We start from the raw sequence: 57,671 nt of genomic DNA, 5'->3' as shown, positions 1-57,671 counted from the left end.
AGAGCAAATTACTTGAACAGCTCACAGAAAGCACGCTAGCGAAGCAAAACTTACAAGGTGTTCAATTGAACATTCATGTTCAAGACAGCCAAGCAATCAAGAGCGGTTTCTCTGGAAACAACTCTTACTTTGTGCAGATGCAAGCTCAACTTCAAGCAAAACCGGAAGCGATTGCAGCATGTAACTTATTGAACGTTTCAACTCGCTACTGTTTAACGGACAGCGACGTTAAGGTTACAAAGAAGAGCGACAAGCAGTGGGCAAACGTGATGGTACGTTCTGATCAGTACAATGACTCAGTCACTATCAACGGCATTAAATACGGCAGCACACCCCTAGAGGTTTCGCTACCGAGCGGTCGTCACCAAGTAACCATTTCAAAAGAAGGTTACGAGTCATACAACCGCACAGTGACTATTAACGGCAGCGATACTATTTGGGTGAAACTCCTTCCTAGTAAAGAAAATGAAATCTAAATATATAAAGCTAAGCCTGATATAAATAGCCGTGCCTATTTCACAAAGCTGAATGAATACTCGCCATCTTGTTTGTAGTTATAGAAAGTAGCTTCAAACGAAATGGCGTTTTCGTTAGAATATTCAATTAACCTAAATTACGACTGAAGTAGCCCAACATGCGCCAAGGTTTTCCTACTCTATTATTTGCACTTGCTCCATGCTTAATGACGCCTGCTGTTTTCGCTGAAGCGACATCTCCAGCAATCACGTCATCAGTCATCGACATTGAAAGCTCTCTTTTCGAAGAACATGCCAGTTTAACGGCTATCGAGAAGAAGATGGCGGACAAACAAAATCAAGTCGACAACCAAGCAGAGCAAATGGCACGTCAAGCCAAGTTATTAGCTCAATCAGAGCAAAAACTCGCAACGGCGAAAACTAGCCTAGAGCAAGATTACACTCGCATGATTGATGAGCCAGATTTCGATATCTCACCAGCTCAAAATCGCTTTCAAGATGCCTGGAAATCGGTAAAAGAGCACAAGCTTACGATTTCGGATTCAGAGCAAAAGCTTCAAAGCTTAGTGATGGAACTAGAGGCCATCAAAGCCGAAAAATCGGCTGTAGAAATGTCTATCGCCCATTTGAATCAAGACAAACTAAGAGCAAGGGCTGAGAGATTAAGAAGCGAGGTCACTCAAACACAAGAACATACCGTTAGCTTTACCAACCGCTGTAGCAGCGACATGACGTTAGCTCAATGTTCAGACCAAACGGTGGCTTTGACACTTCAAAAAGCAGTAAAACAATTTCAAAATAGCCTTGTATCCAACGCGACAGAATCAAAAATTGTAAAAGAACACCTAGCGTCTGCATCTTTGAATATTCACGTTCTACAACACAGCGTGAAATCATCTGGCTTCTCCGAAGATAACCGTTACCGAGCCGTGATTACCGCGAATTTAGAAACTCGTCCAGATAAGAACACCCCTTGCCGCCTACTTGGCATTCAATCCTCAAACTGTTTCGATCAGAGCGATCTGCAAGCCGATGATCAGCAGAAAGAAGTTGCATGGGTTAACTTGGTGGTTCGTTCAAATCAATATAATGACAAGGTTTCTATCAATGGTGTGAACTATGGCAGCACTCCGGTTGAAGTGATGTTACCTACAGGGCAGCACATGGTTACGATTGAGAAAGAAGGTTATCTTTCTTTCCACCAAGAGCTGAAAATAGCCCGAGATCACAATCTAAGAGCAGTATTACAAGCGAAGCAGAACTCACTGAATGTGGGGACTAAGTTTGCTGACCCAATGGGCAATGGTGCTCAAAGTCCAGAAATGATTGTGGTTGGATCTGGGACTTACCTACTCGGTGAAAATAACGCTGAGCAAGTCACGATCAAACACCCATTTGCATTAGCGGCAACCCCAACTCGTGTTCAAGATTTTAAAGCATTTGTGAAAAATACGGGGTATCAGACAGACGCAGAGCTGATGAACACTTGTGATACCTTCGTGAATGCAGAAATCACGACTGTGTCAGACAATGACTGGAAAGCTCCTGGTTTCAAGCAAGTCGATAACTCTCCCGTTGTATGCGTCAGCCAAAGCGATGCGAAAGCGTACACACGTTGGTTATCTAAAAAAACAGGCTTTACTTACCGTCTACCAACACAACAAGAGTGGGAAGCGGCGGCAAGAGCAGGTCAAGATACCAGCTTCTGGTGGGGCAACAAATTCCGTTCAGGTAGAGCGAATACTGGTTGGTCTGGTACACAGTGGTCAAACGTCAGTACTTCTCCTGTTAAATCATTCTTGCCAACGCCAACGGGTTTTTACGACATGGTAGGTAACGTTTGGGAATGGACTGCAACCCAAAAAGGCATCGCTAAGGGGGGCGCGTGGAGCTTCTCTCCTGAAGAGGCAAAAGTGTTTGCTGAACTGTACGTTTCACCTTCTACTGCCGCTAACTACTTAGGATTCCGAGTATTACGAGAGCTATAAGCTCTTGGTATTACTCAAAGCCCTCAAATATTTACCTTAGATTCTCCTAGTATCAGGTTGAGTCAGTGTTTATAGGGGAATTCCCTCCTTATATTCGATCTCGCCTAGGAGTAAATTCGTCGATAGAGTAGTAAGTCACTCTGGGTATCTAACTGATACCTCAGCTTAATTTACATGACCCTCGTAAATTAAACTGGAAATCTTCTACGTGTCGACAAGGTATATCTTGTCTTTGGCCAGCCCTTCTTCAGGCTGGCTTTTTTTAGCTTCTTTCTCATCCTTTTTGTTCAGCCACCGATCAATAAAAGCGCACTTAAACAGCACACCGTTCAACTATTGATCACACTCCATTTTTGATGCATAACTCGACTTCTAATTGTCATTGCAGCGCTATAAGAAACTGATATCATTGCAATACTTCCTCTTACGAGATAAAGCCTTGCCGGATCCCCTCAACTCCATACATCGTTCTTTATTTGAACAACTTCCAGGTTGCTGGGGTTGCAAAGATACTGACTCTGTCTTCGTGTATGCCAACCTTGCTTACAACCAATTGATTGGCTTAAAACCCAACGAAACTTGTACGGGCTTAACCGATTTCGATATGCCTAGTCAAACAACCGAATGTGCGCAGGATTTCAGGGCTCAAGACAGGCATGTAATGGATACACGCAGTACTCTTAAAATCCTCGATATTCACCCTTATCCAGACGGACGCTGGCACGCCCATATTTTTACTAAAACCCCTTGGCTTGATGGGAATGGCGAAGTTCAAGGCACCATTTTTTATGGTCAAGAACTCACCGACACAGCCATCTTAGAGGTAGGCCATTGGGTGTGTCAGGCGACTTGCAAAAAAGACAATCAAGTGTCCATTGCAGGATCAAAGCCACGCATATCAAAGCTCAAAAAGCGACTGACTTCGCGAGAATCAGAAGTGCTGTTCTTGCTGCTATTCGGCAAGAAACCACAGTACATCGCGTCTACGTTGAACATTTCAATCAAAACGGTCGAAGGGCATGTCGCCAGGTTGAAACAGAAATTTGATGCGCGCAGTAAAAGCCAGTTGATTGAGTATGCGTTGGACTCGGGGCTAGGCTCTATGATCCCAGAAACCCTGCTTAAAAAGCAGATCTCCGTTGTTCTGCACAGTGATTAGATATTGGTTTGATGAGATGCAGACAAAAAAATACCGTTGATACGTCTAATCAACGGTATTTTTGGATCAGTTAAGCAGTTAAGCAGTTAAGCAGTTAAGCAGTTAAGCAGTTAAGCAAAATTAAGGCGCTAGGCGGTCGATATCCCAACGGCTATCTTGGCGTGAGAACAAGAAGCGATCATGCAAGCGGTGCTCTCCACCCTGCCAAAACTCAATGCTATCCACGCGAACTCGGAAGCCACCCCAGAAAGAAGGCACCGGAATCTCTCCTTTCGCGAACTTCTGTTTAAGCTCTAGATACTTACCTTCTAAAATGCCACGAGCTGAGATACGGCTACTCTGCTTACTTGCAATTGCGGCCAATTGGCTCTCTTTTGGTCGTGACGAGAAGTACTTCATATTTTCCATTGCTGTCAGTTTTTCAGCCGTGCCTGTAATATGAACTTGTCGCTCAAGAGGGTGCCAAGGGAAATGCAAACTGATTTTGCTATTGTGCTCTAGCTGATGCGCTTTACGGCTACCTAAATTGGTGTAAAAAACGAAGCCGTCTTTATCAACATTCTTTAGCAGAACAATTCGCTGGAATGGCTGACCATTTTCATCAACCGTAGCAACTGTCATGGCAGTAGGGTCCGTCAACTTAGCTTCAATAGCTTGCTCTAGCCATAGATTGAATTGCTCAATCGGGTCTGCGGCTAAGTCTTTACGTCTCAATCCACCCTTAGCGTATTCGCGACGAATATCGGTCAGTTCCATTTGGTTGCTCCTTTCAATTTTTTTTGATTCTGCGCTGTAATCCTTTGAAACACAAGTCTAAGCCATGGTTTTGTCTCACAGAAGGTGCTCTGTGTTAACAAGATCTCGGTACTCTATCCATCATATTGATAATCTTTATACAAACCGATGACATGCTGAGATCCTAGTGACTAAGATACTGCTTAACATAATGACTCCCTTCGTTTTATTCTCATTGTTATTGGGGGCTATTGGGCTGAGCGCAACTCATTTTTTGGCAGTACAATTTCAAGAAAAAGTGGTCACTCAAAAGCTCAACGAAGCAGCCAATAAAGCGAACCTACAAATCGACTCTGAACTGGATAAATTCAAACAGATCCCTGATTTGCTCAGCCATGACCCACGTCTGCTCTCTTATTTTGACTCATCACCACAAACAGACAAGATTTCCGCTGCGCAGCTCAATCAATTGCTATTTGAATGGTCTAATCAAAGCCAAGCTGACACCATCTATATTCATGACCCGAGCGGTACTGTGGTCGCTTCCAGTAATTACCAGAAGCTCGGTACTTTCGTGGGTGAGAACTTCTCGTTTCGTCCTTATTTTGCGTCCGCGATTGAAGGTAACAGCACACACTATGTCGCACTGGGGGCTCGCTCCAACGTACGCGGTTACTTTTTGTCTTCGCCCCTGTATATAGAAAATGACATTGTTGGGGTTATCACCGTTAAAGTGAGTCTAGAGAACCTTGAAAACATCCTAACCAGCGATGATTTTGAGATTGTGGTACTCGACTCTAACCAAGTGGTTTTTCTCTCCAGCCAAACTCAGTGGCTTTATCACTCGTTGTTGCCGTTAAGCCAGAAGCAACAAACCGATATCGCCCTGCAACGCCAATACGGTCAAAGCGAAATTTCGATCATAGAAGCTTTTCGCTCTTCCAACTATCAACCACAAGTTAACGACGCTAATCAGCCCAACAACATTCAACCAAATCGAGTACAAAAAGAACTTACGGCAAACCGATTGTTTAAACTTGGGCCGTTCAATCTTTACCCCGCCACCTTCAGTAACAATCAGTACCAAGTTGTCGCATTAAAAAAGGCCAAAGCAGAGCTTATTAAAGTGCTGCAGATCGATGTCATCTTCGTGGTGATTTACAGCTTGGTGATGCTCATCGCGTGGTCGTGGCGACAGACTTACGTCGCGAAAGTGGCGCTAACCCGGCTCAACCAAAACCTAGAACAAACCGTTGATAAACGTACTCACTATTTGAAGAAATCCAATCAACAACTTCAGCAAACCATTTTTCAATACCAAGCATCACAGTTAAAGCTGAAGCAGACAGAACAAGAGCTGACCCAAACAGCAAAATTAGCGGTACTCGGAGAGCTGTCAGCCAGCATTAACCACGAAATCAACCAACCGCTTGCAGCACTTCGAACTTATAGCGAGAACAGCTTAAAGCTGCTAGAAATGGAACGGACAGATTTAGTGAAGAGCAATCTTGAGAAAATGATTGGCCTCAACAACACCATTACCGACATCATAGCGCGACTCAAAGTCTTTACTCGCAAGGTCACTAAACAAGAACATCATGTCGCGAACCTGCACCAAGCGGTCAACAACGCCACCAGTATTCTCAGTGCGCTGATGATCAAGCAAGGCATTACACTAAGACTAAGCACGGTGCCAAATCACATTAATATTGCAATTCATCCAACCGAACTCGAGCAAGTACTGGTGAATCTAATTCACAACGCGACCCAAGCGCTTCAACAACAAGTTCTTGAACAGAAAATCTTGCAGGAACAACAAAACCTGGAAAACGTTGATCAACCGGCCAGCCCACAGATAGGCATCGAATGGCAACTGCATCATAACTCTTGTCAGCTGATCATTTGGGACAACGGAATTGGCATGCCGGACGATAAGCTAGAACAGCTGTTCAACCCGTTTTTTACCACTAAACCGGAAGGCTTAGGGCTAGGGCTTTCAATATCGAAACGGATTATTGAAGCTTATCACGGCACGATCAGCGCCAACCGATTAGAGCCTTCAGGCATGGTATTCTCGCTAAACATCCCGTTATATAACGATAAGGGCTAACGTGCCGTTGTTATCGTTGATTAGAAAATGAATTTTACATACTGCTAATTTCACACATAGCTAACCTCACATACTGTTAAGGATTCGACTTTTGCACCCTCTGCCTAAACTCTATTTTGTCGATGATGAACCCGCCATTCGAGACTCCGTAGAACAAGCCATGCTCATTGAAGGCATCGATATTACCTGCTTCCCCAATGCCATTGAGGCACTAAAGAGAATAGATGTGACGCAAGCTGGGATTGTCATTACCGATATTCACATGCCAGTGATGGATGGTATTCAATTGACACAAAAGCTGCTGAATCAAAACCCTCATTTTCAGATCATCGTACTGACAGGCCATGGGGACGTGCAAACAGCCGTATCCGCAATGAAAGCTGGCGCTTATGATTTTTTGGAAAAACCGTTTGTGGTCGATGCCCTGCTGACCGCAGTAAAAAAAGCATCGGATAAGCTGGCACTGGTTGAAGAGAATAATCTATTACGTAAAGAGTTGGCGGTACAGAATCAGGTGGGTCCAAAGTTGATTGGTCAATCGCCATCAATGCAGACATTACGCCGAGAACTGATCTCTCTAGATACCAAAACTAACCCACTTCTACTGTTCGTCGGCGATTTAGGAACGGGTAAAAGGGTCACGGCGCAGTACACGCACGATCTTCACAGCCATCAAGCCGCAGAGCTTTGCCCTGTTGCTGCGTTTAATTTGCCACGCAGTGACGAAGCGACATTCCATCAGTTTGTTTTGCAACTGTTCTTGAAACATCAGGGTGGGACACTTTATATCCATGAAACAGAAGCATTAACTCAAGACCAATGGCAGTGGCTAGCGAACCTAAAACCCACTCTACTTCGTGAAAACTCATGCAAGACCAGTGCAACTTGTATCATTTTAGCAACCACAATACTTCCTACTACAATGGTAAGTGAGTTCCGTCGATTTGATTTGCTACCGCTAGCGCAACGAACAGAAGATATTGGTTCTTTGTTTAAACATTTTGCTCGTGGTGCGGCAAGTCGATATCAGTTACCCCCTCCGGTGATTACAGAAAAAGAGGTTCAACGATTGATCGCCACTCACTGGAGTGAAAATATTCGACAGCTTCGCCAACATGCAGAGCTCAGAGTGTTGACTAAACCCAAGCTGACATCGCTTGAATCAGAGCCTAATCATAATCAAGATCAAAGCGATAAGAGCCACATCGTTCTAAAGACTGAAGAGCAACAACTGTCATTAAGCCAACGAACCGATAGCTTTGAGCAAATCATCTTGATAGAGGCACTACATCGTCATCAAGGGCGCTTAAAAGAGGTACAGCAAGAGCTGCAAGTATCGCGAAAAACGCTTTATGACAAGCTGAGAAAACACCAACTTGATAAAACAGATTTCAAAAAACAATAAGAGTTAAAAAATTCATAAATTCAAAGATTTAAAGGAGCAAAGCCTTAACATTTATCAAAAGTAAGAATACACTCACAAAGCTTGCACTTTTATTTAGCGAACAAGGACTGTTATGAGTCAGAAAAATTTCAGCAAATTGAACGAGACCGAACTTGAGTATGTCGATGACAAAACAGCGGCACTGCTCCTCAATACGCCCACCAGTGCGCGTATTATGTTGTGGGTTATCGTTCTGTTTTTTGTCGCTGCTATTGGTTGGTCTGCTTGGGCTGAAATCGACAAAGTGACTGTTGGCCAAGGCAAGGTGATCCCTTCCTCTCAGATTCAGGTGGTGCAAAACCTTGAAGGTGGTTTGGTTAAAGAAATTTTAGTCAAAGAAGGGCAACGAGTTCAAAAAGGGCAACAATTACTATTAATAGATGACACTCGATTCCGCTCTGACTTTCGTGAACGTGAGCAACAAGTTGCGAACTTAACGGCTAATGTACTCATGCTGTCCGCCTCACTGACCAGTGTGGTTATCAATGAAGAATTCTCAGTAAAAGAGTGGAAAAAAAGTGTCTTACTCGATTATGGTAAACTCGCCTTCCCACCACTATTCTACGACCTTCACCCCAAATTGGTTAATCGCCAAAAAGCAGAATATCGTCAAGATCTGAATAACCTGAAGAACCAACTTTCCGTTTTTGATCAACAGGTTGGACAGAAACAACAAGACCTAGTTGAAATAAAAGCGCGTGTTCAGAATTTAAGACAGAGTTACAAGTTTGCCCGCCAAGAGCTGGATATTACCAAGCCTCTTGCTGATGAAGGGGTGGTGCCAAAAATTGAACTGCTCAAGCTGCAAAGACAAGTTAACGACACTCGCCGAGAAATGACCTCTAGCGAACTCAAAATCCCTCTTCTACGTTCAGCAATCAAAGAAGCGATGCTCAGTCGTATCGATGCTGCATTGAACTTCCGATCAGAACAACAAGAGAAGCTAAACCAAGCACAAGATAAGCTCTCTGCAATGACGGAATCAGCGGTTGGCCTTGAAGACAGAGTTAATCGAACTGTAGTAGTTTCTCCAGTAACAGGAACCGTCAAAACGCTTGGTATTAATACCGTAGGCGGTGTTATCCAGCCGGGTATGGACATTGTTGAGATTGTACCAACTGAAGATTCCCTATTAGTTGAGGCGAAAATTGCTCCACAAGATATCGCATTCCTCCGTCCAGAATTGAGCGCTGTGGTTAAATTCAGTGCCTATGACTTTACTAAATATGGTGGTTTAGTGGGTGTGTTAGAACACATCAGTGCTGACACCACTCAAGATGAAGAAGGCAATAGTTTTTACATCGTGCGTGTTCGTACCGAGAAGTACAGCTTTGGGGCTAATGAAGAGCTGCCTATCATTCCTGGTATGACCGCTTCTGTCGATATCATCACCGGCAAAAGAACCGTGCTTGAATATATGTTGAAGCCAATTTTGAGTGCTCAAAACAATGCACTAAAAGAGTAAGGACGGTTAATGCTTGATAACGTCTTCCTACGTGCAGTGAAAAAACAAGAGCAGCAGCAATGAAGTCTCGGTTTTCGTTATTGCTACTGTTCCTTACCTCTTTTACTTCCGGGGCACTGAACAAGAGTGACCAAAGGTGGATCGACGCAGTCTCTGTAACCTACGGAGAAAGAGCAGGGAAGCGAGTGTCGACATGGCGCTCAAATATGACGTCGTACGCAGGGTTAAGTGAAAAAGAGAAACTCGATTCGGTAAATCGGTTCTTCAACCAAATGTACTTTGTCGATGACAGTATACTTTGGGGAAAGAATGACTACTGGGCGACACCGCTGGAATTTTTGGGCAGTAACGCGGGTGACTGTGAAGATTTCACTATCGCAAAATACTTCTCTTTACTTGAACTCGGCGTCCCAGATAAGAAATTACGATTAGTGTATGTAAAAGCACTTGAGTTAAACCAATTCCATATGGTGTTGGCTTACTACTCTACACCCAGTGCAGAACCACTAATTTTAGACAACTTAAACCCTGAAATAAAACGCGGCTCCAAGCGCAGAGATCTACGACCGATATACAGCTTCAATGGTAAAAACCTATGGTTGATCAAGTCGGCGGCAGGCAGCGGTAAGTTATCAGGAAAATCTTCAAGATTGAGCTTATGGAACGACTTACGTTCGCGTGAGCGCTCTCTAAAATTAAACAAACCCATTATCAATTACGATGAGTAGGTACAATGACTTTATATAAACAGCTTGTGGTCGGAATGGTTGCGGTTTTCATATTACTGATGACCTCAGTTTTTATGATCGAATTCAATACCACCCGTGACTACTTAGAAGAGCAGCAACGCTCTGAAGTAAATAATACCATTAATACTGTTGGACTGGCGCTCGCCCCTTACCTCGAAGAAAAGGATCAAGTGGCTGTAGAGTCTGTTATCAACGCACTGTTTGATGGTAGTTCTTACTCTGTCGTACGATTGATTTTTTTAGACACAGGAGATGATATTCTTCGTTCATACCCTGTGAAACCAAGTGGTGTCCCACAATGGTTTACCAACCTGAATTTGTTTAAACCGATTCATGATCGCCGCGTGATTACCAGTGGTTGGATGCAACTTGCTGAAGTTGAGATAGTGAGCCATCCAGGCCCAGCCTATACTCAGCTTTGGGAGGCATTTACACGGCTAGTGACCTTCTTTGGAGCGATTTTCTTACTGGGTTTGATCTCGATTTCATGGATACTCCAACGAGCACTACGTCCGCTGTCATTAATCATAAAAAAAATGGATCAAATCGCCAAAAATCAGTTCGGTGAGCCTCTGGTTCGCCCTAAAACAAAAGACCTCATCTTAGTCGTCGACGGTATTAACCACATGTCGACTCAAGTTGAACTTGCATTTAAGAGCCAAGCACAAGAAGCGCAACGACTTCGTGAACGCGCGTATATCGATCCTGTATCTCAGTTAGGTAACCGTGCTTACTACATGTCTCAACTAACTCAGTGGTTAGAAGAGTCTAGTTTAGGTGGTCTGGCGGTGCTAAAAGCCGAATTTATTAGTGAAGAATATGATGACAAAGGCTATCAAGAAGGCGATGCCTTAGTTCACCAATTAGCTGAACAGCTACAGGCATCTATTTCATCTCCAGATATTACTATCGCTCGTATTTCTAGTGATGAGTTTGGCTTCATTATGCCGAACATTGATGAAAGTGAACTGAAACTCGTCGCGAGCAGCATCGTAAACTGCATTCAAAATCTAGGTTCAGATCCAACAGGTATGGCGAATCCACACATAGCTCTCGGTGTGACGTACAGCAAGAAACGTAAAACCAGTACTGAAATCATGTCTTTGGTCGATAACGCACTGTCTAGCGCGAAAGCGAACCGTGAGCTCGCTTACGGTTACGTAACTGCTGACGACCATGGCGCTGTAATGGGTAAACAGCAATGGCGTATGTTGGTCGAAGAAGCAATCATCAATGACCTAGTAACTTTCCGCTTCCAAGCTGCAAATAATAGTTTTGGCAAAACCTATCACCAAGAAGTGTTCTCTGCGATTGAGAAAGAGGGGGTTCGTTACGGTGCCAACCAATACTTATACGCATTAGAACAGCTTGAAATGAGCCATATCCTCGATCAATACGTTATCGAGAAGGTGATTGATAAGCTGAATGCAAAAGAGCTTACTAGCCCCGTTGCTATCAATATCTCGCCAAGCAGTATTTCTCAGCCAAGCTTCATCCGTTGGATCGGAAAGTCTCTTGAGAAAAATGCGTCAATCGCTCATCTGTTGCATTTTGAAATTCCCGAAAACTGTTTCGTCAATGTTCCTCACTACACGGCACTATTGTGTAACACCATTCGCAACGCTGATGCGGTGTTTGGTGTCGATAACTATGGACGCAACTTCCAATCGCTCGATTACATCAACGAGTACCGCCCTAGCTATGTGAAGCTGGATTACCTATTTACTCATAACCTTGATGACGAAAAACAGAAATTTACGTTAACGTCTATCTCAAGAACGGCTCATAACCTTGGTGTGACGACTATTGCGTCACGAATTGAAACTCAGACTCAGTTAGATATTTTGTCTGATAACTACGTAGAAGTGTTCCAAGGCTTCATTGTTGATAAATAGTTGTAAGGTTATATCGCATGCAAGATCCACTATTAAACTCACTGATCTACGTTAGTCGGTATTACGGGTTAGCCAACTCGCCCGAAGCGTTGATCAATGGGCTACCACTCTCTGATGGAAAGCTAACCCCTTTCCTATTCCCTCGCTCTGCAGAGCGTGCGGGGTTAGTGGCCAAAGAAAACCGTTCCGATCTAGAAAACATCCCTCACTTAATTCTGCCAGCCGTATTGTTACTCAAGCAAGGTGAGGCTTGCGTTCTTAATAGTATCGATATTGAGAAGCAAGAAGCCGAAATCATCACAACGGAAAGTGGGATGATGCCAATCGTCATCCCAATCGAAGAGTTGAAAGAGCAATTCATCGGCCGTTACTTCTTAGTAAAGAAACAATTCCGTTATGATGAACGCTCACCAGAAATTTTAAAAACGCGCGAAGGTCACTGGTTTTGGAGCACAATTTGGCAATCTAAAAAAATCTATCGAGATGTGCTGATCGCATCAATTCTAATCAACCTTTTCGCTATTGCAGCTCCAATGTTTACTCGTTTGGTGTACGACAAAGTGGTGCCAAACCTTGCGTTTGAGACGCTATGGGTACTCGCGAGTGGTATTTTTGTCGTCTTCCTCTTTGACTTGCTTTTAAAGTTAATGCGAAGCTACTTTATTGACGTTGCGGGTAAGAAATCCGATATCCTGATTTCATCTAAGTTGTTCAGTAAGGTGCTCGGGATTCGTATGGAAGCGAAGCCTGCTTCTGTCGGTGCTTTTGCTAAAAACCTGCAAGAATTCGAGTCAATCCGTGAGTTCTTTACTTCGGCAACAATAGGCTCATTAATCGATTTGCCATTCGCTCTTATGTTCCTGGCGTTAATTTGGTTAATGGCTGGCAACCTTGTGTTTGTTCCTGTCGTTGGCGTGGTGATACTGATCATCTATGCGTTGTTAATACAAGGCCCGCTGCGTCGTACCATTGAAGAAGGCTCTCGCCTTGCTTCTCAGAAGTACGCAAACTTAATTGAGAGTTTAGCGGGGCTAGAAACCGTTAAGCTATTCAGCGCTCAAAGCCAGTTCCAATTCCGCTGGGAAGAAGCTGTTGCGCACATGGCAAACTGGAACATCAAAAGTCGTCGTATTACCGATAGCATCCAAAATACAGCAGGCTTTGTTCAACAAAGTACCAATGTGGGGATGATCATTTTTGGTGTGTACCTAATGGCAGAAGGCACTCTTACAATGGGTGGCTTGATTGCCGCTACTATGTTGAGTGGTAGAGCAATTGGTCCTCTTGTCCAATTATCATTGCTTTCTACGCGTTATAACCAAGCGAAGTCATCAATGACCTTGATTGAACAAGTCATGTCGATGCCCAGTGAGCAAGAGGAAGGTAAGCGATACATCCACCGCCCTATTATTCAAGGGCATATCGCGCTTGATAAAGTAACATTCCATTACCCTGATTCGCCAATCGCTTCTATAAGAGACCTGACTCTTAATATTAGTCCAGGTGAAAAGGTCGCGATTATTGGGCGAATTGGTTCAGGTAAAAGCACACTTGAACGCCTGATTATGGGCCTGTACAAGCCCACAGAAGGTCATGTTCGCATTGATGATACCGATATGGAACAACTTCACCATGTCGACGTACGACGCAATATAGGCTGTGTGCCGCAGGACAGTAATCTATTCTATGGCACGGTAAGAGACAACATTACCTTGGGACGCCCGTTGGTTGACGATCGTGATGTCATGGATGCAGCCAACCGTGCAGGTGTTACCGCTTTTACTCAGCAAGATCCCGCAGGCTTAGAACGCCAAGTCGGTGAAGGTGGTGGTTTACTCTCAGGAGGTCAACGTCAGTCGATAGCCATAGCTAGAGCCTTCCTAGGGCGCCCTCCTGTATTGTTGATGGACGAACCTACCAGTGCTATGGATAACCGTTCAGAGATGCACATTAAGCATCAGCTGAGCCAGCTGTTACCTAGTGAGACTTTGATTCTTATCACCCACAAAACGTCGATGTTGGATATCGTGGATAGAGTGATTGTGATGGAGAAAGGCAGCATTATTGCCGACGGACCAAAATCACAAGTTCTGTCAGACTTGAAGCAAGGAAAGGTAAAAGCGGCAAGTTAAAGCGCTCATGTGACTTAAAGAATCGAACTAAGTCAATATCAGCAAAAGCAAAGGGGGAGCATCAGCTCCCCCTTTCTTATTTGGTCTAATGAGCAGAAAACTGCTCGAACCGCTCTATTCAGTATTGGGCAATTTCAGAGTCGCTCAATTACAATGAGATATCTTCTTTCTCCATTTTGAAAGAACATTGAATTTCATATTGATTGAACGAGAAAACACTGCCGCCGTGCGTTCGCTTAGTCGTCACCATCTCATCACCAAACAAAACAGATACACGGGTGTACACTTTCTCGTGCGCCTCTACTGTGCACTCGGCAAGGTTTGTCTCAAATTCAGCTTCGAGTGTATCCAACTGCGATTTAGTCTTCTCTATCGCTTGATTGTTTTTTTCTCGTCGCTGCTCAATCTCCAACGCTTGCTCTTCGCTTCTTTCCGCTTTTGGTCGCTTCTTAAATTCGAGTTCTTGACGGATGACATCCATGGTTTGTTCTTGAGCGTGCTTATAAATCTCCTTCAATTGAGCTATCTTTTTTTGATATCCCTCGAAGCGAGCAAAACCATGAACCTTAGTTGCTGTATCCCCTTCAACGCCTAAGAAAACACATTCCACTTTACCGCCGACTTTAGCTTCACCGCCACTAAGTGTGCCATGCTTCTTAAAGGTATCCATCACAATGAGGTTGTTGCCACAACGAATGTCGTTACTCATGCTATGTAGATTGAGTAGAATGTCATTGCCGGTTTGCAGTTCCGTATTCTGTGCGTAGCTTGCTGTGATAGAGCCTTTGCTAAGTACCTTACAACTTTTTGGCTCATCCTCTTTGGTCGTATGACCAATAATTCCTTTCGCGACTTTTATATCCCCCTGAGCCTGAACTTCTGCAGATTCAATAAAGCCACCAACAGTAATGCTTCCGGTCGCCTTCACTATCATTCCAGGTTCTATATTCCCAGAGACAAACACATTACCTTTGAATTTAACGTGCCCAGTAGATACGTCGACATTGCTAACACATAAGGCGTCATCCACTTCGATACTTCGCTCTTTAATAATGGGCAGACCAGAGGATGAAGAAAGTAATAAATTAGGGTCGTCAGGGGAAATGTGGGTGCCTTTTCCCGGCTTAATCAAACTGTCTTGGCCCGGAAGGGGTGGGATAATTCGACCTTGGACGGTAAAGCCCGCAATACCTTTGGTGGCAGGAGTACGTTTCATTAGCGGGTCATTCTGACCAACGGTAATGGTTTCGCCGAGATCTCGCATATCGATCTTACCGGCGTCTTTACTGCGAGGCTTTAATACTTGATGAGTAATGTCTTCAACCAATGCTGAAAACTTAGCATCTTTACCCTTCACAGCTGGAGAACCTTTGGCAACGGGCTGAGTAAATTTTTCACCCGGCTTTAGCTTGCTACTCATCATTAAGACTTTTCTAAGTGCTAGCTTATTAATTCCTTTCGTTATGTGAGCCTGAGCCAAGCAATGAATGATATCGCTGCCACGTAATGCCTGCCCATTATATGCCCCAGTTACAACAAGACTTGCGAGCATCTCATCATCAGACAGTTCAACCGTAACACTGGAATTACGAACTTCAGCAATCAATATTCCTTGATAAGCTTCTCCCTTACCTTCTTTAGCAAGAGTGACAAAACGCAGTATCTCTTCTTCGAAAATAAAATAGTTTGATGCGTTCAAAGCTTCTAAGGTTGTTGGTAATGTCTTATTGTCAAAGCTTGCGTTGACCACAAACCCAGACGGCAGACATGCCATCACTTGCTTCCTATCTTCCGACAATGTAACGATGCTATCCCACATTCGAATTGTGTACCCATAATAACTCTGTTGTTATGCAGTCTATATAATTCGCTCTGTGCTTAGAATCACTACAGTAGAATAATCAGCGTCACATCACTTACTTTCGATGTTGCAAAGGGACTCATAAATAAGACTGACCGATTCTAATCTCTTCTTCACCTTTACAAAAAAGATTCTTTCACGATTTTTCAAACTATGAATATTGGGTACGAGCATAAGATCGCAATACAGCGACGGATCTTCATCACCAAACGATTCGGGATGAATTGATGTGATAATATGAAATTATACCTTCCAAACAACGGCGATGATTAGATCGGTAGAATTGAGATAGGAAATGAGCGCCATGATGGACATGTTCAACAAATTGAGAAATTGCATAGAGATTGGATAATTGAAATCACATAGGTCATTACATACCGCGGTTCAGTTTACAGTGTAAATCCGGCCTTCTAATTTACACTGTAAATCTAATTAACAGCTCGACATATGCTCTGTCGTTCCAAATTTAGTGACGATCGTTGACCTACTTATTTACAGTGTAAATTTAATAGTAGAGTACCGACATCTTTCCTAAACTGTAGCTCAGCTTGTTTTCGTCCGACTAGATTAAACTGTTCGACACAAGTCCCCCACTCTTTCTGCTGCACGACTTTCGCGATAAGTAAGTCTGGAACAACGAAACCTGTATCGATTATAGCGTCAGATTCAGTTATGTGCGCTTGATGACCATTACTTTGGAGAATCAAATTCAGGACACTGAAACCAATGCTGTCGTAACTATTACCACCATCGACATAATTCCTGAGGAGTTGGATTTCAGACTCTGCCATAGATTCCGCTTGCCTTGGTAATAATGCGCGCACCATATCAACCTCGAGAGAAGCCAAAGAACCAGAAGTGAGAAAACAGAAACTACGTTCAAAGTGACTTATCAGATTGTAGACCCAATTCTGTGCGCTTTTATTAAGTGGCTTAACCATCAATACCGAGTGACAGCCGCTTGCTTGATCGCGCTGGTGGCCAATGTGCACAGGTACAAAATCGTTATCGCGCCAGAATGAAATCAATTCACTGGTAGCGCCAAAGCTCGTTGCTAAGTAATCCGCCTGATTAGTTTGCTTTGACAACTGCCCCAACATCCAACGACCAATCCCCGAACCTTGATGACGTGTTGAAACGGCAATACGCATAACTCGAAGGCAACGACTGAGCGCCGCTTGCGTACAACCCAGTTGGTTTGCGAGTAACACTGGAGCTAGGTGACCTTGAGGTCTTCGTTTTCCAAGTTGAATCTGAGCAATCAGATCGCTATCCAACCCACCTTCTTCAGTTACCAACATACAACCTAAACATTCGTTTTTCTGCCAAGCAGCGTACAAACGGATTGCTGGATTGTTGAGAAACTGCATTAGATCGTTTGGTGACGTTTGATAATGAGCGTCAACAAGAAGAGAAAAGCATTGCTGTAGCGGCTCCGGGTTCGCCAAGCATTCTGCCTTTGATAACTCGACCAAGCTCAGTTGGTTGATTGCCAGATCAGAAAAGCTATCTAACTCATGAATCACCGAGTCACTTAGCGACGCGTCGTTACCAAGCAAGAAGCAATCAAACAACCAACGCTCTAGTGGATCATTGCGATTCCAACGAATGGGCTGATCGAGCTTAAAACCTTTCCACCCCGGGCGATGCTCTGAAAGCCAAGACTCGAACTTAAGTCCAAACCCTCTCCCACTCCCCTCGTATCCGTGAACGGTGGTTGAAAAAACCATACGATGATAAATGCCAACCATAGATTTGAGCATCGGGATTGGAATTGCAGCCGCTTCATCGACTAATAGCAAATCACAATCAGGCTTAGACTTAAGTAATTCATCTGGTGCTACGAATCTTAAACTTCCGCTTTGATAGCAAATGTAAGTTGCGTTGAGCACTTCACAGTCTTCTAGGCTTTGACTCGCGTGGGAAAATACAGGCTCGATTGCTTTCACTGAAGGCGCTGTCACGATGATATTTAATCCATGACGCTCAACCAAAAGCTGAGCAGCGGCAATACCCAATGTAGAGCTTTTACCACGTCCTCGATCTGCCGTGAGAACTAAAGGTCGTTTACGATGCCCAGACACCACTTTTTTAACCAACTCAACAGCCAGATTTTGCTGTTCGAATTTGTCCAAACTGTTTTCAAAGTCTTGCTTGAGAGGAAGTGCTTTAGTCGCTTGAACAACATCGTCTGTTTCGTTGTGTTGTGAAACCGAAATGAGCTTATTGAAATTCTCCTTTAACCAACGTTGGCCAAAGCTCTCGTTATCTTCAGAGTCATCAACTTTTGGCGGCAACACCAACAACAGCCCACCTCCGATTAACGAACCTAGTGCAGCGCTAAAACCATTCGCATCAAACTGCTCTCTAAAATCACAAACAAGAACTTGGCACTCACGACCAAGCAATTGTTGGCCTTTTTTGACTGGAGCATGAATCACACCTTCAAACGGAGTTCCACCAATCTGGAAGATGCTCGGAGTGTACGAATTTTCAAGGAAGGTTAAAACAGCAGAGTTTTGCCAATCAAAGTCGCCATCAAAGACCACACCGTAACGGTGACCATTGTGTTGGGCAATATTAGAAAGTGCATGCAGAAAAGTATTGGTTGGGTTTGTCATAGTTAGCGTCCAGATTCATCTAAACACAGTTTATCACAGCCAAATAAAAAGCCGCATAAAGCGGCTTTAGAGGAGTAATGAAAGTCGTGACTTAGTCTAACTTAGATTGTACGAATGCTAGGATTTCTTCCATTGTTGTATCATCAACTTTCTTAAGATTTAACGCCAAGTTTGAACCCTTACGGCTATATGACGCTCGACCTTTAATAAGTTCAACTTTTGGAGAAGCTTTCTTCGCGGGTGCTGGTGCTAGTTCGAGCACCCAACCTTCTAAAGTCTCTGTCACGTCTTTTGTTAAACGAGTTACGCCTTGAGCTTCGCTGCGCTGCCACACAAAACCTTCAGAAGCACCACACTTGGTCAGTAATGTTTGTTGCTGCTCACTAGTAAGACCGCTAAATTGTTTGTGTAACTTAACAATAGTCGGACGGCCAAGATCGCTCACATTTGGGTAAGCTTGTAATAATTCAAGTGGTAAAGCGGCCGCTTTCAACGCGCCACTCACCAAAGCTTCACTGCACTGGAACATTTTAGCGAGTGCTTTCTGGTCTTCAGCTTCGCCTTTATCAAGCTTCGCTTGCATCTCCTTCCCCTTCTCATAGAGAGAAAGTGGTTTATGAGCGTTAGCTACATCTGATAAAAACTTAGCATGTTCGCCGTTAATGTTTTCAGCGACATAGATCAAGAACTCTTTGTCAGCCAAAATACATGACATACGACGACGGCTACCATCAAGAACTTCAATCTTGCCGTCTTTGTTCTTACGGCCAACCGCTGGATATTGCTGGCCGCGCTCTTTAAGCGTAGTTAGTACGTCAGAAAGCGCGTGCTCATTCAAGAAAGACTGCTCACGAGCATTCTCTTCAAAAACAACCGTTCGTGTTGCTACATCAGCGGCTGGAATTCGAACCAATTCAAATGAAACTAAATCTTCACCCGCAACAGAAAGCTCAATCACTTGAGCTTGCTCTTTTACCGCAGTTTGAGCTTCTTGTGGCGTAGCTACGCGACGTTTGTTTGCTTTACCAAATAGCTTTGCATTTAAGTCAGATGTTTTAATTGCCATTCTTGTTATCCCTGATTAAGTGAAGGCCAGTTGCTATGTAATACACGCTCTAATTCTAGAGCACTTTTTTGTACTGCGTCTTGAGCCACAGCCAGAGTTTTCTTACCGCCCTCAAAGTCGCTTACCGTCAGATCGAAAACCGTGCTGTAAGTGTCAGCACAAGTTTCAAAGGCGCGGCTTCTTGGAATCGTGGCCATCATTACTTGGTCATTCAACAGGTAGTTCATCTCAGTCAGAACTGATACCTGTTTTTTATTGTCGTCTTCAAACATCGTTGGCATTAGACGAACGAACTCAAGCCCTTTCCAATCGTCCGGGAACATTTCATAAACCGTTGGCAAGTGCTGGAAGAAGTTAACCGTTGAAGCCCAGTCCAAACGCTTGGCTGCACATGGTATTAAAAGTGCGTTCGACGCGTACATTGCATTCCACACTAACGGGTCCACGTGTGGTCCAGTATCAATCATGATCACATCAAAATCATCGGCGATTTTGTCGATAAGCTTTTCTTTCAAAAGACGAACAATATCAAGTGACTGATCTCTAGACAGACTTTGCCATGCTTCAGCGTTAAACATCGCATCTTCTGGGAAGGCTGAAATAGTCTTCAAATTAGGATACTGAGTTGGCAACAGCACGTTCTTACGCAAGAATTCTAGGTCAACATCCTGCTCTTCTGGCACATTATCCAACATGATATCGACTGCAGAATAAATGCTGTCATGCTCTGCACCACTAATTTGTGGGTTTAAGAACAGACGCAAAGAGCCTTGTGGATCCAAGTCAATCAGACAGATACGGTAGCGCTTATCCAAATTTAGAGATAAGCACGCAGCTAAGTGAACTGCCGTCATTGATTTACCCGTACCACCCTTTTGGTTTTGTACGTTGATAATCCATGGTTTATTGTCAGCATGCTGCTTACGTTGATGGAACTTTGGCACTTCTGCCGCGTCCATCAACATGTGAGCTTCTGTCAATGAAATCGAGTAGTGATTGGCGTTGTTCTTTGTAAACTGATGGCCATCAGCTTCAAGTTTAGTGATCGCTTCATCGAGTTTACGACGCGTTAAACCAGAACGAGTCTCCATCATAGCTTTAGACATTGGAGGGAAATGTTCATCACTTCGCTCTTCCAAAATAATCTCAATTCGGTCAGCCTGAACTTGTTGAGTTTGTTCGGCTAGCTGATAGAGCTTATCAATCGTTTGTTCTCTTTTCATTGCCAGTTTCCGTAATGATTAACTAAGTACAAATTGTACAGCGATTAACAACAAACACAACAAAAACATGAACATGCATTTATGAGTAAACTCACATAAAATAGACAGTGTTTTTACAATTTGATGAAACATCACCTCAGAGTAATACTAAAAGTCATCATTTTCACCATGCACAACCATGTTATTTCTAGTGCATATTTAAAATGTTACAGCATCACTTATTTACAATGTAAATGATATTATCGCTAAAAAGCTGCGGAACGATTGAAACACAACCATAGATTACGGTTGGTGTGATTTGCATTCGAATTTATAGATTTTCAATTCAATAAAAATTAAATAACGCTCAATGGACAAAAAATTCAAAACATAAGAGAAGAGGAGTTGCAAAAAAACAACAGAGGATTCTAACCTGAGCGGAAGAATGATCATGGAACACATCTAATGTAAGAGAATTAATAACACCAAATTATGAAGCATGATCAAGGCGCAAACTTAGCAATATTGATCCGAGCAACTGCACATTACAAATGATCAAACTCCGGAAAAATGATCAAGTAAATATCGTTCCGGAAGCATGTGATTTAAGAGCTAAGTTACGGACAAATGCTTTTGTAATGGGGATTCAACGCCTATAAGGGCTCAATGATTGAAAATTCAATCTACACTGACCGAGAATACGCAAACATGACAATTTCATGATCATGCTTCCTAGTTAACTCCCACCTACGCTAAATACATCAAAGCTATCCATTTTCAACAGATACAGGTTAAATTTTATCCTCAATAGGGCGGGAAGGATAAAAAAGTACCATCACTTGATCATTGTTCCGATAGATTGGCCATCATAAATATCCGTATTGAGTTGTATGAAGTGACTTAGAAGATGATGTTGACTTCCGAACTGTGGATAAGCTGTATAAGTATAATGATCATGCTTTCAAGCCAATAATGATCATGCTTACAATGACTTAATGATCATACTTCTGGTGTTTTGTGATCATGCTTTCTTTGATTTAATGATCATAGTTTCGGTGTTTTTATGATCATGCTTTCCGAGGGGGTTTATTTTAAACCTTTAAATTCAGCAACTTAAAACCACAAGAACAGCCAGATCATTAGATCACTTAATCATTTAAGATCATATTAATCAAAAAGATCAGTTATTTAAAAGCCAATAAATTCTCTTTATTTATGATCATTCTTTCTTTATCATTCAGGAACTATAGTGAAATTACGGTTAGTGTGATACGGATCAAAAATGAAACCAGAAGAGAAATTGTTAATTAAGGCACGAAGCCACAAAGATGGTCATTTATTTGAGGTATCTGAAACAGCCGTTGAATGGATAGAACAATATCAACACTTCAAAGGTGTCACCAAAAGCATCGTTGAGCTTCTTAACCTAATTTCACTTCGTGGGTTTAGCAGTAAAGACGGTTACGTTTCTACTACCGAGATTATTGAATCAACCGATGGTCAAGTTACTCGTGCAGCCTTACAGCAAAGGTTAAGAGCTGCGGTTAGTATCGGTCTTTTCAGGCAAATTCCGGTTCGCTTTGAAGAAGGTCTTGCTGGTAAAACTATGCTGCATCGCTTTGTTAACCCAAACCAATTGATATCAGTACTGGGTGCTACTAGCTTAGTGACAGAAAGCGTGAAGCAAAATGAGAAGCAAAAGCGATCTAAAGCTCTAGCTCAAACCAAAGTCAACAAGCGCTTATTGAATGAACACGGACTCAATACCCCACCAACGATGAAAGACGAAGCCGATCAATTTATTGTGTCGCCAACTAATTGGGCGGGTATTATTGATCAAGCCTTAGCGCCCCCTAGAACGCGCAAGAGCTACCAAAAATCAATGGTTTCGATCTCTGGAACTCGAGCTGTGATCGAGACACGATCTTCAAAAAACATTATGACGGTTGATGATCTGATGACGCTATTCGCGTTATTCACGCTTACTGTTCAATATCATGATCATCACCAAGATGATTACCATCTAGACGCGAAACACACACCGAACAAAACACCACTTTACATCACGGATATTTTGTCCTTGCGTGGCAAGAAAGACAGCGGGCCGGCACGTGATTCGATCCGTGACAGTATTGATCGTATCGAATTTACCGACTTCCAATTGCATGAGCTCACAGGCCGTTGGCTTAGCGAGAACATGCCAGAAGGCTTTAAGAGTGATCGTTTCCGATTCCTAGCTAGAACCATTACCGCATCGGAAGAAGCGCCTACAGAAGGCTCTGACGGCGAAATTCGCATTAAACCGAACTTATACATCCTGGTTTGGGAACCTTCGTTCTACGAAGAGCTGCTGACGCGTGACTATTTCTTCCTATTTCCGCCAGAAATCCTGAAGCAACATACCTTGGTCTTCCAAATGTATTCGTACTTTAGAAGCCGCATGGCACGTCGCCATTCAGATAGCATGTTGCTCAGTGAGCTCAACCAGAAATTGGCGCGTAACATCGATTGGCGTCGTTTCTCGATGGATCTGATCCGCGAGCTCAGAAAGTTAGGTGAAGTAGGGGATCAAGAAGATACCTTCCTGGTTAACCTTTGGGGTTATCACTTAACGATCACCGCGTTGATCGAAAAAGGAAAAACGACTGATTATCAGGTTGATATCAAATGTAATGTGGAAGAAGTCTTACGTTACTCAAGAGCACGCACCACCAATGCAGGCAAGCGTAATATGGCACCAACGTTACCGAACCCACTGCGTAATGAAATGGTGTCTAAGCAGAAATTGGAAGAGTTGTCTGAGATTATCGATGGTGAGTTTGAGCCAATTCAGCGCAAAGCACCGTCGCCAAGAGGCAAATTGGGACGTCGAGTTAAGCAGCGTAAACACTCTGTTGAGATCAACGCTGACGAGATCATGATTACTCTCTCTAAATATACCTCTGCAGAGGCTCTAGAACGCAGTATAACGGCTTTATCTGCTATGACAGGGCATTCACATGCTTCAATCAAAGAAGAGTGTTCTGAGCTCATTGAGAAGCTTGATTGGTTGAGAGTAGGGGAGGACGTTATCCCATACGAAACACTGAGTCGCTTGATTGAGCTTTACAACGACCGTGACAGCACCAGCAATCGACACTTGTCTATTGAACGTTTGATCTCTGGTTTAGCTGTGCGTCGTAAAGTGTGTAAACAAGTTCACGAAGGTCATTTAGACGAAAACGTGTTCTTAGCGCTCGACGAAATGGCGATTGGCCACTAGTCACTAACCACCAATCACTGTCACTGCTCAGTTGTAAGAAGCCCGTATTTACGGTCGACGAATGGATAGTTTGAACACATTAGGTGCTGATTAAAACCGCACCTAACGCTGACAAATTGATGACAATGTAGCGCATCCAGTTGATTATTATTTATCCCGAATAGACAACCTTTTGTCCTTTCTTATGATTAATAGATTGGCTCATATTTTGTTACATCATACTGAATAGATTTTTGCGAGTTCCTAAGGGACTCGCTTTTTTTTGCCTGCAATTCGGCTAATCATTAACATTCAAAAGCTTACCATTTAAATTCTACAGCTTATGGAGTCCGTTCCTGAAGCATGATCAAGGTGAGATCATGCTTTCTACGGTGCTTATTTTTGATGGGGTTCAGCTTTGATGTTTGATCGAACAGGGGTTGAACAAGGAATGGATCAGTGCAGTTGACGTAGAGCCATACCTTGATCATCGTTTTGGTGTTGACTTGCCATAAAGCGTACATGCGATTCGATCAATTTTTCTGATTCTTCTTTCCAGCGCGGTTCTTGTTGTTGGTTGGTAAACTCCAAAGCCAATACACACAAGTGCTGTAGCCGCTGTGTACACCACTCTTGTAAGTCAGGTTCTGATTTTGGATTACAAGACACAGCTTGAAGCTTGCTATAGGCAAACATCAAGTATTGGAAAGCTTTTTCCTGATGGTGCGAGCCACTAAGTTCGTTTGAGATAGATGGTGGGCTTGGTGGTGGAAGTTTTGTCGATGCCATCAGAATTTCATCTTTATATCGATAAAACGTAAAGATTCTCAAGCATCCGTCTAACCAGCATGCGATGCCTTTGCTCTGTTCATCCGTGATCAAAGGCCCCCAGAGTGCATCTGGAGGCGTTAAGATCAAAGGCTCTAACTTCTCCACTTGATCATGCTTTCGGTCTTTGTACCAATTTCCGATCCGCTCTAACCAAGTGTCTAGTTCATTCATGCAACATTATCCCACTGTTTAACATAGTAATTATCTGAAACTTGCTTGATCTCATGCTGTATTTCACTGCTTTGTTCACGAATACGATCAGCGTCTATTGAATAGTTTGGCTCATTTTTCACGAGTTCGCCAAATGGTAGATCAGGATCGGGCACAGCAGAGATCAATAACTTAGTGTATGGGTGTTGTGGGTTGGTTAAGATCGACTGGGTTGATCCCCACTCAACGATCTGTCCCTTGTACATCACAGCTGTCTCTTCTGCGATGTAGTGTGCTGTTGCGAGATCATGCGTAATGTACAAAAAACCTATCCCTAACTCTTTCTTCATCCTCTGCATTAGGTTCAAAACACCGAGTCGTATTGAAACATCCAACATCGAGGTGGGTTCATCGGCAAGGATAACCTCAGCACCGACTGCGAGTGCTCTGGCTAAGTTTATGCGCTGTCTTTGGCCTCCACTGAGCTCATGAGGGTATTTGGTGAGAGTTTCGATGGGCAACTCCACCAGCGTTAACAACTCTTTGAGACGCTCTGTGAGAGCTTGTTTCGTAGCAACTTGCTTGTGGATCTTAAGGGGCCGCGTTAAGTGGTGTTCAATGGTGTGGGTTGGATTGAGTGAGCCAAATGGGTCTTGAAATATCATTTGCACGCGGCTTCGGTAATCCAAGATATCTTTACGACTTTTTAAGGTAGAAATATCTCTGCCATTGAACAGTATTTCTCCCTCTGTTGGCGGATACACTTTGGTCATCAGTCGAGCGCAGGTGCTTTTCCCGCAGCCTGATTCGCCAACCAGTGCCAATGTTTTACCTGCATGTAAATCAAAACTCACCCCATGCAGTGCTCTAAAGATCTCTTCTTTGCCAAATCCACCACCAACAGTGAATTCTTTAACGAGGTTTTTTACTTGAAAAATAGGTTGTGACATGGAGCTCTCCTAGCACGCAGTTGCGTGAGCGTGTTCGTGAATATTGGGGAAGGAACTCCATAGCTTTTGGGTGTAGGAGTGCTGAGGGTTATTGCGAATCTCATGGGCTTGGTTGACTTCAACTATCTGCCCATGACGCATAATGGCAATTCGATCGCACAGTTGGCTCATTAGTGCGAGGTCGTGGGTGATAAACAATATTGAGAAACCAAACTCTTCTCTGAGTTGGTGTATTTGCTGCAGAATTTCACGCTGTACAACCACATCCAGTGCAGTGGTCGGTTCATCCATGATAATCAACTTAGGGTTGAGCGCGAGAGCTATCGCAATCACCAAACGTTGACGCATCCCACCGCTAAACTGGTGTGGGTACTCGGCTAGACGGTGGCGAGGGATATTGACTAGGTCGAGTAACTTTTCGGCGCGATCTTTTGCTTGCTCGTTGTTCATGCCCTTGTGGTGGCGCAATACATCGGCAAACTGTTCTTCAATGGTCAGTACAGGGTTAAGTGAGTTCATCGCGCTCTGGAACACCATTGCGATCTCACTCCAACGTAAGGTGTTCAAGTGGCTGTCCGATAAGCTCAGCAGATCTTGCCCGCCAAACAGTATTTGTCCGCCAGAGATGAAAGCCGGTGGCTTATGCAGACGGTTAATGGCAAATGCGATGGTACTTTTGCCACACCCGGATTCTCCCGCTAAACCAAAAATCTCGCCTTGGCCTATGTTAAAGCTTACGGATTTTACGGCATTAAAATCGCCGTCATCGGTAATGTAATCGACACATAGATTCTTCACTTCGAGAAGAGGTGTCTCTAAATTTTCCCTAGACATGATAAACACTCAGTTATGATATTGATAACTATTATCATTAACATGTGTTGAATTTAGTGGAAGAGAAGAGCACAAAAAGAATGAAGTGACTCGAATTATTTTTTGATTATTTCATGAAGTTTCAGCGGGAAATAGGAAATGAGAACGAGGAAAATGAGAGGTGGATCAAACCACATTTCTTATGGGGAATCTTTTAAATGTAATGGCACAAAATGGCTTTGGCAAAGTTTAAATGAGGCATTTATTAATTAGCTTTGTGAAGCGTCGGAATCATCACATTTCAGTACAGAATTGCTTAACAAGCGAAATAGCATTTGCTACAGATTACCTGTCCATTACATGGTGCTTTTCGGAGGAAAACATGTCCATTAATTCTATCAACCATGATGAAATGACAAATATTGCAAATAAGTGGGATGCTGAAGAAGAAGTATCTTTCAAACCAGAAAAGAAAATGAAGTCTGCTGAAGCTCGTCGTCGTATTGAAGCTCTAAGAGAAATTAGAGAAAGCGGTTTTAGTCTGGAAGAAGCGAGGGAGCTAGGTCTAATTCATTAACAATCCCCATTGCATTTAGAAGGGTGGCGCACCGTCACCCTTTGATTTATATGCCTTTTTTAAATAAGTTTGTGCTTTTTATAAGTAAACCATGCTCCTTGCCTCTCACCATTTAAATCTATTGTCCTTCCTCTACATTACTTGTTCTCGACTAAAAACATGCCCTTGGCATACTCTTTAACTAAGTTGTTTGACAGTTATATGCAACGCCACTAATTTTAAAGTTAAAGCAAAAATATGCGATGTTGTTGGTAAGGAGAAGGCTATGTCTAATTCGGTGGCTAAAGCCAAAGAAGTGCTGTTCTATGAACCTGAAGATCCAAACGGGTACCTGTCAAATTTTGCCGCTTGTCCTATCAAAATCGACGATCAAGTTTGGGCAACCAGCGAGCATTATTATCAAGCGATGAAGTTTGCCTCTCAAGCGCTGCGTAACACCATTCTCGAAGCCTCGACTCCTGCTGAAGCATTCTCTTTAAGCCGTGATTATGAAGACCAAGTTCGGGAAGATTGGTATGACATTCGTGTTGAAGTGATGCAGTTCATTGTCACAGAGAAGTTCAGGCAGAACCCACAGTTTGCGTTGTTTCTTACTAATACCGGAGATTCGGTGATCAAAGAACATTCGCACAAAGACCACTTCTGGGGGGATGGTGGCGATGGAACCGGCGAGAACCATTTAGGCAAGATTCTGATGGCAGTACGACAAGAGCTTCGTACTCAGCAACTGCATTTGATTGCTGCACACTAATCCATTTACCTCCGTGGTTCCAAATTAAGTAGCTCGATTACAGGCAAACTCTTTTGGCCCTTAAAGATGAATTAAAAAAGGCCGCCCTACTTAGCTTCTGTGCTAATCAGGGCAGCCTTTTAGGCTTAAGAGCGAGTTAGTCATCGAAGAGAGCTAAATTACGTTACCTAAGCTATACCTTTATGCGAAGGTTACAACTGATGCTGTTGCTATAAGTAACTCTGTACGATGTCGTTGAGCTGACCATCGTCTTTCATTTGGTCGAGGCGCTGGTCGATGAAGCTTTGCAGTTTAGGATCCATCTCTGGGTCAAATGCTAAATGGATGGGGTAGTTATTGATCACTGAGCCAAACTCTTGCATCTGGTAGTCATCAATACTGAGTTTCTGCTCATTTAGGTTGTATTTGATTCGAGATTCCATTTCAACAAAAACGGTATCACCCGGAGTTCGGTTTAATACACGAAAAGCCGCGCTGTAATCTTTAACTCGAATCTCGTTAAGCTTACCTTGTTGGATATAAGGCTCTAGATTTGGATATTCAAACCCCACCAGCAATACCACCGCTTTTCCGTTTAAATCATCGATAGTGTTGAACTCAAATGGCTTCTTGCCGCTGCTAAGTAACACATGTTTTACATTGTAAATCGGATCTTTAGACAAGTTTACAGATTGGATATTTCCCCAACTTGGGCTGCCATAGGTGACCCAGTTTGGATTCTCTCTAGCGTCGAGCTTATCGACCATTCGGTTGAAAGGGTAGGTGTGGTAATCGATCTCGTATTGGCTGTCGTCAAATACGGCTTCAACAATATCCGAAACCATTCCTCTGTGAGATGACCCGTCAGTTTCGATCTGAAAAGGTTGCGCTTGGCTTGCAATAATGTAGTAGTGAACAGGTTCGCTTGCAAAAGCATAACTGCTTGAAAACAAACTGACTATGGATGCAACTATTAGATGTTTTTTCATAACCTTCCCTAGTTATTTGATGAATGACTACTATTATACTAGTTGAGTAATTGTAGTTTGCTAGGATAACAATAATGGTAATTTTTGTATGGTGAATAAAGGAAAACGCTATATTGGACTCTCCCGACAGTTGATCGGGGTAATCATCGCAATCAGTACCTTATTCACAGTCATAGTGACAGGTCTAGGTTTGTATGTGGAGTACCAAAATCGAGTTTCTTTTATCAGTTCTCAGATCGAACAGGTTAAGGATGGTTATCTTTCCGGCTTAACCGCCAGTTTGTGGGTTGAAGACCGAGAGCAACTGTTTGTGCAAGCTGAAGGTATCTCCCGCTTACCCTCGGTCAGTTATCTGTTAATAGAAAGCCCCGATGAAAAAATTTTAGAATTAGGTCAACAGACGTCCGGTCAGTCTTATTCTCAATCTTGGGATATGGTGCATCAGATGGGAGGCTCAGAGTTCCAACTGGCGACGCTCACGGTGCAGTCTGATCTGAGTATGATTCTCAACGACTTTGAAGATCGGGTATTATTATTGCTCGCCTTCGAAGCAGTTAAAATCTTCTTATTGTCTCTGGTGTGTTTAACCATCGTCTATCGCCTTGTAGTCAAGCGCTTAATGACCATGTCTTCTCAGATCAACCATCAACAGGTTGAAGACAACAAGCCGCGATTTTTAACACCCACTAACTCTACATACAGTGATGAGATCTCGACACTAGAGAGCAGCTACAATCAGTCGATTGAACGTATTCGCCAACAATACCAAGAATTGGAAAAAGCCAAAGATACTGCAGAGGTAGCGAACCGTAACAAGAGTGAATTTCTTGCCAACATGAGCCACGAAATCCGCACTCCAATGAACGGGATTATTGGGCTTTCATCACTGCTTTCTGAAATGGATATGCCGAAAGAGCAAAAAGAGTATGTCGACATGCTCAACACCTCTTCGCTTACTCTACTCGATTTAATCAATGACATTCTCGACTACTCGAAGATTGAAGCGGGTCGTTTAGAGCTTCAGCAAGAACCGATGAAAATGATGGGTATTGCTGCCGATGTAGAGTCGACTTTCAGAGTTAAAGCCGAGCAAAAAGGGCTCAAATTCCAACTGGCGATTGATCCTAAGATCCCAACCATGGTGATTGGCGATGGCACTCAGTTAAGACAAGTGCTGAATAACCTAGTCGGGAATGCCATCAAATTTACCGAACATGGTCATGTCATGCTCTCACTTCGTTTAGAAGAAGTCATAGAGCCGGAACAAAAGCTCAGAGTGAAATTTGAGGTGACCGATAGTGGTATTGGTATCGCAGAAGACAAGCAACAATCGGTATTCGATAAGTTTCAACAAGCCGACGGCAGCACCACCCGCATCTACGGAGGCACGGGGCTTGGTCTTACGATATGCGATAAGATTGTGACCTTAATGGGCAGTAAGCTTGAGCTAACCAGTGTCGTAGGTAAGGGAAGTACATTCTACTTTACCGCTGACTTTGACCCGAGCTTAGACGTTGACGAGAGCAACATCGATTTTAATAAAGTCTCGGTACTTCTGGTTGATGACAGCCAGTTGAACATGCGTATTACCTCAACACAACTTCAATCATTCGGCGTTAAGTCTGAGTGCTGTGAAACCGCCACTCAAGCGTTAGAGCTTGTTTCAGAGTCTGTGGCGAAGTCGTTGCCTTATGATCTGGTGCTGATTGATAAAGTGATGCCGTCTATTGATGGATTCCAATTAGCAAGAAGTTTGATTGAGCGTTTTGACAAAGCTTGTCCGAAGCTAGTGATGATTTCTGCCGACCCTCGAAAACAGGATGAAGCACGCGCCAAACAAGTGGGTTTTGTTGCCTACATTGCTCGCCCTTATCAAGATAATCAGCTTAAATGGACGCTGAGTGAAGTCCTGGCGAGATCGGCTGATACCTCAACCTTTACCTATCCAAATCGAGGTGAGGTAGCGTTTAAAGATAATCAACCCGTGCCATTAACCAAATCATCGAGTTCTGTTGAAGCTACAACATCTGCTTCTGTTAGAACGACACAAATAGACAAACAAGCTCCAATCAAAGAAGAGCCAAAACCAGTGGCTGCTCCGTTTAGTGGTAAGGTTTTGGTCGTTGAAGATTCTAGAGTGAACCAACAAGTTGCCAAAATGATGCTTAAGAAGCTGGGGTTTGAGGTGGATATTGCAGACAACGGTGAAATTGGTGTCGAGAAATTTAAGGCCAATGACTATGTGATGATTTTCATGGATTGCCAGATGCCAGTTCTTGATGGTTTCGAAGCGACTAAGCAGATCCGAGCGCTCGAAGAAGGAACCTCTAAACACATTCCGATCGTTGCGCTGACGGCCAACGTCGTGCAACGAGATAAGCATTTGTGCTTCGATGTGGGTATGGATGAATTTTTACCAAAACCCGTCAATCAAGGGAAACTAAGAGAGATCGTTGCCAGTTTCTTGTCGAAAGGAACTGAGTCGAGCAAGGAACATGAGCAGAAAATCGTTTAGGTTCAATTAGCTGATGTCTCGCTAAAGCATATCCAACTCTATAAGAAACTCCGACAGAATCAGTCGGAGTTTCTTTTTTTTGCTAATGAGCACTTGGTTAGCCAATACATCTCGTTAGCTAAATCCACATAGTTATTTAAATACATATAGTTAAATAACTATGTGTATCAATACTGATTGAATCCATAAGCTGTTGTATTTAAGAAAACAAGCATGTGGTGATTGTCATAGCCGTGAAATACAACTGCCACGAAAATATGCTCTTAATGTCACAATCCCGTTATAGCATGCAGCCAACTAGAACTATGGTTTAGTTTTAACCTTAACGAAATTCAACCCGTGAGAGCCTAAGATGTTCAAACCTTTGTATGTATTTGATATGGATGAAACGCTGATCAATGCCGATGCAGCGATGCTCTGGAATGAGTTCTTGGTTGAAAGGGGCATTGCCACAGCGCCCAACTTTATTGAAGAAGATAAGCGCTTAATGGGTTTATATTCGGAAGGCAAATTGAACATGGAAGATTACCTAACATTTTCCATGCAGCCTTTGGCCGATATGCCAACAGAGCAAGTTACCGCTTTGGTGGAAGAGTGTGTTGAACAGCATATTTTGCCTAGACAGTTCAAGCAGTCGAAACCTTTGATTGAGCAGCTTGAGAATGATGATATCGATATGTTGATCATCTCTGCCAGCGTAACTTTCTTGGTGGAAGCGGTCGGTCGCAAGATTGGTATCGAGAATGCACTCGGTATTGATTTGATTGAAAACCAAGGCCGTTTTACTTCTCAAATATCAGGTGTGCCAAGCTACCGTGAAGGCAAAGTCACCCGTTTAAAAGAGTGGTTAGACAATCAAGAAACTAACTACTCAGACATTCATTTTTATACGGATTCAATCAACGACTTACCTTTGTGCGAACACGCTGACTTTGCTTACTTGGTGAATCCATGCCCGCGTTTGAAAGCACTGTCTGATCAACCGAATTGGTCGATCCTCAACTGGGATTAACGCAAATTTTATATTCGAATTAGGTTCGCTCTAGAACTCATCAAGCCGCTGACTACAGCGGCTTTTTTGCATCATCAGTCTAATGTTCGATTTATTACCTTAGCTGATAAAAGGATGCATGTAACAATTCAATAACATCTCTTACTCTGCTGTAAATCAAACAACCATCTTTCAATCCCTTGATAGCACTCACTTTCTTGTTGTGAGGATTTGTGTGTAACAATTATTTTACAATCTGGCGGGTTTTTAGCGTTATTGCTCATTTCCTTGCATGCATTCCAATCTATCGGCTTGTGGGCCAAATTTAATTAAGGACAAAAAACACACAACCATTTCACAAAAAACGTAATACAAAACCAATAGGTACAAGGAGAAAGTTCATGGTGGATACATACAACCCGCTTGGCACGGATGGATTCGAGTTTGTTGAATACACGGCCGTTGACCACAAGGGAATTGAGCAACTTAAAGCGCTGTTTGTGTCACTTGGTTTTGCTGAGATCGCCAAGCACCGTTCAAAAGAAGCTTGGCTGTATCGACAAGGTGACATCAACTTTATCGTCAATGAACAACCTCACAGCCAAGCGGAAGCGTTCGCTAAAGTGCATGGGCCATCGGTATGTGGCATGGCTTTTCGTGTCAACGAAGCAACCGCTGCTATGGAGCAAGCATTCAAGGGCGGTGGTGAAGAGTACAAAACAGAAATAGGGCCGATGGAGCTGAGCATTCCTGCCATTTATGGCATCGGTGAAAGCCTGCTCTATTTTGTGGATCGTTATGGCAAGCAGAGCATCTACGACGTCGACTTCCGGTTCTATGACGATGCGGAACAGCGCATGGCCGAAGCCAATGTTGGCTTGTATGAAATCGACCACCTCACGCACAACGTTAAGCAAGGTAATATGGATCTGTGGTCTGGGTTCTATGAGCGTCTTGGTAACTTCCGTGAGATTCGCTACTTCGACATTGAAGGCAAGCTGACAGGCCTTGTGAGCCGCGCCATGACCTCACCGTGTGGCAAAATCCGTATCCCTATCAATGAGTCTTCCGACGACAAATCACAAATCGAAGAGTTTATTCGCGAATACAACGGCGAAGGTATCCAACACATCGCACTCGCCACCGATGACATCTACAAAACCGTGAAGACTCTGCGTGATCGCGGCATGGACTTTATGCCAACCCCAGATACCTACTATGAGAAAGTTGACGATCGTGTGAAAGGCCACGGTGAAGACACTGATCTGCTGCGTGACCTACGTGTTCTGATTGATGGCGCGCCGACCAAAGACGGCATCTTGCTGCAAATTTTCACGCAGACGGTAATCGGGCCTGTGTTCTTTGAAATCATTCAGCGTAAAGGCAATGAAGGCTTTGGCGAAGGTAACTTCAAGGCGCTGTTTGAATCGATTGAAGAGGACCAGATTCGTCGAGGAGTATTAGACGATGCATAAATGGATCTCGTTTCCTCATCGGGAGGGAGTGTGCTCTAAGCAAGCGCATGCCGACTTCCCTGAAGAGGCAATCTATGAGCGAGAGGCGGGCCGAAGTGGTTTTTTCGGCCCTGCCGCTCACTTTCATCACCAACATGCTCCAACAGGTTGGTCGGAGTGGGAGGGCGATTTACGCCCTCGCGCTTTTGATTTTAAGCTGGTGGAAAAAGCCAGCCAGATAACCCCTTGGGCGGTGCCTCATCTTTTGCACAATGCGGACTGCAAAATCCGCGTATGGCGCATGGATGAGAAGATGGATTTCTTAGTGCGTAACTCTGACGGCGATGAGCTGTTGTTCATTCACCAAGGCAGCGCCGATCTCTATTGTGACTATGGTCATCTAGCAGTGAGTGAAGGGGACTACGTGATGATCCCGCGCTCGACCAACTGGCGTTTAGAGCCAAGCGAGCCGATGTTTATCTTGATGATTGAGAATACAGACGCGGCTTACTCCCTGCCAGAGAAAGGCATGGTCGGCAATCATGCGGTGTTTGATCCGGCGGTACTCGATATCCCTTCAATCAACGATCAATTCCGCGCTCAGTATTCAGAAGATCAAACCCAAGTTCAGGTGAAACGCCACGACAAAGTCAGTGTGATCACTTATCCGTTCAATCCATTGGATGCAATTGGCTGGCATGGTGATTTGGCCGTGGTGAAAGTGAATTGGCGCGATATCAGACCGCTGATGTCACACCGCTACCACTTGCCACCTTCTGCGCATACGACGTTTGTGGGTGCAGGCTTTGTGGTGTGCACCTTTGTACCACGCCCGATTGAGAGCGACCCCGGTGCATTGAAAGTGCCGTTCTACCACAACAATGATGACTACGACGAAGTACTGTTCTATCACGCTGGTGATTTCTTTAGTCGCGACAATATTGAAGCGGGCATGGTGACTTTCCATCCAGCAGGCTTCACTCATGGACCTCACCCTAAAGCCTTTAAGGCAGGTCAGGCGCATAAGAAGAAGTTTACCGACGAAGTGGCGGTGATGATCGATACTCGCCACGCGCTGCAGTTCTCTGATGAACTCGATAGCGTTGAGAACAAAGAATATGTCTACAGTTGGCAAGACACGGGTTTGCAAGAGACAGGTTCTCAAACCATGGCTGACGATAAGAAGTAAGGGACAAGGATGAAATTAGCAACCAAGAAAAATAGCACTCGCGACGGTTTATTGATGGTCGTGAGTAAAGATCTCAAACAGTGTGTAGCTGCCACCGAAATCTTCCATGCGATGCATCTGGCGCCAACCATGCAGGTGGCTTTGGATAACTGGGACAGCGTGACTTCTCAGTTAGAAGAGTTATACACCTCGTTAAACAACGGGCATGTGACAGGCAGTGAAGTGTTTGCACCTCAGTATTGTGAATCGCCTCTGCCACGTGCTTATCAATGGGCTGATGGCAGCGCTTATGTAAACCACGTTGAATTGGTGCGTAAAGCACGTGGTGCTGAAATGCCAGAAAGCTTCTGGGTCGATCCATTAATGTATCAAGGCGGCTCAGACGCGTTTATCGGCCCTCGTGACAACATCGAATTTGCCAGCGACGAATGGGGCATCGATTTCGAAGGTGAGGTCGCGATTGTGACCGGTGACGTGCCAATGGGTGCAAGTGCTAAACAGGCGCACGAGGCGATTCGATTACTGATGTTGGTGAACGATGTGTCGCTGCGCGGCTTGATTCCGGCTGAGCTCGCGAAAGGCTTTGGCTTCTTCCAGTCTAAACCGTCTTCGGCGTTCTCTCCGGTTGCGGTAACACCTGATGAGCTTGGCGAGCAATGGAGAGGCAGCAAGGTACATCTATCGTTGATATCGACCTACAACGACCAACCTTTTGGATGCCCGAATGCAGGTGTGGATATGACCTTCAACTTTGCAGAATTAGTTGTTCACGCTGCGAAAACTCGCCCACTATCGGCCGGTGCAATCATTGGCTCGGGCACGGTTTCCAATAAGCAAGGCACTGACCATGGCCCCTCAATTGCCGAGGGCGGTGTGGGTTATTCATGCATAGCTGAAGTTCGTATGATTGAGACCATCCGCGATGGTAAACCTTCGACTCAATTTATGTCGTTTGGCGATTCGATTAAGCTTGAGATGTTCGATGTGGCGGGTAATTCTATTTTTGGCGCGATAGACCAAAAAGTGAGCCAGTATCGGGCGTTATAATCTACGTAATAGGATTTCAGTATGAGCGAGAGCATCGTGAACAAGAACATTATACTTTACGGTTACTGGCGCTCATCTGCAGCCTATCGAGTGCGTATCGGATTGAACCTAAAACAGCTAAACTATGAGTCGAGATCGGTGCATTTGGTGCGTAATGGCGGCGAGCAGCATGAACCACAATATCGCGAACTCAATGCCAGTGAGTTAGTGCCTGTGCTGGTGGATGGTGACGTTCAACTCAATCAGTCGCTGACGATCTTGCAATACTTGGATGAAAACTATTTGTGTGAGATCAGCCCAGACTCCTTGTTGATTCCTGAGCAAACACCACTGCGCTATCAAGCGTTGGCAATGGCTCAGGATATCGCGATGGAAATTCACCCTCTGAATAATCTACGTGTGTTGCAGTATTTGGAGCGAGAGTGGTCGTGTGAGCAAGAGGCGAAAATAGACTGGCTTCACTATTGGATGAGCCAAGGTTTTTCGGCGTTAGAAGAGAAGCTTTCTAAGCATCGTCAAACACACGGTGATTCAGTTTATAGCCTCACCGATTCACCATGTATTGTCGATATCTGCTTGGTGCCACAGGTGTATAACGCGCTGCGCTTTGGTGTTGATATGTCACCGTATCCGTTGATTAACTCGATTGTTGAAGCGTGTAATCAGTTGCCCGCTTTTATTGATGCGATGCCAGAGAACCAAGCGGATGCGAATACACCGATGTGAACGTATTGAATTGTTTTTTAATGAACTGGAAATATTATTTGGATGAAGTCTCGTTACAATTACGCTTTGGTATATTTAAAGATATTATGTATTCATTCTTTTCAGGTTTAATTTCTAATTTTATGAATATTTATCTCACTAGCATTAAACGGTCCTAATAAAATAAGCCTCATTATAATTAAATAAGAGGCTTGTAATAGATTTTATATTAGTAGTATTTATTGCTCGATAATATTAGTAATAAACAATACCTTCGCCTTTCGTTATCAGAGTACCAGCTTCATTGGTGATTATTTTATCTAAATCAAATAATGAACCAATCGCCGCATTACCTAAGCCAGCTTCAACGAATTTACAAACGGCATCAATTTTTGGCCCCATAGAACCAGCAGGGAATGAAAATTCTGCTAAACCAGCAGGCGTTGCTTGCTTCATTTCTGCTTGGTCTTCTTTACCATAGTTACGGAAAATCGAACCATCGGTTAAGATAATAAATAAGTCGGCATGGATTTTTTCAGCGAGTAGTTCAGCCGTAAGATCTTTGTCAATGACGCACTCTACGCCAGTACTCTTACCTTGCTCAATACTCACGGGAACACCGCCGCCGCCACAAGCGATAACAAGGTTTTCTGTATCTAGAAGAGTTTCAATTTGCTGAATTTCAACAATGCTTTTTGGCATAGGAGAAGGCACAACGCGTCGGTAGTACTCACCATCAGCTTTAAACTGCATTGTGCTTTGAGCCATTAATTCTTTAGCTCGTTGCTCTGTATATACAGGGCCAACAAATTTAGTCGGGTTAGCAAACGCAGGGTCTTTTTTGCATACTTCAGTTTGCGTGACTAGTGTCGCTACGTCTAATTCAGGGTCAATGTTTCTGAGCTCTTGTTGTAACATGTAGCCCACCATGCCACAGGTTTGGGAGCCGAGTACATCCATTGGGTATGGTGTCGTCTCTGGCGAATATTCGTTATAAGCCGCGTTTTGTTCCATCAACAAACCTACTTGTGGGCCATTACCATGAACGATAACAATCTCATGCTCGCGTGCGATTGCGGCAATACTCGCCGCTGATTTTATTATATTTTCACGTTGGTTCTCAGCCGTTAATGCTTGGCCTCTTGCTAAAAGAGCGTTACCGCCTAAAGCTAATACTATGCGCATGATAATGTCTCCGATCATTTAATAATGATTTTATTTATTTTACGTAGGGATTAACCGCTTGTTTCTAATTAAATTCAAGCTTATTAATAGGAGTGACTAGTTTTTTAATTACTCTTAAGTAATTAACATGCCGAGATAGTATGGGAAAATAACTGTTCTAAATGTGATAGCTATCAAATTATCATTTCACTAGAAATGGAGCTGTGGAAACGGGAGTTATTGTAATTCGATTAAATATCCATAAGCTTGGATACAATCCAGTAGTGGACTCTTTTTTTGTATAAATGATTCGTCTTTAGTGAATATTATCTCTGGCTATAAAATGATTAATTTTCAAATTTTGTTTTAAATATGACGTTCAGATCGCATTAAGATCTTTAGAAAAGGCACGAAGCCAAACAGATGAGAGGGTTCATGAGCTCAAAGAGTGGCTTCGATTTAGTTTTCAATCGGCTGCCTTTACTCTAGATGTTATCTGACAGCCAAGTGAAAATTGGAGATAGTTAGCCACTTTCTAAGGCTAAAGCTAAAGCTAAAGCGAAACAACGCGCTTTATTTCTTCCAAAACCTCGGCGTTAGCGATAGCCCCGAGGTTTTCTACACTCTTACCATTGATGACCTGTTTCACTGCCAGCTCCACCAGTTTGCCAGAGCGTGTTTTTGGCACGTCGCTGATCGCAAATATCTGGCTTGGCACATGCCTTGGTGAGCAAGATGATTTGAGTTTACTTCTGATGGCTGTCAGTAACGTTTCATCTAGACTCACATCTTGCTGCAGTTGGACAAACAGCCATATCTGCTCGTTGCGGTCGATGTCTTTACCGACTGCTATCGAATCCACAATGCCTTCAATAGTGTTCACTTGCTGGTAGATCTCGGCAGTACCAATTCGCACACCACCAGGGTTGAGTGTGGTGTCGCCTCGCCCGTAGAACAGATAGCCACCATGAACGCTCTGTGCGACTTCATCGCCGTGATGCCACACATTATCGAACCTATCCCAATAGGTGCTGTGATAGCGCTCTCCGGTGTCATTCCAGAAGCCAACAGGGAAGTTGGGTAGGGAGTTGGTACACACCAGTTCGCCACGTTCATGATTAACCTTGTGACCAGACGAATTGAACACCTTGATGTCGACGCCGAGCCCTGCCTGTTGGCACTCACCACGATACACCGGCGAGATAGGGTTGCCTAAAACAAAGCAGCCACAAATATCCGTGCCGCCAGAAATAGACGCCAAATGTAGGTCTTGCTTGATGTGTTTGTAGACGTAATCGAATTGCTCAGGGTAGAGCACTGAACCCGTCGAGCACAGTGTTCTTAAGTGGGGAAGAGAGTGACTGTCGATCGGTGATAGTTCCGCTTTCTCAATCGCCTCTAGATACTTGGCTGAGGTGCCAAATGTCGATACATCAGCTCGCTGCGCTAAATCCCACAGAACGCTAGGTTGCGGATAAACCGGGCTACCATCAAAGATCACCAAACAAGCACCGCTAGCGAGCGCAGAGACGTGCCAGTTCCACATCATCCAGCCACAAGTGGTGTAATAGAACACGCGATCTCTCGGTTTAATATCGCAATGAAGCTGATGCTCTTTTAGGTGGTTGATGGTAGTGCCACCAACAGAGTGAACAATACACTTGGGCTTTCCGGTGGTACCGGAAGAGTAGAGCACAAACAGCGGATCATTGAAGCCGATACGAACAAATCGAAGAGGTTGTGGCTGATGGTAATGAATGATGCTGTTCCAACTTAGAATCGATACATCATGCTCAACTTTTTTCTTCTTTAAATCGCTCTTTTCTAAGTCATTACTCGGTTTCAAATAGCCGATCTGACACACCTGTTTTAATTCGTTTAAGTGTTCGATGATTTCACGGTTTTTGTCCGTCATATCGAACGTCTTGCCATTGAAGGTGTAGCCGTCACAGGTGAAAAGCACCTTAGGTTTCACTTGGCCAAAGCGCTCAATCACGCTCTCGACGCCAAAATCAGGCGAGGTCGATGTCCAAATCGCCCCTAAGCTGGTGGTTGCCAACATCGCAATCACGGTTTGAGGAAGATAAGGGGTATAAGCGGCGACTACATCACCCTGTTGCACGCCACAATCTACGAGCCATTGTTGAACGTTAGATACTTCCTTACACAAGTTTTGCCATGTGTAGCTTTGATGCTCGCCACGCTCATTCTCAAACCAAATCGCAAGCTCGTTTGGTAACGTTTTTGATGAGTGCAGCAAGTTTTCGGCGTAGTTAACTTGAGCATTCGGAAACCACACCGCATCGCGATTTGATTTTGACTGTTGCCAACGGCTCTCGCCTTGAGTTTTGATGAGCTCTCTTTGTGCGTTATCAATACTGTCTTGCGAGCCCACCATTCCACAAAACTGCCAAACGTTCTGCCAAAACGACTCGGGATGTTCCACAGACCATTGATGAAGCTCCGTGTAGTTTTTCCATTCCGTCTCTAGCCCTAAGTCTTGTGGCTTTAATCCTGACAGAGTGAGGCTATCCATAAATCGGGTTACGTTGGCGTGTGCGATACGCTGGTCGCTAGGCTGCCAAATTGACTTATTGCTTTCGTGCATTCCTTTACCTTTAACAAAATGTTAACGATTTCAGTCTGGTATTTAGGTTTTACAAAGTCAAAAGATCAGCAAAATAAGGGTGCGTCGGAACTGTGTAAACAAAATGTTACACGATCGCTTGTTTCGAAAAATCGCGCAAATTGGCGGATATAAGGAGTGGAGATAGGCTTAAAGTGAGACATTCGAAAGGAGGTGTGTAATGACTCAATATCATTCTAAGCCCGTGAGCCAAGAGGGATGGGTTGAGTGGAGCCTCGAAGAAGACGCCATTTGGCACGACTTAGTGAAAAGGCAACTGGACGTCATTAATGACCGCGCATGCGATGCTTATTTGCACGGTTTGACCCTGCTGGATCTGCCATTAGACAGAGTTCCCCAGCTTCCAGAGATAAACAAGGTGCTAATGGAAACAACAGGTTGGCAGGTTCAGCCTGTGCCTGCATTGATCGATTTCGACCGATTCTTTGATTTGCTCGCCAATAAGAAATTCCCAGTTGCGACATTTTTGAGAACGCGAGACGAGTTCGATTACTTACAAGAACCTGATTTATTTCATGAAATTTTCGGCCACTGTGCCATGCTCACTAATGCTGATTTCGCAGCATTCACGGAGCATTATGGAAAACTAGGCCAAGCGGCCACATCTAAACAGCGCGCTTATCTTGCCCGTTTGTATTGGTTTACGGTCGAGTTCGGTTTAGTAAAAGAGGGACAAAAACTGAAAATTTATGGCGGTGGTATTCTCTCGTCTCCGGCGGAAACCATGTATGCATTGGGTGGTGATTTGGCGGTTCGTGAGCGGTTCGATCTGCAAACAGTGTTAAGAACTCCTTATCGTATCGACATCATGCAGCCGAAATATTACGTGATCGACGAGCTGTCTGAGCTCTTCCAAATCAGTCAGGAAAACCTATTACAGCAAGCTGATCTCGCCATCGATGCGGGGTTACTACCACCACTTTTTGAACCCAAGGAACCAACACATGTTGAATGAACAAAAATGCGAAGCCTGCAGTATCGACGCGATTGGCCTAAGTGAAGATGAACAACAATCTTTACTGTTGGAGTTGTCTGATTGGCTGATCATCGAAAGAGATGGCATCCCACAGCTTGAGAAGGTGTTTAAGTTTAAGAACTACAAACAAGCGTGGGCATTCAGCAACAAAGTGTCAGAGTTAGCAGAAGAAGAGTTCCACCACCCTTCGATCTCACTGGAGTGGGGCAAAGTCACCGTCACTTGGTGGAGCCACTCAATCAAAGGCCTCCACAAAAATGACTTCATCTGCGCCTCACGCTGCGATGTGTTCGCGGTGAGTGAATAGACTTTTGGGTTTCGAGGAGCTGTCTTTCTTATCTCTTTGATGCGATTATCTAATTATTCAGCTCATAATGTGAGTTGAATAATTTCCTTAAACAGCTCATAGTATGAGTTGAATAAGTGATACTTTCGCATCATGGGGCGTAATATGTGGATTTGGCAGCAAGATAATTGGCCAAACTTTGTTTGGGATAATCAGAAAATAGGCGTGAGGTTAAGAGAAGTACGGCTTAATCAGGGCATTCTATTGGGCAAGATTACCTCACAGTCGGCAGATCAATCCCAAACCATGCTCGACACCTTATTAGCGAACATAGTCCATTCCAGTGCGATTGAGGGAGAAAAGCTTAATGCTTTCTCGGTCCGGTCTTCTTTAGCCAATAAACTCGGTGTCAGTGAAGATCGACCTTTTCCAACGACAGAACAAACCGATGGCCTAGCTGAAATTATGTTGGATGCGGTGCAGAACCTAACAGAGCCACTAGCGCTTGATAGGATCTTACATTGGCACGATAGACTGTTTCCTCAAGGCTACACCATGTTTAACCCTGTAGTCGGAGGTCAGCTACGAGGTGAAGCTCCGATGCAAGTGGTATCAGGAAGAATTGACCGTCCAACCGTGCACTTTGAAGCACCTAGCCGAGACATTCTTGATGCTGAGTTAGATGCGTTTATCAAATGGTTTAATGATTCACTTACCGACGCCACACTCGATCCTCTATTGCGAGCCGCAATCACTCATCTTTGGTTTATTACCTTACACCCGTTAGATGACGGTAATGGTCGTATTACTCGATTGTTGACCGACTTGGCGTTAGCACAGGCCGAGCAGCAGTCGGTACGCTTCTATGCGATGTCGGTGGGAATTCTCGCTAACCGCAAACATTATTACGAGACATTGGAGCGAACCCAGAAAGGGGGACTCGATATTAGCGATTGGTTGATGTGGTTCTTAGATACTTTAGACGAGACGTTTACCGGTGTTTTTTCTGAGGTAGACCAAACCGTTTATAAGACCAATTATTGGCGAAGTGTTGATCAAACCAAGCTTACTGTAGAGCAAGTAAAAGTGCTGAATAGGATGCTCGATGGGGATTTTTCAGAAGGCATTAATGCCAGTCAATATAAAAAGGTAGCAAAGGTAAGCAGTGCCACTGCAACACGTCATTTGAGCGCTTTGATTGAGCATGGCTGCTTAGTCAAATCTGGTTCTGGTGGCAGAAGCACGCGCTATCTGTTGCCTGAGTAGGGTTTATACACCCATATTCATTTCTATACTTAAAAGCTGCTAACGTTCAGAGTGAATGTTGACAGCTTTTTAGGTTTCCAATTTCATAATTTTATACAGTGAGTCATAGAGGTAATTAGACTTAACCATTAACCCAATAGAGGTGATGTTTAACTAATTGATTTTATTTAACTTGCTTTGAATGTTTCATCAATCACTTTAATATGTAGGCTGTATTTTGATTTTATGTCTTACATCAGAGGTCACATGCTCTATAAGTTCTTACCCTATGACAGAGTAGATGTTATAAGCGATTTAAGAATCCGATTTTCGCCGTTAGACTCTCTAAATGATCCATATGAAGCATTACCATCAATCGATTTGTCTAGTTTGAGAGAGCAAGAAGTATTGAAGGTGAATGATCGTTTAGACTCATTATGGGAACGGACTGCCGATGAAGAAAAAACTGAAGATAATTGGCAAATATTATCAAATGGTAGACAAGAATTAGTGGCGCATATTGCGAATCGATTAGGTTCTTCAGAAGTAAGGACTGAGTTGATGGGCTTATTCGGAGACAAGTTTGGTATCTTGTCTTTGTCTCGCACTAAACAAAATCTTTTGATGTGGTCACATTATTCCAGTGCCATGACTGGTTACGTCATTGGTTTTGATGAAAGCCACGAATTTTTCCACAGGCCAACTTTATTTGGAGAGCCGACTAAGCCATCACCTGTAAAATACTCGGAATCTCGAATGCAATTTAATGTTCACAGTGGTGATAAACTTGACCTTCTATGCCATAAGCCATTGGATTGGGCGTATGAGCAGGAAGAAAGGTTGTTCCTTTCACTAATGGATGATGAGTTCAAGACAGAACATAAAGACAATTTTGATAATAGCGTCTACCTCTACCCAATCCCCCCTGAGGCAATTCATAGCGTTTATATAGGAGCTAGAGCATCTTCCGAAATTAAGAGAAAAATTCAACTCGCAATCAGAACAAATAATTTAGATTGCAAAATTTATTTAGGTGATTTGTCTGAAACTGAATACAAAGTAGATTTTTCGGAAGTTGAGCTTAAAGATTTGATAAATTGATACAGTATTTAAAATGTTCCGGGGCTTACTGTGAGCCTTTTATTGGCAAATAACTCGCGGTAACACTTTTCCCAACTCCCCTTAGCTTGACCTGCATCAGCGACTTGCTTGGTTTCTTGTCTCATAAACCCTTTCTGTTACTCATAGTATTGGTTTTATGAGGCTGCTCTATGATATATTTCTCGGCCAAGTGTATTACAGACGAAGGCTAATAATGTCTATCAACCTTTCACTCCTCCCACCCAGTGAGAAAAATAAAATCGAACTGGATAAGCAAGCATCGTTTCTTGTATGGAAACTGAAGCAAGCGAAATGTGGCCCTGAAGCCATTGTTGAAGAAGCAATGAAGCTAGGTGATCCAGAAGAAAAGGCTTGGTTTGAGCAGTCTGTAGAAAAATACAAACGGGTAATGGGTGTCGCATAAACGCAGATAAACCTTACCCAGCAAAGCTGTTGAATTGAAATGACGCAGTAATTTGCTAGAATTTGCACCGTTAATTGAATCAGAGAGAAGATCCCGATGGGAAGAAGTTTTGAAGTGCGCAAGGCCTCAATGGCGAAAACTGCAGGCGCAAAAATTAAAGTTTATTCTAAATACGGTAAAGAGATTTACGTACTGGCTAAGAACGGCAGCTCTGACCCAGACATGAACCTACCTCTTAAGCACCTGATTGCTAAAGCGAAGAAAGACCAAGTACCCGCTCACGTTATCGACAAAGCGATCGATAAAGCGAACGGCGGCGGCGGTGAAGACTTCCAACCAGCTCGTTACGAAGGTTTTGGCCCAGGTGGCACAAGCGTAATCGTAGACTGTTTAACAGACAACGGTAACCGTACTTTCCAAGACGTTCGCCAATGTTTCGTTAAAACTGGCGCGAAAATCGGTGTTGAAGGTACTGTTTCTCACATGTTCGCTCACCAAGCTGTATTCCAGTTTGCAGGCGAAGATGACGAGATCATCCTAGAAACGCTAATGATGGAAGACGTAGACGTGACTGACGTTGAGCTAGAAGACGGTGTTATCACTGTATTCGCTCCAACGACTGAGTTCTTCAAAACGAAGACAGCACTAAACGCTGCGTTCCCAGACCTAACGCTAGACGTTGAGGAAATCACTTTCGTTCCTCAAACAACTACGCCAGTAGCTGAAGAAGATTCTGAGAAATTCCAGAAGTTCTTAGACATGCTTGACGACTGTGATGACGTTCAGCAGGTTTACCACAACGCTGAGCTGTAATATCAATCTATAATTGATAGCTTTGCTCTTGTGAGTAGAATGTAGAATACAAAAAACCGAGCCTAGTGCTCGGTTTTTTTTATGGGCATAATTCAGACGTTTATCCGTGAGCATGACTCTTTGATCGCAGCCCCTTGATGGCAGCTTCTAGATCATAGCTCCTAGAGCATAAGCCCTTGATCATCGTTCCGTGACCTCCGGTATGCAAAGCGCTCTCGGGCGACAAATCCATGCTGAGAGTTTTCTGATCAAAGGAAGCACGGTGAGGTTGAGCGTGATAGCACACGGCCAAGCAATGAAAAAGCTTTGCAGCCAGATTGGCGGCCACTCGGGGCTGAATCCCATTTTGTAGCCAGAAATTAACCCAGACATGATAGTCGCCATGGTCAGGGAGGATAAAATCGCGGTTACCCAAAATTGTTTGTTGTTCATACTGTGTTCTCCCGTGATTTTCTGTTGTTGATGAGATAAGGTTACATCTATCCATTAATGAGAAAAATAGGCACATATAGAAGTATGAATTCCATATTTGGAAACATTGATGATCTGTTCTTATTCTGTGCAGTGGTTGAAGAGGGCTCTTTGCTATCGGCTTCTAAACGGCTGCAACTCCCAGTGTCGACTATGTCGCGTAGGCTAACCGCATTGGAAGATCGCCTGAATATCCGACTTTTAGAAAAGAAAGGTCGTGAGCTGGTGGCCACCAAAGACGGCGAGGCGGCCTTTTCTGCACTGAGCAGCGGCATGGAGTCGATTCATCAGGGCTTTAATAGCTTGCTAGAAGAGCGTGACGCTATTCAAGGCAAGATAAAGCTCGCCGTACCTCACAACTTCTATAGTGGCTTTTTAAGGTCGATGGTAGAGCAATTCCTCACTCAATATCCGAACGTTCAGCTCGATCTTACCTTGAGCCAGCAACAGTTTATCCCGCAGACCGACCGTGACTTACTGATCACGTTTAAGATCTCAGAGATGGAAGGCATGATTGCTCGTCCACTTTTCAAAGCCAAACACGGATTTTTCGCGAGCCAAGAATACTTAGATTCGCGTGAGACGATTGAAAATCCGGACGACCTAGAGCTTCAAGACTGGATCAACGTTGATGATGTGTTTGATATGCCGCTCTACAAATCCGACCGCTTAGAGCAGATGATCACGATTAAACCCAAGTTCATCGTCAACGATATTCATGCGGTGGCGGCCGCAGCGCAAAAAGGTTTGGGGCTTGCTTCATTGCCTTTTCGTCATGTATCCCCTGAGATGAATTTGATTCAAGTGCTCCCTGAGTATCATCGGGGTGATCGCCAAGCGTATTTAGTGTACAAAGAAAGAAAATATCAGCCAAAGGCTTTGACCCTGCTTATTGATGCGTTGATTGAGAGTGTTCGATCTTTTCATAGCGATGACTTGGTCAAATAAAAGGAGAAAGAAATGAAAGTAAGTTTTATCGGGCTAGGCGTTATGGGCTTCCCAATGGCAGGCCACCTAGTCAAAGCCGGTTTTGAAGTAACGGTGTTTAACCGCACTCACAACAAAGCATTAGACTGGGCTGATAAACACCAAGGTAAAACGGCAGAATCTGTGGCTGAGTGTGTCGCAGAAGCTGACGTGGTATTGGTTTGTGTAGGTAATGATGACGACGTACGCAGCATGACAACCAGCGAAACAGGCGCATTGGCAGCAATGAAGCCAAACGCGATTCTTGTCGACCACACTACAACGTCTGCTGTGCTGTCTGAAGAGCTTGAAGTGGCAGCGAAGCAAGCTGGTGTTCGCTTTATGGACGCGCCAGTGTCTGGTGGCCAAGCGGGCGCAGAAAACGGCGTGCTAACCATCATGTGTGGCGGCGAACAAGCGCTTTTCAACGACCTTCAACCTGTGTTCGAAGCTTACGGTAAGTCGTCAGTTCTGATGGGTAAAGTCGGCCAAGGCCAACGCGCAAAGATGGTCAATCAGATCTGCATTGCAGGTGTATTGAATGGTCTTTCTGAAGGTTTGGTACTTGCTGAAAAATCAGGTTTGGATATCCCAACTCTGGTTGATTGCCTTAAAAACGGCGCAGCAGGTTCATGGCAGATGGAAAACCGCGCGACCACAATGGCGCAAGACAAGTTCGATTTCGGCTTCGCCATTGATTGGATGATCAAAGACTTAGGTTTCTGCTTAGATGAAGCTGAGCGCCAAGGCATCCAACTTCCACTGACCGAAAAAACCAACAACGCTTACAAGGCATTGTCTGCGGAAGGACAAGGCCGCATGGATACCTCGGTATTGATGAAAGCCGTAGTTGAAGAGACTAAGAAGTAGAAGAGACGAAAAAGTAGAAGAAACTAAGAAATAGAAGAATTTGAATAGTAGACGAGATTAAGTAGAGAGACTAAAAGTCGTCGAAGCTTCGTTCTGTTTTGACAAAATAGCCGCTAACTAGCGGCTATTTTTTATTTTTAATCAAAAAGAAAAATAACATATTTTTCAACAATGTAAGTGGTTGTAAGCTTGTTTTGGTTGAAAGTCCATCAGCACCGTTCGTGTGCTGCGAGATCTGTATCAATTTCGCTTCACTCTATGCTGGTGAATTGTTTAATTGATCAAGTTATGTTGCTATTCCATTACAAAATAGTTGAGGAACGATCGCAGTTTGAACTGGTCTTTTTAGGTTGGTGGGTTATAAGTCAATGATAAAATAATTAAAAAGAGTGATACAATTATCATTATTAATAAATTCCCATACATTATTTTTCAGGGTTATATGAAATCAATATCAACAAAGCTTCTTCTAGTTCCACTGTTCTTTTCTATCTTTTTAGTTGTAAGCAACTTAAAAAGCGAAGCTACTTCAAATGAGGTTATGGACAGTTTTCACTCTGTGTACGAGGACCGAGTCATTCCGTTATCTGATTTGAAAAGTATTTCGGATTTGTACGCGGTAAGCGTGATTGATGCGGCGAATAAATACCATGTGGGAATGATAGAGCAGACGGCTTTTTATTCTGGTGTTTCTGTTGCGATGAAAGAGGCTCATGAGCTATTCCTTCATTATCTGGCAACGCAGCTAACACGAGAAGAAGAGGGGTTGGCAAAAGAGCTTCAACTTAAAATAGACAAGGTGGAGCGAGAAGTACCATTAATTCTTGATAAACATAGAAATATGATGATTGATGATTCTGAGATGATCACTCAGCTTTATCTCCTTGTTGATGATATGGGAGGCGTTCTTGGTGAATTGATCTCATTGCAATTGGACGTCGCTAAGGAAGAATTAGCCCATTCTGATTCAGTTTTAGAGTCCAACTCTTCTTTCTCATGGTGGCTGGTTCTTTTCTCTTCTATCGTTGCTTCTGGCTCATCTTATTTCCTAGTGAAAAGAGAATTGAGAAATTTACCATTGATCGTAAATTGGATTAGAGCCCTTGAGAATGGACGTTTATCGGACGTTAAATTGAAAGAGGGTGGAAATGAGCTCGACACTATTTCAGATTCTTTGTCTCAACTGTCTGCAAAATTGAATGATATCCTGTCACAGGCAGGTGTAAGCATGAATTCAATTAACCAAAAGCAAGAAGAGTCTTTAGCTCTGATAGAGCGATCCCAGAGTAACTCTTTGAATGAACTATCATCGGTAGAGCAAATCGCGACGGCCGCGACTGAGTTATCTTCAACAGCGAGAGACGTTGCAGACAACGCACAAAGAGCTGAGCAGTCAGCAATGGAAGCGAATGACATTATTCAGCTAAGCCATGGAACATTGAAAAACTCAACTGACACGACAGAAGAAATTTCTGAATCAATATCAGAAACTCAAACGGTCGTGAATTTACTTAGAGAGCACTCAGAGCGTATCAGCAGTGTTGTTGAGGTAATTAAGAACATCTCTGAGCAAACTAACTTGTTAGCGCTCAATGCCGCGATTGAAGCGGCTAGAGCCGGTGAACAAGGAAGAGGATTTGCTGTTGTTGCTGATGAAGTAAGAGCCTTGGCAGGGAAAACGCAGCAGTCGACTATCGATATTCAAGAAATCATTGCGCAGTTACAAGACCAATCTAAGCAAGCGGATGAATCTATGGTGAAAAACGTTGAACTGATGCGCTTAACAAAGTCTACCACTGATGAGCTTGCTCAATCTTTTCATTCGATATCAGAAAAGGTTTTAAGTATTTCAGAAGTGAATGCCATTGTTGCTACGGCATCAGAAGAGCAAAGTGCCGTTACGACAGATATATCGACACAGCTTGAAAATATGAACGTACTGGTTCAACAAAATATTGAAGGCATTGATCAATCAGCTCAAGCAAACCAAAGCGTTGTTGAAGTGACGAAAGAACTCAACTCAGAACTAAGCTATTTTAAGTTAGACAGATAATGAGTCATGCAAGTGTGCTTTTCCCTTAGAAATTAAGCACCCTTGCTCTAGATGTAGTAATTTAGACCACGACAAGATAGCCGCCATTGAGCGGCTATTTTTTTGTCTGGTATATGTGTCATTGAATACATTACTTGGCTTAAAGAGGCCCGAATAAATCGTTTATTTAACTCAATAACGTTCTTCAGGGATTAATTTTCATGCGCAATTGTTCGCACTGTGCTTGTTGGTTGGGTTTGTTTAAATTTACACAATCAGCTGTTGGTACAGCCTGTGCTTTGGCCATTGGTAAGCACGATCGCTCGGCAAGTATCCTTCTCTGAAGCTTAGCAATGCTTCTTTTTCTGAAACTCGCTCCTTTCTTCTCGTTTTCTTGTACTGCTCACGTACAAAGTTTCCCGATATTCGCTTTCTAATTCCCAATATTGCTATTGTTAAGTTAACGCTTAGATGAGAATAAGTCCTATTAAGGAGTCGTCTATGTATCTATCTGACAAGATGAGCGTCACTCAAGCCCTCATTGCACTATTAAAAACGGAAAAAAAGCGTATCACTTATACCAGTGTTAGCGCCGTGTTGTGCGTGTTCGCAGAACTTGCCACTTGGATTTGCTTATACGTCGCATTGAGCAATTATCTGAACACCCAAAGTCTGAACTTCTACTTAGCCCTTATGACTATCGCAGTTTGTGTGCGCTATTTTTTCTATGCGATATCGGTATGGCAGGCGCATCTTGCCGCTTATCAAATTATTCAGACCATTAGGCAGAAGCTTGTTCGTGCTCTGTCTGAAATGCCGACCGTTAAACTGATGCAATACCATCGTGGAGATTTAGAAAAACGACTCAATGATGATTGTCAGAGCCTTGAGCCTCTTATTGCTCATCATACTACCGATATTATTACTGGAACTTTACTTCCGTTTGTTTTGCTTGGTTTTATGGTTAGCATCGACTGGCAACTAGGCTTAATCGCATTAAGTCCTCTCCCCCTCGCTGTGATTGCCCAAACAGTCATGATGCGGGGCTTTTCAGATAGACAAAAAAAGTACAATCAAGTCGTTGCGAATATGCACAAGGCGCAACTGGAATTTTTACGCAGCATCGGCGTGATGAAACTTTTCGGCGTTGATGCTGACTCTTACCGCCAGTTAAGCCATAACATGACTAAGCACCACAAGCTGGTTAACGCTTATCCCAATCAAATGGTTGGAGCATGGGTCACCTTTACCACCTTAGCTCAAGCGTCTTTGGTTCTTGTTATTCCATTCGCCATCGTAAAATTGACCCAAGGTTCATTAAGTCCAGTCGAGCTCGCAATGATCGTGATTCTTTGTGCCGGCATCCTTAAACCATGGTTGGATCTAACACAGATATTTGGGCAAGTGCAGCAGTCCTTCTCTTCTTTAGAGCGAATACTACCTCTGTTCCCCTTAACGTCGGATCAATATTTCAAATCCGTTGCAACGCCTTATGTCGAGCTTTGTTGTGAAAATTTAGCGGTCAAACGTGGCTCACTCGACATCGTCAGTGGGCTGAACCTTCAGTTATCTCATGGCGAATGCATCGTAATTCAAGGAGCGTCAGGCTCAGGGAAAAGTAGTGTATTGGCAACACTCTATGGAGAACTAGCAACATATGAAGGCGATTGGTTTATTAACCAAAAAACCGTGTCTTCGATGTCCGATAGAGAGCGAAGCCAATTTATCTCAGTTGTAGACCAACAGCCGGTTTTCTTCAGCGCATCAATACGTGAAAACTTGGTCTTAGGAGATCGATTGATACACGACTCCGTGATTCTCAAGCTCCTCGATATGCTTGGACTTTCTGCACTTATCGAACAACTTCCTAATGGTTTGTATTGCAGTATGGATGAAACCGAACGCAATTTTAGTGGAGGGGAACTACAACGGTTAGCCATCGCTCGTGCCATGCTGGTATGCCCTGTCATTCTGGTTTTAGACGAAGCGACTTCCCATCTAGATAAAGTAACGGAAAATCGTGTTCTAGAAGCAATACGTAAATATGCACCGCAGCAAATCCAATTGGTCATCAGTCATGGTCCAGAAGCACTAACCATCGCTAACCGAGCGTTTTCATTATCACACGGTCAACTTAAAGAAATTGACATTGAGGAGGCTGTCTGTGCGTAACACGCTCAAGCTACTCGATCACGCTGATATCAATCCAAAAACGTTTTTGGTTGGTATTGCAGGTAAGGTACTCAGTGAGACCCTGCCATTAATTTGTTGGCTACTGGTATTCGGAGCCCTTACCAAAACATTGTTACTTCCTCTTGAAGCCCTATTCGCAATTTCACTTATCACGGTTGTCGTTCAGTGGCGGTTAGGGCAATCCGCCAAACAGAGCTTCTTAGGCGCTTATGACATTACCCACCAACTGAGAAAAGTACTACTACATGACATTCGCAGCCAACCGTTTTCCAAGATAGTAGGTCAAGGTCTGGGAGAGCGCATTAAGCTAATCACTCGTGACTTAAAAGCATTCGAAGACATTTTTAGCCACTTAATTGCTGACTTGGTCTCGGCTCTAGTGGTTCCGTTCGCGATGCTTTGTGTAATGCTATTTTGCTCACCTTACCTTGCTTCACTTATGCTGATTGTTATGGTGAATGCGAGCCTATTATTGTGGAAATTCGAAGATGATTTTTCCAAAAAAGCACAGCGCCATGTCGATAAAAACGCTTCTTGCACCAACAAGTTGCTCGAATACATTGCTTGTTTACCCACGCTAAAACGCTTTGGTCGTAGTGAAGTATTAGCGACGCCACTTAGTCAAGAATTAGCTGACTTGCGCAAAACAGGGTTAGGGGTTGAATGGGCTGGAGGAATAGGCGTTATTTTAGCAAGCTTGCTGCTTGAGCTTTCTATTCCAATGGTCGCAGGTCTTGGTGCTTACCTAAATAGTATTGGCAACCTTACTATCGGGGAGTGGTTAGTTTCGATCATTTCTGCGGTTGCTTGTATCCGACCATTTGTGCGAATGGCCATTTTCTCTACGTTGTTGAGATACATGACAAAATCTGCAGATCGCTTGTATTTCTTGAGTCAAGAGCCACAACAACCTGTGCATGGTGTTCAAGCGCATCATCACGATATCGAATTCAAAGCGGTTGAGTTAACTCTGGATGGCAACACCATTCTTAAAGACATCAATTTGCAGGTTCCATATGGTCAACATATTGCGCTTGTTGGTACTAGTGGAGCAGGAAAAACCACGCTGTTGGACTTGCTCGCGGCATTCCATATTCCAACTCACGGGACAGTAAAAATTGGAGGCAGTACGGTAGAAGCTACTGGGACAATGTACTGGTATCAGCACATCTCCTACGTAACCCAAAATGTGCAATTGTTCGCAGGGACGTTAAAAGACAACTTGCTCATCGCCAAAACAGACGCAAGCCTTCAAGAATTGGAGACAGCAATCACAACCGCAGGACTTGATGAGTTGCTCGCCCGCTTGCCACAAGGGCTAAACACCGAAATAAATGAGAATGGCAAGGATTTATCGGGTGGAGAACGTCAACGCTTGTCCCTCGCAAGAGCGTTACTCCATGATGCGCCAATTGTGTTGCTCGATGAGTTTACATCTGCTCTCGACCACCCAAAGCAACAGGAAATACTGCAAAGCATTACCGAGAGTTTTGCATCTAAAACCATGATCACAATAGCGCATCGTTTGGACACCATTGCTGATGCCGATTGCATCTATTTGATGAGCCAAGGTCGCATTGATGATTTTGGCTCGCACGAGCAATTAATCACAACCTCTTCGCACTACCAGTCTCTGTGGGAAGCTCAACATAATAATTAAAACGCCAGCGCTGTGAGTAGTGCTAACTTATTCAGATTCAAGGAAAACAGTATGTACAATATATCTTCGCCACGCACCGTTATTGCTAGCGCTATTCTGACTATTATGGGCTCTTCATATTCTTATGCTGAAGAAATTCTGCCAGTAATGGAAGTGGTTGTTGTTGAGGCGACTAAATTCGATACTCCCTTAACACAAGTGAATAACTCTGTTGTAGTCAAAACAGGAGAGGAGCTCGAAAAAGCAGGTATCTATCAAGTAAAAGATCTGGAGATGGTGTTTCCTGGGTTACTCATACAAACTCGCGGGAATCGAACTTACGCCAACACCACCGTGCGTGGGATTAGTTCACCAGACTATTACTCTCCTGCCGTAAGTATTTATGTGGATGGTATCCTTCAGGATAATGCTTTTGTTACTCAGCCGCTTATTAACGTAGAAAAAGTTGAATTGCTGCGCGGCCCGCAAGGGACACTTTATGGTGGTAACGCGCAAGGCGGTGTAATTAACATCGTAACTCGTCGTGAAGTTGATTCCACAGAAGTTAAGACTTCAGCTTTATATTCTAATTTAAGCCAGCAAATTGATACTGTCGTATCTACCCGTTTATCAGACTCTCTTTCTGCGGATATTGCCGCCAGATACGTCTACGATGAAGGTGATATTAAGCATGCCGCTAGTGAAAAAAAAGACGCAAACGATGCGGATGAAAAATCGGTAAAAGTTCGACTTCATTACTTACCAAACGACTCCAAACTTAGCGCAACCCTATCTATTTCGACCGATAAACTTGATAGTCATGAAGAATGGTACCTCACTGAACGTGAACATGATTCTGGCGTAAAAGATGCGCCTATTTCTAAACTGAAGCGAGACGTAAATACTTTTGCTTTAAATCTTGGTTACGATTTAGGTTCATCACAAATCACGAGTATCACCGCTTATCAAACACGCGAAATAGATCGGAAATATGTATATGGCAACTACCAAGAAGATCAAAATAAGTTCAGCCAAGAATTGCGGTTAAATCAACAATACAATGATCGTTTTAGCTATGTACTCGGTGGCTACTTGGAATCTCGCCGTTTAGACGTTTCGGCAAACAGTGCACGAAACAAGTTGGATTATGACACTTACGCGTTGTTTGGGCAGGCAAACTACCAATTCGTACCACAGTGGGACTTAACGCTTGGAGCTCGAGCTTCATACCTAAAAGTAAATTCTAATTTTAACGGAAACCCAGCATGGGGGATTAACCCTTTTAACAAAGAGCAGACAGAATCGACTGTCTCGCCAAAAGCCGCAATTGGTTGGCAAGCGAATGAGCAAACTCGAATTTATGCATCGGTAACAAGTGGTTACCGCCCAGGGGGATACAACGTCGTCCCGTTAAGTAATGCAGATGCAAATGGTTATGATGCTGAAAATTCACTTAATGGTGAACTGGGGTGGCGCACCAGTTTTGCGAATTAAAAAGTCGATTTTAGTGGTGCATTGTACTGGATCAAAACGGAAGATATTCAGCTATATACTGGTACACCTGGCAATCAGACTCTCAAAAATATGGGGGAGGCTGTGAGCAAAGGTATTGAAACCGAGCTGGCATTTTACCTAACCGACGATCTCACGATAACCGCAGCGGGGACTTATGGACGTTCAACATTTGAATCAAACAATAGTACATTTGAAGGCAATCGACTGCCATATGCACCGGACACGACAGTAACATTTGGCTTCAACTATTACTTGCCAGTAACGGGAGTCCAAGGGGATATTTCGATCAATTCTCAAGCTCGCTATAATTCCAAGATTCACTTTAACGAAGCCAATTCACTATCGCAAAGCGCGTACACTTTGGTCGATTTATCAATTAACTATGACTATAACCAAGACCTGTCTATTTCGCTCTTTAGCAACAATATCACAGACAAAGAATACACCACCTACGCGTTCTCTTACGGACAAACCTACAGTAATTACGGTACTGGTAGAGAGAGCGGTGTGAAAGCGAAATATGAGTGGTAGTGAAGCACATGGTTAGTACTCAAAGAATCAAACTCAAACCGTTGCTCGCCGTGTTGGCGAGCGTTTACACCATTCAAAGCCTGGTGAGTATGTTTACGCTACAAGGTTTACCCGCGGTCATGAAATATGAGGGATTAAATACCTCCCAAATAGGGTTGTTCTACCTTGCGATGCTTCCTTGGGTTGCTAAATTTTTGTGGTCACCTTGGATTGAACGACAACGAAAAAAGGAGGGGAGCTTAAAAAATCACGCCGTTATTATCTTTGGTTCTCAACTGGTCTTGATTGCCATACTCGCCGCCCTTTGCATTATGGGGACTATAGAGAGTCAAATGACGCTCTTTGTTGGTGTATTTGTTATCAGCCTCTTTTCTAGCTTCGCCGATATCGCTACCGATGGTCTCGCGATTGATCAGTTGGAAGCAAAGAAAAGGTATTTAGGTAACGTAATGCAAGTTGGGGGATCGTATCTTGGTGCGGTTTTTGGTGGAGGGCTATTTATCTATGTTACTGCGCTGTTCGATTGGCAAACAGCACTGTTTGGTCTGGCTTTACTGACTTTATTATTCAGCATACCAACGCTTTCTTTGTTTTTTAATAGCCATAATCAACAGTACGTAACAGCAATACAGCCTTCTCTAAAAGCCTCATTTTCTAATCCTAAAGTTAGGCTTGGATTGATATTTGTTACCTTGTCACAACTTGGTACTCGAGGGGGGCTATCAATGATGGATGATGCCCTTCTTGGTTGATAGTGGTATACAGCTAGAAAACTTGGGGCTTTTGGTTATCGGCGGCGGTGTTATTACTGGTTTGATTGGCGTTGTTTTAGGTGGGTGGCTGATCAAAAAAAGTAATGCACTCAAAGTCCTACTGCTGATGACCAGTTTTGAGGTCATAGCTTTTAGCTTTTATCTAGCATACGATCTAAATATCACTGGATTGGGGGGGGTAATCGCAGGCGTTTACGTAGTAAATGGTATCATTACTTCAGCGAAATTTGTCGCGCTTTACACTTTGATGATGGATTTTGCCGCAGGTAATCAGTCAGGTGTGAACTTCTCACTTTTTCAATCTATGGATATGTTTATAGCAATAGTGATGGCAATCGCGTGTGGCGTGTTAATTGACTCCTTGGGATATTCGGCACACTTTGAATTGATGCTCACCTTTAGCCTACTCGCAATATGCTTAATCCCTGTATTAAAACCAACCGGGAAGACAAACCTTGCTTCGCAAACCTAATCAAAGCTTTATCGTCAAAGGAGTCCAATTTTGAAAAGGGCTCTTTTCTCTGGCTGATCTACTTAGTTTAAAAATTAATATAAATGATACCTATTATCATTTATATTAATTGCTCTGGGGAGATGCTCACAAGAAACGACGAGGCTGTAAGAATGAGTAATATCGTGAAGAGCTTAAGCTTAGTTAGCGGCTTAGAGGGAACGCTTGATGTTGTAGCTCTCGATGATGGTGTGAATGCCTACATAGTTAACTGTAAAGCGACAATGGACATTCAATTCAACGACCCAGCAGCATCTTTTGCTTCTCGATGTATTGCATCGCTTTTGCTTGAACCTGAACCAGTCAACCCAATTGAATTAGCCGAAGGAGGTCGAATTGAGAACATTCGAATCCACTTCCCGTTACACCATAGCTTGACTAGGGCGTGTTGATCTTTGCTGTACATTTCGCGTTCAACAATACATCGGT

The 57,671-nt window shown here is 43.6% G+C and carries 44 protein-coding genes and 1 pseudogene (1 of these 45 running past the window's edge); 33 read left to right on the top strand and 12 right to left on the bottom strand.

Translation table 11 applies throughout. The annotated features are described in order from the left end of the window. From AB6C75_RS01380 to AB6C75_RS01370, 3 genes are all read left to right on the top strand, one after another. Positions 1–476, top strand: the 3' end of a protein-coding gene (locus tag AB6C75_RS01380; RefSeq protein WP_009846003.1) for a PEGA domain-containing protein. Its footprint begins 634 nt before the window's first position; the window shows 476 of its 1,110 coding nt (coding positions 635–1,110); its start codon lies off the left edge, out of view; the stop codon is at positions 474–476. A gap of 158 nt (positions 477–634) precedes the next feature. Next, complete coding sequence (locus AB6C75_RS01375; RefSeq protein ID WP_372106519.1) at positions 635–2,464, top strand: SUMF1/EgtB/PvdO family nonheme iron enzyme; 1,830 nt, start codon at positions 635–637, stop codon at positions 2,462–2,464. A gap of 376 nt (positions 2,465–2,840) precedes the next feature. Continuing rightward, on the top strand, positions 2,841–3,623 hold the full coding sequence (locus AB6C75_RS01370; RefSeq protein WP_372106517.1) for a PAS domain-containing protein: 783 nt from the start codon (positions 2,841–2,843) through the stop codon (positions 3,621–3,623). A 120-nt stretch (positions 3,624–3,743) separates the two neighbouring features. Here the strand turns inward: AB6C75_RS01370 and pdxH are convergent, their stop codons facing one another. Then, positions 3,744–4,379, bottom strand: coding sequence for a pyridoxamine 5'-phosphate oxidase (gene pdxH / locus AB6C75_RS01365; RefSeq protein WP_009846006.1), 636 nt, complete (start codon positions 4,377–4,379; stop codon positions 3,744–3,746). Positions 4,380–4,569: 190 nt separating this feature from the next. Here pdxH and AB6C75_RS01360 point away from each other — a divergent pair, with 190 nt between their 5' ends. The 6 genes from AB6C75_RS01360 to AB6C75_RS01335 all read left to right on the top strand — a co-directional run bounded on the left by AB6C75_RS01360 (position 4,570) and on the right by AB6C75_RS01335 (position 14,153). Then, on the top strand, positions 4,570–6,468 hold the full coding sequence (locus tag AB6C75_RS01360; protein WP_372099068.1) for an ATP-binding protein: 1,899 nt from the start codon (positions 4,570–4,572) through the stop codon (positions 6,466–6,468). Positions 6,469–6,568: 100 nt separating this feature from the next. After that, the gene (locus AB6C75_RS01355; RefSeq protein WP_372106577.1) at positions 6,569–7,873 is read left to right on the top strand and encodes a sigma-54-dependent transcriptional regulator; all 1,305 of its coding nucleotides are present in this window, start codon (positions 6,569–6,571) and stop codon (positions 7,871–7,873) included. Between the two features lie 112 nt (positions 7,874–7,985). After that, positions 7,986–9,377 (top strand): HlyD family type I secretion periplasmic adaptor subunit, encoded by a 1,392-nt coding sequence (locus AB6C75_RS01350; protein ID WP_017097204.1) that lies wholly within the window; start codon positions 7,986–7,988, stop codon positions 9,375–9,377. 59 nt (positions 9,378–9,436) lie between these two features. Next, a complete protein-coding gene (locus tag AB6C75_RS01345; RefSeq protein WP_012600028.1) occupies positions 9,437–10,105 on the top strand; it encodes a transglutaminase-like cysteine peptidase in 669 nt (222 codons plus the stop codon). Between the two features lie 5 nt (positions 10,106–10,110). After that, positions 10,111–12,021 (top strand): LapD/MoxY N-terminal periplasmic domain-containing protein, encoded by a 1,911-nt coding sequence (locus AB6C75_RS01340; protein ID WP_372106513.1) that lies wholly within the window; start codon positions 10,111–10,113, stop codon positions 12,019–12,021. Between the two features lie 17 nt (positions 12,022–12,038). Continuing rightward, the gene (locus AB6C75_RS01335; RefSeq protein WP_009846012.1) at positions 12,039–14,153 is read left to right on the top strand and encodes a type I secretion system permease/ATPase; all 2,115 of its coding nucleotides are present in this window, start codon (positions 12,039–12,041) and stop codon (positions 14,151–14,153) included. A 148-nt stretch (positions 14,154–14,301) separates the two neighbouring features. On the opposite strand, the gene AB6C75_RS01330 is transcribed toward AB6C75_RS01335, so the two are convergent. From AB6C75_RS01330 to AB6C75_RS01315, 4 genes are all read right to left on the bottom strand, one after another. Beyond that, positions 14,302–15,972, bottom strand: a complete 1,671-nt coding sequence (locus tag AB6C75_RS01330; protein ID WP_065679142.1) for a FapA family protein — start codon at positions 15,970–15,972, stop codon at positions 14,302–14,304. A 530-nt stretch (positions 15,973–16,502) separates the two neighbouring features. Further along, a complete protein-coding gene (locus AB6C75_RS01325; protein WP_372106511.1) occupies positions 16,503–18,635 on the bottom strand; it encodes a GNAT family N-acetyltransferase in 2,133 nt (710 codons plus the stop codon). Positions 18,636–18,726: 91 nt separating this feature from the next. Further along, entirely contained in the window at positions 18,727–19,701 is a 975-nt protein-coding gene (locus AB6C75_RS01320) for a ParB/RepB/Spo0J family partition protein (RefSeq protein ID WP_009846015.1), read from the bottom strand. A gap of 5 nt (positions 19,702–19,706) precedes the next feature. Continuing rightward, positions 19,707–20,924, bottom strand: coding sequence for a ParA family protein (locus AB6C75_RS01315; RefSeq protein ID WP_009846016.1), 1,218 nt, complete (start codon positions 20,922–20,924; stop codon positions 19,707–19,709). A gap of 1,261 nt (positions 20,925–22,185) precedes the next feature. Here AB6C75_RS01315 and AB6C75_RS01310 point away from each other — a divergent pair. After that, entirely contained in the window at positions 22,186–24,165 is a 1,980-nt protein-coding gene (locus AB6C75_RS01310; RefSeq protein WP_012601303.1) for a replication initiator protein RctB domain-containing protein, read from the top strand. Positions 24,166–24,600: 435 nt separating this feature from the next. Here AB6C75_RS01310 and AB6C75_RS01305 read toward each other — a convergent pair whose 3' ends face one another. The 3 genes from AB6C75_RS01305 to AB6C75_RS01295 are packed head-to-tail and all read right to left on the bottom strand — an operon-like array spanning position 24,601 to position 26,909. Continuing rightward, positions 24,601–25,146: a transcriptional regulator gene (locus AB6C75_RS01305; RefSeq protein ID WP_372106509.1), complete on the bottom strand. Its 546-nt coding sequence runs from the start codon at positions 25,144–25,146 to the stop codon at positions 24,601–24,603. Next, positions 25,143–26,075: an ATP-binding cassette domain-containing protein gene (locus AB6C75_RS01300; RefSeq protein WP_372106508.1), complete on the bottom strand. Its 933-nt coding sequence runs from the start codon at positions 26,073–26,075 to the stop codon at positions 25,143–25,145. Before AB6C75_RS01300 ends, AB6C75_RS01305 begins: the two co-directional genes overlap by 4 nt. Positions 26,076–26,084: 9 nt before the next feature. Beyond that, complete coding sequence (locus AB6C75_RS01295; protein WP_372048144.1) at positions 26,085–26,909, bottom strand: ABC transporter ATP-binding protein; 825 nt, start codon at positions 26,907–26,909, stop codon at positions 26,085–26,087. A gap of 361 nt (positions 26,910–27,270) precedes the next feature. On the opposite strand from AB6C75_RS01295, the gene AB6C75_RS01290 reads away from it, so the two are divergent. Together AB6C75_RS01290 and AB6C75_RS01285 are read left to right on the top strand one after the other, a co-directional pair. Next, positions 27,271–27,465 carry a PA3496 family putative envelope integrity protein gene (locus tag AB6C75_RS01290; RefSeq protein ID WP_004732575.1) on the top strand — a complete coding sequence of 65 codons (195 nt, stop codon included), beginning with the start codon at positions 27,271–27,273 and terminating at the stop codon, positions 27,463–27,465. Between the two features lie 190 nt (positions 27,466–27,655). Continuing rightward, entirely contained in the window at positions 27,656–28,216 is a 561-nt protein-coding gene (locus AB6C75_RS01285) for an NADAR family protein (protein ID WP_012601297.1), read from the top strand. 209 nt (positions 28,217–28,425) lie between these two features. Here the strand turns inward: AB6C75_RS01285 and AB6C75_RS01280 are convergent, their stop codons facing one another. Then, the gene (locus AB6C75_RS01280) at positions 28,426–29,184 is read right to left on the bottom strand and encodes an ABC transporter substrate-binding protein (RefSeq protein WP_102248758.1); all 759 of its coding nucleotides are present in this window, start codon (positions 29,182–29,184) and stop codon (positions 28,426–28,428) included. Positions 29,185–29,272: 88 nt separating this feature from the next. Here AB6C75_RS01280 and AB6C75_RS01275 point away from each other — a divergent pair, with 88 nt between their 5' ends. The 6 genes from AB6C75_RS01275 to maiA all read left to right on the top strand — a co-directional run bounded on the left by AB6C75_RS01275 (position 29,273) and on the right by maiA (position 37,106). Further along, on the top strand, positions 29,273–31,699 hold the full coding sequence (locus tag AB6C75_RS01275) for a response regulator (RefSeq protein WP_372106506.1): 2,427 nt from the start codon (positions 29,273–29,275) through the stop codon (positions 31,697–31,699). A gap of 352 nt (positions 31,700–32,051) precedes the next feature. Continuing rightward, complete coding sequence (locus AB6C75_RS01270; RefSeq protein ID WP_372106504.1) at positions 32,052–32,711, top strand: HAD family hydrolase; 660 nt, start codon at positions 32,052–32,054, stop codon at positions 32,709–32,711. A gap of 380 nt (positions 32,712–33,091) precedes the next feature. Continuing rightward, positions 33,092–34,165, top strand: coding sequence for a 4-hydroxyphenylpyruvate dioxygenase (gene hppD, locus AB6C75_RS01265; RefSeq protein WP_192852354.1), 1,074 nt, complete (start codon positions 33,092–33,094; stop codon positions 34,163–34,165). Next, positions 34,158–35,333 carry a homogentisate 1,2-dioxygenase gene (locus AB6C75_RS01260; protein WP_372106502.1) on the top strand — a complete coding sequence of 392 codons (1,176 nt, stop codon included), beginning with the start codon at positions 34,158–34,160 and terminating at the stop codon, positions 35,331–35,333. The genes hppD and AB6C75_RS01260 overlap by 8 nt, the downstream gene beginning before the upstream one ends. Positions 35,334–35,342: 9 nt before the next feature. Beyond that, positions 35,343–36,380 (top strand): fumarylacetoacetate hydrolase family protein, encoded by a 1,038-nt coding sequence (locus AB6C75_RS01255; RefSeq protein WP_372106501.1) that lies wholly within the window; start codon positions 35,343–35,345, stop codon positions 36,378–36,380. A gap of 21 nt (positions 36,381–36,401) precedes the next feature. Next, positions 36,402–37,106: a maleylacetoacetate isomerase gene (gene maiA / locus AB6C75_RS01250; protein WP_372106500.1), complete on the top strand. Its 705-nt coding sequence runs from the start codon at positions 36,402–36,404 to the stop codon at positions 37,104–37,106. Positions 37,107–37,340: 234 nt separating this feature from the next. Here maiA and AB6C75_RS01245 read toward each other — a convergent pair whose 3' ends face one another. Next, entirely contained in the window at positions 37,341–38,270 is a 930-nt protein-coding gene (locus AB6C75_RS01245) for a carbamate kinase (RefSeq protein WP_102442392.1), read from the bottom strand. A gap of 532 nt (positions 38,271–38,802) precedes the next feature. After that, positions 38,803–40,857, bottom strand: a complete 2,055-nt coding sequence (locus tag AB6C75_RS01240; protein ID WP_372106498.1) for an acetoacetate--CoA ligase — start codon at positions 40,855–40,857, stop codon at positions 38,803–38,805. A 199-nt stretch (positions 40,858–41,056) separates the two neighbouring features. Here AB6C75_RS01240 and phhA point away from each other — a divergent pair, with 199 nt between their 5' ends. The 6 genes from phhA to AB6C75_RS01210 all read left to right on the top strand — a co-directional run bounded on the left by phhA (position 41,057) and on the right by AB6C75_RS01210 (position 45,741). Further along, positions 41,057–41,851 (top strand): phenylalanine 4-monooxygenase, encoded by a 795-nt coding sequence (phhA, locus tag AB6C75_RS01235; protein WP_372106496.1) that lies wholly within the window; start codon positions 41,057–41,059, stop codon positions 41,849–41,851. After that, a complete protein-coding gene (locus tag AB6C75_RS01230; RefSeq protein ID WP_372106495.1) occupies positions 41,841–42,179 on the top strand; it encodes a 4a-hydroxytetrahydrobiopterin dehydratase in 339 nt (112 codons plus the stop codon). The genes phhA and AB6C75_RS01230 overlap by 11 nt, the downstream gene beginning before the upstream one ends. A 144-nt stretch (positions 42,180–42,323) precedes the next feature. Beyond that, on the top strand, positions 42,324–43,424 hold the full coding sequence (locus tag AB6C75_RS01225) for a Fic family protein (protein ID WP_372106493.1): 1,101 nt from the start codon (positions 42,324–42,326) through the stop codon (positions 43,422–43,424). A gap of 246 nt (positions 43,425–43,670) precedes the next feature. Beyond that, positions 43,671–44,504, top strand: coding sequence for a DUF2971 domain-containing protein (locus AB6C75_RS01220; protein WP_372106491.1), 834 nt, complete (start codon positions 43,671–43,673; stop codon positions 44,502–44,504). Between the two features lie 214 nt (positions 44,505–44,718). Beyond that, positions 44,719–44,928, top strand: a complete 210-nt coding sequence (locus AB6C75_RS01215; protein ID WP_010432323.1) for a DUF3283 family protein — start codon at positions 44,719–44,721, stop codon at positions 44,926–44,928. Between the two features lie 96 nt (positions 44,929–45,024). Then, positions 45,025–45,741: a YebC/PmpR family DNA-binding transcriptional regulator gene (locus tag AB6C75_RS01210; RefSeq protein ID WP_009846045.1), complete on the top strand. Its 717-nt coding sequence runs from the start codon at positions 45,025–45,027 to the stop codon at positions 45,739–45,741. 180 nt (positions 45,742–45,921) lie between these two features. On the opposite strand, the gene AB6C75_RS01205 is transcribed toward AB6C75_RS01210, so the two are convergent. Then, positions 45,922–46,173 (bottom strand): DUF2798 domain-containing protein, encoded by a 252-nt coding sequence (locus AB6C75_RS01205; RefSeq protein ID WP_012601276.1) that lies wholly within the window; start codon positions 46,171–46,173, stop codon positions 45,922–45,924. An 84-nt stretch (positions 46,174–46,257) separates the two neighbouring features. On the opposite strand from AB6C75_RS01205, the gene AB6C75_RS01200 reads away from it, so the two are divergent. The 9 genes and pseudogenes from AB6C75_RS01200 (at position 46,258) to AB6C75_RS01160 (ending at position 57,634) form a co-directional block, all read left to right on the top strand. Further along, positions 46,258–47,160, top strand: a complete 903-nt coding sequence (locus AB6C75_RS01200; protein ID WP_009846047.1) for a LysR family transcriptional regulator — start codon at positions 46,258–46,260, stop codon at positions 47,158–47,160. A gap of 12 nt (positions 47,161–47,172) precedes the next feature. Further along, a complete protein-coding gene (locus AB6C75_RS01195; protein WP_009846048.1) occupies positions 47,173–48,048 on the top strand; it encodes an NAD(P)-dependent oxidoreductase in 876 nt (291 codons plus the stop codon). Between the two features lie 442 nt (positions 48,049–48,490). Next, on the top strand, positions 48,491–50,101 hold the full coding sequence (locus tag AB6C75_RS01190; protein WP_372106487.1) for a methyl-accepting chemotaxis protein: 1,611 nt from the start codon (positions 48,491–48,493) through the stop codon (positions 50,099–50,101). A 480-nt stretch (positions 50,102–50,581) separates the two neighbouring features. After that, positions 50,582–52,252, top strand: a complete 1,671-nt coding sequence (locus AB6C75_RS01185) for an ATP-binding cassette domain-containing protein (protein WP_372106486.1) — start codon at positions 50,582–50,584, stop codon at positions 52,250–52,252. Next, the gene (locus AB6C75_RS01180) at positions 52,245–53,933 is read left to right on the top strand and encodes an ABC transporter ATP-binding protein (RefSeq protein WP_372106484.1); all 1,689 of its coding nucleotides are present in this window, start codon (positions 52,245–52,247) and stop codon (positions 53,931–53,933) included. The genes AB6C75_RS01185 and AB6C75_RS01180 overlap by 8 nt, the downstream gene beginning before the upstream one ends. Positions 53,934–53,984: 51 nt before the next feature. Continuing rightward, positions 53,985–55,958, top strand: a pseudogene (locus tag AB6C75_RS01175) (TonB-dependent receptor). Positions 55,959–55,966: 8 nt separating this feature from the next. Continuing rightward, entirely contained in the window at positions 55,967–56,710 is a 744-nt protein-coding gene (locus AB6C75_RS01170; RefSeq protein ID WP_372106482.1) for an MFS transporter, read from the top strand. After that, positions 56,703–57,203, top strand: a complete 501-nt coding sequence (locus AB6C75_RS01165; protein ID WP_372106481.1) for an MFS transporter — start codon at positions 56,703–56,705, stop codon at positions 57,201–57,203. Before AB6C75_RS01170 ends, AB6C75_RS01165 begins: the two co-directional genes overlap by 8 nt. Positions 57,204–57,355: 152 nt before the next feature. After that, positions 57,356–57,634 carry a hypothetical protein gene (locus tag AB6C75_RS01160; protein ID WP_372106479.1) on the top strand — a complete coding sequence of 93 codons (279 nt, stop codon included), beginning with the start codon at positions 57,356–57,358 and terminating at the stop codon, positions 57,632–57,634. Positions 57,635–57,671 lie beyond the last annotated feature (37 nt).

The sequence above is a fragment of the Vibrio sp. 10N.237.312.B06 genome, assembly GCF_041464685.1.
Classification (GTDB): domain Bacteria; phylum Pseudomonadota; class Gammaproteobacteria; order Enterobacterales; family Vibrionaceae; genus Vibrio; species Vibrio tasmaniensis_A.
The sequence above is the reverse complement of the archived record's forward strand: the minus strand, read 5'-3'. Positions and strand labels throughout refer to the sequence as shown.

What these genes read in the sequence shown, in the direction of transcription:
- AB6C75_RS01375 (WP_372106519.1), top strand. Translation starts at nt 635, where the DNA reads ATGCGCCAAGGTTTTCCTACTCTATTATTTGCACTTGCTCCATGCTTA.
- AB6C75_RS01330 (WP_065679142.1), bottom strand. Translation starts at nt 15,972, where the DNA reads ATGTGGGATAGCATCGTTACATTGTCGGAAGATAGGAAGCAAGTGATG.
- AB6C75_RS01275 (WP_372106506.1), top strand. Translation starts at nt 29,273, where the DNA reads ATGGTGAATAAAGGAAAACGCTATATTGGACTCTCCCGACAGTTGATC.
- AB6C75_RS01325 (WP_372106511.1), bottom strand. Translation starts at nt 18,635, where the DNA reads ATGACAAACCCAACCAATACTTTTCTGCATGCACTTTCTAATATTGCC.
- AB6C75_RS01310 (WP_012601303.1), top strand. Translation starts at nt 22,186, where the DNA reads ATGAAACCAGAAGAGAAATTGTTAATTAAGGCACGAAGCCACAAAGAT.
- AB6C75_RS01255 (WP_372106501.1), top strand. Translation starts at nt 35,343, where the DNA reads ATGAAATTAGCAACCAAGAAAAATAGCACTCGCGACGGTTTATTGATG.
- AB6C75_RS01200 (WP_009846047.1), top strand. Translation starts at nt 46,258, where the DNA reads ATGAATTCCATATTTGGAAACATTGATGATCTGTTCTTATTCTGTGCA.
- AB6C75_RS01320 (WP_009846015.1), bottom strand. Translation starts at nt 19,701, where the DNA reads ATGGCAATTAAAACATCTGACTTAAATGCAAAGCTATTTGGTAAAGCA.
- AB6C75_RS01225 (WP_372106493.1), top strand. Translation starts at nt 42,324, where the DNA reads ATGTGGATTTGGCAGCAAGATAATTGGCCAAACTTTGTTTGGGATAAT.
- phhA (WP_372106496.1), top strand. Translation starts at nt 41,057, where the DNA reads ATGACTCAATATCATTCTAAGCCCGTGAGCCAAGAGGGATGGGTTGAG.
- AB6C75_RS01245 (WP_102442392.1), bottom strand. Translation starts at nt 38,270, where the DNA reads ATGCGCATAGTATTAGCTTTAGGCGGTAACGCTCTTTTAGCAAGAGGC.
- AB6C75_RS01170 (WP_372106482.1), top strand. Translation starts at nt 55,967, where the DNA reads ATGGTTAGTACTCAAAGAATCAAACTCAAACCGTTGCTCGCCGTGTTG.
- AB6C75_RS01185 (WP_372106486.1), top strand. Translation starts at nt 50,582, where the DNA reads ATGTATCTATCTGACAAGATGAGCGTCACTCAAGCCCTCATTGCACTA.
- AB6C75_RS01315 (WP_009846016.1), bottom strand. Translation starts at nt 20,924, where the DNA reads ATGAAAAGAGAACAAACGATTGATAAGCTCTATCAGCTAGCCGAACAA.
- AB6C75_RS01280 (WP_102248758.1), bottom strand. Translation starts at nt 29,184, where the DNA reads ATGAAAAAACATCTAATAGTTGCATCCATAGTCAGTTTGTTTTCAAGC.
- AB6C75_RS01210 (WP_009846045.1), top strand. Translation starts at nt 45,025, where the DNA reads ATGGGAAGAAGTTTTGAAGTGCGCAAGGCCTCAATGGCGAAAACTGCA.
- AB6C75_RS01160 (WP_372106479.1), top strand. Translation starts at nt 57,356, where the DNA reads ATGAGTAATATCGTGAAGAGCTTAAGCTTAGTTAGCGGCTTAGAGGGA.
- AB6C75_RS01340 (WP_372106513.1), top strand. Translation starts at nt 10,111, where the DNA reads ATGACTTTATATAAACAGCTTGTGGTCGGAATGGTTGCGGTTTTCATA.
- hppD (WP_192852354.1), top strand. Translation starts at nt 33,092, where the DNA reads ATGGTGGATACATACAACCCGCTTGGCACGGATGGATTCGAGTTTGTT.
- AB6C75_RS01360 (WP_372099068.1), top strand. Translation starts at nt 4,570, where the DNA reads ATGACTCCCTTCGTTTTATTCTCATTGTTATTGGGGGCTATTGGGCTG.
- AB6C75_RS01205 (WP_012601276.1), bottom strand. Translation starts at nt 46,173, where the DNA reads ATGAACAACAAACAATTTTGGGTAACCGCGATTTTATCCTCCCTGACC.
- pdxH (WP_009846006.1), bottom strand. Translation starts at nt 4,379, where the DNA reads ATGGAACTGACCGATATTCGTCGCGAATACGCTAAGGGTGGATTGAGA.
- AB6C75_RS01230 (WP_372106495.1), top strand. Translation starts at nt 41,841, where the DNA reads ATGTTGAATGAACAAAAATGCGAAGCCTGCAGTATCGACGCGATTGGC.
- AB6C75_RS01215 (WP_010432323.1), top strand. Translation starts at nt 44,719, where the DNA reads ATGTCTATCAACCTTTCACTCCTCCCACCCAGTGAGAAAAATAAAATC.
- AB6C75_RS01290 (WP_004732575.1), top strand. Translation starts at nt 27,271, where the DNA reads ATGTCCATTAATTCTATCAACCATGATGAAATGACAAATATTGCAAAT.
- AB6C75_RS01240 (WP_372106498.1), bottom strand. Translation starts at nt 40,857, where the DNA reads ATGCACGAAAGCAATAAGTCAATTTGGCAGCCTAGCGACCAGCGTATC.
- AB6C75_RS01345 (WP_012600028.1), top strand. Translation starts at nt 9,437, where the DNA reads ATGAAGTCTCGGTTTTCGTTATTGCTACTGTTCCTTACCTCTTTTACT.
- AB6C75_RS01270 (WP_372106504.1), top strand. Translation starts at nt 32,052, where the DNA reads ATGTTCAAACCTTTGTATGTATTTGATATGGATGAAACGCTGATCAAT.
- AB6C75_RS01305 (WP_372106509.1), bottom strand. Translation starts at nt 25,146, where the DNA reads ATGAATGAACTAGACACTTGGTTAGAGCGGATCGGAAATTGGTACAAA.
- AB6C75_RS01295 (WP_372048144.1), bottom strand. Translation starts at nt 26,909, where the DNA reads ATGTCTAGGGAAAATTTAGAGACACCTCTTCTCGAAGTGAAGAATCTA.
- AB6C75_RS01190 (WP_372106487.1), top strand. Translation starts at nt 48,491, where the DNA reads ATGAAATCAATATCAACAAAGCTTCTTCTAGTTCCACTGTTCTTTTCT.
- AB6C75_RS01220 (WP_372106491.1), top strand. Translation starts at nt 43,671, where the DNA reads ATGCTCTATAAGTTCTTACCCTATGACAGAGTAGATGTTATAAGCGAT.
- AB6C75_RS01260 (WP_372106502.1), top strand. Translation starts at nt 34,158, where the DNA reads ATGCATAAATGGATCTCGTTTCCTCATCGGGAGGGAGTGTGCTCTAAG.
- AB6C75_RS01195 (WP_009846048.1), top strand. Translation starts at nt 47,173, where the DNA reads ATGAAAGTAAGTTTTATCGGGCTAGGCGTTATGGGCTTCCCAATGGCA.
- AB6C75_RS01335 (WP_009846012.1), top strand. Translation starts at nt 12,039, where the DNA reads ATGCAAGATCCACTATTAAACTCACTGATCTACGTTAGTCGGTATTAC.
- maiA (WP_372106500.1), top strand. Translation starts at nt 36,402, where the DNA reads ATGAGCGAGAGCATCGTGAACAAGAACATTATACTTTACGGTTACTGG.
- AB6C75_RS01350 (WP_017097204.1), top strand. Translation starts at nt 7,986, where the DNA reads ATGAGTCAGAAAAATTTCAGCAAATTGAACGAGACCGAACTTGAGTAT.
- AB6C75_RS01300 (WP_372106508.1), bottom strand. Translation starts at nt 26,075, where the DNA reads ATGTCACAACCTATTTTTCAAGTAAAAAACCTCGTTAAAGAATTCACT.